Source organism: Ensifer sp. LC11, assembly GCF_001695835.1.
Classification (GTDB): domain Bacteria; phylum Pseudomonadota; class Alphaproteobacteria; order Rhizobiales; family Rhizobiaceae; genus Ensifer.
On record NZ_MBSO01000013.1, the window covers coordinates 1 to 56,952 of the forward strand.

Below are 56,952 nucleotides of genomic sequence, written 5' to 3' on the forward strand. Positions count from 1 at the left end.
TCCTACGCCGATTCAACCGGCGCGACCGTAGCGCTGACCTTCAGCGTCCTGACGCTCGACATCACCAACATGACGACCGGCGCTCTGTCGCAGGCCCTCTCGGGTGTTGACTCCGTCCTAACGCAGATGACCGACGCTGCCGCCGACCTCGGTGCGCTCAACAGCCGTATCGACCTGCAGAGCGGCTTCGTCGAAAACCTCTCCGACCAGATCGAGAAGGGCGTTGGCCGTCTCGTTGATGCCGACATGAACGAGGAATCGACCCGCCTGAAGGCTCTGCAGACGCAGCAGCAGCTTGGCATCCAGGCGCTGACGATCGCCAACTCCAACTCGCAGAACATCCTGTCGCTGTTCCGTTAATCGGACGACGGGAAGCGAAGGGTGCAAATCGCCCTTCGCTTCACTCCACCAGGGCCGCACCTCCGCAAGGACGTGCGGCCTTTTCTTTTTCTCCGCATGCTGTCGTTCTCGGGGCGGGGTAAATTGGCGGCAGTCCGCCTCATCCCGGCCGGCAGAAGTTTAACCTTTCATGCATCTTTCCTAACGTCGGTTCATTTTCGTTACCGACTTCCTAACGGCATTAACTATTTGTTAACCATGAGATCGTTACATCTTGGTTAAGAGCGAAGGGTCGCCCCCAGGGCAAAACAGGGGCGATTCGCATGATGCCAGTCCCGTCGCTGCCGGTGCCGTACTCCGGAATGTCCTTAGAAAATCATTCGGGGCAGGTGACCAATGACCAGCATTATGACCAATACCGCCGCTATGGCGGCACTCCAGACGTTGCGCTCGATCAATTCCGACATGGCCGAAGTCCAGGACCGGATTTCCTCTGGCTACCGCGTGCAAACGGCTGCGGACAATGCGGCTTACTGGTCGATCGCGACCACTATGCGCTCCGACAATGCCGCACTTTCGACCGTTCAGGACGCCCTTGGCCTCGGTGCCGCCAAGATCGATACGGCCTATGCCGCGATGAACTCGTCGATCGAAGTGGTCAGCGAGATCAAGCGCAAGCTCGTCGCGGCGCGCGAGCCGGGCGTCGACAAGCTGAAGATCGACAAGGAGATCTCCGAGCTCAAGAACCAGCTCATTTCTGCGGCCCAGTCCGCCTCCTTCTCCAGCGAGAACTGGCTCTACAATGCGGACGCGGCCCCGGTCGGTACCAAGTCGGTGGTGGCTTCCTTCAACCGTGATGCCAACGGCAACGTGTCCGTCACCACGCTCGACTTCGACACATCGCAGTCGATGCTGATTGACAAGCAGAACGCGAGCCGCGGCCTGTTGACCAAGAATTATGACGCCGCGCTGCTTACCTCGCCGCCCGGAACTACCGGCACGCGCATTTACCACCTGATCGGCGCGCCGGCGACAACTCCGATCGGAACGACCGCGGAAATCAAGCTGACTGCGGCGACCACCGATGCCGAGATGGACGACATGATCCGCGTCGTCGAACGCATCCTCAACCAGCTGACGGATTCCGCCGCCACGCTCGGCGCTATCACCAAGCGCATCGAATTGCAGGAGGGCTTCATCGCCAACCTGATGGATACGATCGACAAGGGTGTCGGCCGTCTCGTGGATGCCGACATGAACGAGGAATCGACGCGACTGAAAGCGCTCCAGACCCAGCAGCAACTGGGCATTCAGGCGCTTTCGATCGCCAACACCAATTCCGAAAACATCCTGCGCCTGTTCCAGCAGTAAGGCGTGGCGGCGCAGGGCGGCCGTCTAAGGCCCCCGGGCTCGCCGAAACACTGCCGTTGTCCGCCTACGGGTATCGGCGAAAGTTGAGTTCTGCCACGTCGTCGGTCACGGCACCCGGTGGAAACGGTTGGACCGCGCTATTTGCCCTGGCGCGGTCCAACACATTCATTTTCGCACAAGTTTGACCGAATAGCCTTCCCTCGCAGTCCTGTCGGACGACTGCCGGCCAAAATGACCTTTGCGCCGCCGCCTGCATCGGATCGCTCCGGGAAAGACCGACCCCGGATCTCGCCGATGTACGTCAAGAATGCTGGGCTCGCCGTGTTTTGCGGTTGTGCCCGAGGGAGACATGTCAGCAGTGCCAGCAGCAATGGAAGTCCGCGCCAGGGGGCGCCGCCTCGTAAGCAGGTTGAGATCGCCTCATTGCCGCTGGTTCGCCGCAGGGGGCCGGCCATGAGTGCAATGCTCTCCCGCTACCTCAAGGACTTCAGCGCGCCGAAAGTTGAGCTGTCGCTGATGCCGCCGAAATACTTTCCCGATCTGGATGCCGACTATGCCGATGGCGATCGCCTCGGCGCGAGACCAGCCATGCCGGAAATCGACATTGATGCGGAGCGCCGCAGAGCCTTTGCCGAGGGGCGGGCCGAAGCCACTGCCGAACTCGTCTTCGAACAGGAAAAGCAGATCGCGGAACTGCAGGCAGCCCATGCGGCTGAGCTCGAGGCGCTGAGGCTGCGCCTTGAGGAGGAGGCCGCAAACCGTCTCGCAGAGCGTTTCGCTGAGATGGCAGACAGCCTCGCGATCGCGCTCGGCGACCAGACGGCCCGCGTTCTCGCGCCGGTCATGGAGGACGCTCTGATGCAGCGGGCCGTTGCCGACATGGCGCAAATGCTGAAACAGGGCCTCGTGGCCGGCGAAGGATGCACCATCGTCATCAAGGGGCCGGGTCATCTCTTCGAGGCGCTGAAGCGCCAGCTCGGGGAAGACATGCCGTTGTTCCGTCACATCGAGACCGACGATGTCGATCTTTCCGTCGAAATGGACGGCACGATCCTGGTGACACGCATGGCCGCCTGGGCCGACACAGTCCGGAAAGTTCTCGCATGAGCGACGAAAACCATCACAACGGCAAGCACGAGATCATCATCGTCAAGCGCCATAGCGGTGGTCATGACGGCCATCACGGCGGCTCATGGAAGATCGCCTATGCCGACTTCATGACGGCAATGATGGCCTTCTTCCTCGTCATGTGGCTGATCAACGCCGCCAACGAGGAAACCAAGGCGGCGATCGCCTCCTACTTCAACCCGGTGCAACTGACCGACCAGAAACCGGCCGAGCGTGGCTTGAAGGACCCGGCGAAGGACGCACAGGGCGAGGAAACGCAGCAGCGCTCCAAGGTCGATGGCGAGCAGGAAAAATCCGGTGGCTCCGCCAAGACGGGTGATCAACTGACAGCGACGTCAGGCGAAGAAACGAAGTATTCCGACGCCGACTTTTTCGAAAACCCCTATTCGGTGCTTTCCGAGATCGCCCGTGAAGTTGGCCAGCAGGCCAACATCAGCGTCAAAGGCGAGGGCGGAGCGGCCCAGTCGGGGCCGGCAACGGGCGCCGATGGCGGCGAAGCCTATCGCGACCCGTTTGATCCGGACTTCTGGACGAAGCAGGTCGAGTTGAAAGACGCTGGCAATACGGCCGAAACAGACGTCGCGCTCGCCGCCAAGACGACCGAGCCGGCAGGGGCGACGCCGGCAGTCAAGACGCAGACAGAGGCAGAGGGTGCGCAAGAGGCTTCTGAGGCGGTCACTGCGGCTGATAAGGGTCCCGAAAAGGCGACTGACAAGGGCGCCGATACCGCTGCCGACGACAAGCCGAAGGCAGAGACGAAGGAGGCAGACGCCGAGAAGCAGGCCGCCGAACTTCAAGCCGAACTCAAGAAGGAACTTGCCGGTGAGGCGGGTCAACTGGCTGAAGGCCTGGTTGTGACGCCTGCCGAGGGCGGTCTGATGGTGACGATCAGCGAGCGCACCGACGCCCAGATGTTCGCCATCGGCTCGGCCGTGCCGCAGAAGGAGCTGGTGCTTGCGATGGAAAAGATCGGCCATTTGCTGGCCGGACGCCAAGGTGCAGTCGCGATCCGCGGCCACACCGACGGCCGTCCCTTCAAGGACGGCACCTATGACAATTGGCGCTTGTCGGCAGCGCGCGCCCAGAGCGCCTACTACATGCTGGTTCGTGGCGGGCTGAAGGAGAATCGCGTCAGCCAGATCAGCGGGTTTGCCGATCGCCGGCTGCAGCTGCCCGACGATCCCTACGCTCCGGGCAACCGGCGCATTGAGATCCTGTTGCAATCGGCCCCGGGTTAGACGCCATGTTGAGACGCCTGCGATCCGTCCTGATGACATGTTGCGCGCTGGCAGCCCCGCTTTCGATCGGGACTGCCAATGCCGATGACGTCGAGGAACTCGCGCCATTCAAGATGATCCGGTCGCTGCAATACGTGCAGGACTCCGTCGTGCTTGGTGACCACTCCGCGATCGAAATGCAGCGCTTCATGCTGGGGGCGATCGATAAACGCTTGCGTTCGGCGGATCCTTCCGTGTTTCGCGACCCGCGCAACGTGGATGCGGCCCTCGTCTACGCAATGAGCGGCGGCAACCCCGAGACGCTGAAATACCTCTCGGATCACGACGTGGCCGGAAACTTCGATGCCAGGGTCACTGACGCGCTTCGACAATATCTGAACGGCAAGGGCGGGTTGATCGTCGAAAACCTGTCCAAGGCTGCGCCCGAATACCGTAGCGCCCGGATCGGGCCCTACGTCTATCTCATCTTGGGCAACGCGACCTCGCAGCAGGATCCGGTTGCCGCGATGAAGTACTACGACTGGGCTCGCCTGACGGCTCCAGGTACGATCATCGAAGAGGCGGCCCTGCGTCGCTCGGTCTTTTTGGCCGTTCAGGCGGGCGAACCGGAGAAGGGCTTCCGCTACGCGCTCGCCTATGCCCGCCGCTACCTGACATCTCCCTATGCCAGCCAGTTTGCCGATGTGTTCGTCGAGCTGGCCGTCGCCCATTTCGACGGTGCGGCCCAGGAACGGATCTCCGAGGTTCTCGGCTTCATGGACGCGCCGCGCCAGCGCGAGGTCTATCTCCGCGTTGCCCGGCGCGCAGCGATTGCCGGCAAGCAGGTGCTTGCGAAACTCGCATCGGAACGGGCCGAGGCGCTTGGCGCCGACGGCGCGGCGCAACCGAAAGTGCTTGCCAACTTCTATGCGGGCCTGGCGTCGGTCCCATCAAATGACGTGTTTGCCGCGACAGCGAGCCTGGCGGCGATATCGGACGCGGCGCTTTCGCCGCGTGATCGCGCCTTGCGCGATGCTGCAAGGGCCATTGCGGAAGCGGTCGTCAGGCCACCTGGCGGTGAAAGCCTCACGCAAGCGTTCGCGTCTAAACCCGATAGACCGGTCGAAGCGGAAAGCTCTGCCGCGACCGAGGACACGGGCAGCGGCATGAGCCCCTTCGGCAATGCGCAGGCGCCGATGAATGCGGCCGAGAGCGTGGCTGCATCCGGCAGTGAAGAGATTGGGGATCCCGCGCACGACGGTTTCGTGGCGAAGGGGCGATCGAAGATCGAAGAGATCGACGCTCTCCTGAAGGGAGAAGGGAAATGAGGGCTCTTGACGACACCCTGCGCGGATTGCCTCCGGCTCCTGCCGGCAAGGGCAGTGGGCGAGCCGGCGGTGCTCTTGCAGGCGCATTCGAGGATGCAGTGGCCAATGCGGGGCGCGAGAAGAACCAGCCAGCGACGGGCAATGGCGTCGGCGATGCTGCGGCCGGCGACGAAGCGGGGGCAGGAGCCTTGATCGACAAGGACAATATTTCCAAGACCGTAGGCAGGCACGCACACGCGCGCAGTATCGCCATTAGCCGGGACGAGCAGGCACTTGGCGAACAGGCCGCCGGTGATCATTTCCCGGCGACGGAACGTGGCGTCGGCGCACGGCGCCCCGTTGGCAAGGTGGATCCGACGAAGGCAGGGGGCGAGCCGAACGGCCCGGCCGTCGGCGCCGTCCCGGACGAACTTGCCGACCGGCTCGCTGCGCTGTCCCAGGCCTTGGCCAGAACACCGGCAGCCGGTCAGCCGTCGACCGACGACGAGGTGGACGGCGGCGAAGGTGGGGACGCGACGCAGACGCCGAAAACCGAAATGGACGACTTGCTCTCTCTTCTTGGCGGACAGGCGCTTCGCTCAGGCGACGCAGCAGCTGCCAGCCGGCAGCAGACCGGCCGTCAGGACGCGGGAGCGGTTGCCCATGCGGTCGCTGCCGGCGGGCAGGGCGCGAACACTGAGGCCACGGCGGGTGAGGGTGAGGCCGATCGGCTCTTCCGCTTCGCACGGGCCGATGGCAAGGGGCAGGCTGTTTCCATGGCCTTGTCGAAGGACGGGGATGCGGCGTTCGATGCTTCGCGTTCGCAGGCGTCCGCCAAGGCCGAAAACGTCACGGTGCTCGAAGCGCGGCGCTACCTGGGCATCTCTATGAATCCGAACACAAGTGCCGTCGCCGACGCGATTGCGGGCGAGGCCGGGACTCAACAGCTGCAGCCGAGTGCAGCGCTCGCCCAGCCTGGCGCCTGGACGCAGGCCGGCAAGACACTCAACACGCTGAAGATCCAGCTTCATCCGATTGAGCTCGGCCTCGTCACCGCCACGCTGCGGCTGAAGGACGACGAATTGCAGGTCGAGCTGAAGGTCGAGACCGGTGAAGCCTTCCGGCAATTGCGCGACGACCAGAGCGAGATGGTCAAGGCGCTGCGTGCGCAGGGCTTCGCCGTCGACCAGGTGAACATCGTGTTCAACGCGGGCGGCGATACGGCCTCGGGCAGCGGCTCGCAACAGCAGACCCAGGCCCAGGCAGGACAGCAGGGGCGCGAGCGCGCCGATGGCAACGGCCAGGGACGACAGCAGCGGCAGGATGACGGCCAGGCTTCGGCGGCGGAAAGGTGGGTTGGCAATGGCGGGACGGACGAAGCGGCTGCCGGCACTGAGCGCTCTCGCACTGGTCACGTCTACATGTAGCGCTTTGGCCAGTGCCGGCGCTGGCGTCTGCGAGCGCGAGATCATCAGCGCGGCGGCGAAATACAACATCCCGGCCGGGATCCTCTATTCCGTCGGACTGACCGAAACTGGCCGCAAGGGTTCGCTCCAACCCTACGCGATGAACATCGAGGGGAAGGCCTATTTCGGCAGCAGCGAACAGGACGTTCTCACGCAGTTCGGCAACGCGCGCGCGCAGGGCGCCAAGCTCATCGATCTCGGCTGCATGCAGATCAACTATTACTTCCATGGCGAGCATTTCATGTCGCCGGCGGAGATGCTTGACCCGCAGAAGAATGTCGAATATGCCGCGCGCTTCCTGGCCAATTTGCATGCCAGGCACGAGACCTGGACGATGGCCGTTGCTCGCTATCATGCGGGTCCGAACAACGACCCGGCGCAGAAAAAATACGTCTGCCGGGTGATCGCGAACCTCGTCGCGACGGGCTACGGCAAGTGGACGCCGAACGCCACGCAATTCTGCCAATAAGCAACCATTGATTGTATTTTGCGATCGCTTGCCGCATTGTGGCGACAATGCGTGGACAATGTGACGGCAAGCTAATTGTCGTCATCCGTTAACTTTTCCACATTATTTTAGTGCCGATACCGACAGGGTGCCACTAGATATAGATCAAATCGGCGAAACATGGTTAATCAATTATTAATTCCACCCAGTAACTTCCTCTAGTTGTTCGTGAATCTCTCGATTCGTACCTCTCAATCAGTGCGGAGCCATACTGATTCGGAGGCGGGCGAATGATCGTAGTGGTTGATGAAAGAGAGCTGGTGAAGGACGGATATACGTCCCTCTTCGGGCGTGAAGGTATTCCCTCGACGGGCTTCGACCCCCGCGAGTTCGGGGAGTGGGTGAACGCGGCTGCTGATTCGGATATTGACGCCGTAGAGGCCTTCCTGATTGGCCAGGGCGACGCCACGTTGACGCTGCCACGCGCCATCCGCGACCGGTCGATGGCGCCGGTGATTGCCGTCAGCGACACGCCGTCCCTCGAAAACACGCTTGCACTCTTTGATTGCGGCGTCGACGACGTCGTGCGCAAGCCAGTTCACCCCCGCGAAATCCTCGCCCGGGTGGCCGCGATCCGCCGCCGCCTGAAGGCCATCACCAACTTTACCGACATCGGTCCGATCCGCGTCTTCGCTGACGGTCGTGATCCCGAGATCAACGGCGAAGTCTTCGCCCTGCCGCGTCGCGAACGGCGCATTCTCGAATATTTGGTCGCAAACCGTGGCCGCCGGGTTTCCAAGTCGCAGATCTTCAACGCGATCTACGGGATCTTCGACGAGGACGTCGAGGAGAACGTCGTCGAGAGCCACATCAGCAAGCTGCGCAAGAAACTGCGCAAGAAGCTCAGCTTCGACCCGATCGATTCCAAGCGTTTCCTTGGCTACTGCATCGACTGGAACTGAGCGCCATGCCGAAGGGCGGGCGCCGAACCAAGACAGGTTCACGCAAGGCCCGCTTCCTAGTGTCGCCGTAACAAGGAAATGAGGATCCGATATGAGTCTCTATGGCAGCATGAGAACGGGTGTGTCCGGTATGAACGCCCAGTCGAACCGTCTGGGCACCGTCGCCGAGAACATCGCGAACGCGAACACGACGGGTTACAAGCGCGCCTCCACTGAGTTTTCGTCGATGATCCTGCCTTCGGGCGGCGGCAACTACAATTCCGGCGGCGTCGAGACGCAGGTGCGCTACAGCATCTCCCAGCAGGGCGGCACCAGCTACACGACATCGGCGAGCGACCTTGCGATCAACGGCGGCGGCTTCTTCATCGTCTCGGGCAATGGCGGCGAGAACTTCCTGACACGCGCCGGCTCCTTCGTTCCGGACAAGGACGGCAACCTCGTCAACACCGCCGGCTTCACGCTGATGGGCTACGAGTACAAGGCTGGCGTCGATCCGACTGTTGTCGTCAACGGTTTTGATGGCCTGGTGCCGGTCAAGCTCAAGGACGAGGGCTTGGTCGCTTCCGGTTCGACCAAGGGTGCGATGGAGGCAAACCTCCCATCGGGTGCGGCCATCGGCGATCAATCGAAGACCTCGCTGGTCGTTTACGACACGCAGGGCAACACCCGAATTCTTGATTTCACCTACCAGAAAACGGGCGCGAACGCCTGGAGCCTCAACGTCGTCGATCGCGCGTCGGGCACCAACATCGGCACGCAGACCATGACTTTCGACGCGGCCGGCAAGCGCATCGGCGCCGTCCCCGCGACATTGACGACGACCGCCATGACCGGTCTTCCCGGCACCGGCGCCAACCTGGGCGCGCTGACGATCGATACGACGAAGACGACGCAGCTTGCTGGCGATTTCACCAGCAGCGGCGGCGGCATCGACGGCAGCAAGCCGAGCAAGATGTCGGGCTTCGAGATCGACAAGGAAGGCGTGGTCTACGTCAAGTACGGTGACGGCAACCTCATCCCGAAGTTCCGCATCGCGCTCGCGACCGTCCAGAGCCCGGACAAATTGCAGCCGCAGTCCGGCAACGTCTACTCGCAGGGTGCGGACTCGGGCGTCATCGTCACCGGGTTCGCCGGTTCCGGGGCGTTCGGCAACATCCAGTCCAAGGCGCTCGAAAACTCCAACGTCGACATCGCCAACGAACTGACCTCGATGATCGAGGCGCAGCGCAATTACACGGCAAACTCCAAGGTGTTCCAGACGGCCTCGGACCTGCTTGACGTGCTGGTCAACCTGAAACGGTAATTGAAAGAGATACGGTCCGCGTCATGTCGCTGTCCTCCGCAATATCCATCGCACAGCAGGCCTTCAGCAACACGGCGCAGCAGACCGCGATCGTGTCGAAGAACATCGCGAATGCGGGCAATGCGGACTATTCGCGTCGCCTCGCTCTTTTGGGCAGCACCGCGAACGGCGCGCAGGTCGTATCCATCTACCGGGCACAGAACGAGGCGCTGCTCAAGCAGAGCATCGCCAGCATCGGCGAAGCCTCGGGCCAGGCCCGGCTTCGCGATGGCCTGGAACTGCTGAAATCAGCGCTCGGCGGCAATAACTACGAAACCGCGCCGTCGAAGCTGCTTTCGGACTTTCGCAACAGCCTGCAGACGTTCGCCTCGACGCCAGGCAACAAGACGATCGCGGCGGCCGCGGTCACCAACGCGCAGGACCTCGCCGACTCGCTCAACAAGACCTCCGCGACGGTGCAGGACTTGCGCGAGGATGCCGACAAGGAAATCGCCCTTGAGGTCGGCAAGCTCAACAGCCTGCTGGCCGACTTCGAAAAAGCGAACAACGCCGTCAAGTCGGCGACAGCTTTGGGCGCCGATACCAGCGACGCACTCGACCAGCGCGACAAGATCCTCAAGCAGGTGTCGGAGATCATCGGCATCTCCACCGTCACGCGCGGCAACAATGACACGGTGATCTTCACCACCGACGGCACGGTGCTTTTCGAGAATATCCCGCGCCAGGTCACGTTCGCTCCGACCACGACCTATGACGCCACTGTCACCGGCAACAAGATCTTCGTCGACGGCGTGCCGATCGCGGCCGGAAGCGGCGCTGATACGACCGCCAAGGGCAAGCTCGCGAGCCTCGTGCAGCTGCGCGACGACATCGCGCCGAAGTTCCAGTCGCAACTCGACGAAATCGCGCGCGGCCTGATCGAGCTTTTCAAGGAAGGCAATCCCGCCGCCACGCCGACGCCGATACCCTATCAGCCGGGCCTGTTTACATGGGGCAGCGCAGGGATCCCGGCAGCGGGCACGGTCGTTCCTGGCCTGGCGTCGAAGATCACCGTCAATGCGCTGGCCAAGGCCAACCCACTTCTGTTGCGTGATGGCGGCTTCAACGGCGTGGTGTCGAACCCGGGCGGTGCTGCCAATCCGAGTTCCGGTTACACGGCGCTGCTCGACGGCTTCGTCAACAAGATGGGTGAGAACATGTCGTTCGACCCGTCGACGGGGCTCGACGGCACAAGCAGCCTCCTGAACTTCGCGACGGGATCGGTCGGCTGGCTCGAGCAGACACGCAAGACCGCGTCGACCGCCGACGACAACAAGCGGGCGATGCTGTCGCGCACGCAGGAAGCACTCAGCAAGCAGACGGGCGTCAGCATCGACGAGGAATTGTCGCTGCTGCTCGATCTGGAACAATCCTACAAAGCATCGGCCAAGCTGGTGAGTACCGTGGACGCCATGATGGCGGCCCTGATGGAAGCTGTGAGGTAATCATGAAGACGTCCTACGTTTCTAACCTGGCGATCCAGAGCGCCATGCGCCTGACGATCCAGCAGAACCAGTCGGACCTGTTGAAGGCGACCCAGGAGCAGACGACGGGCCGCCACTACGATGTCGGTCTGGCGCTTGGCGCGACTGCATCCCGCTCGCTCAACCTTCAGCGCGAGATGGATCGGCTGAACTCGATGAAGACCACCAACGCCGTCGTGACGCAGCGCCTATCCGGTTCGCAGGGCGCGCTGGAAACGATGGCGAAGGCCGCCGAAAAGGTGCGCGACACGCTGGTGACTTACAAGGGCAACGACGCGGCCACGCAATTGAAGATCCAGAAGACCGAGATCATGGGGGCGCTGCAGACCTTTACCGCGGCTGCCAACACCTCCTTCAACGGCGAGTTCCTGTTTTCGGGCATCAACACCGACGCCAAGCCGATCGCCGACTACAGCACGACGCCGCCGTCGGCAGCCAAAACCGCCTTCGACAGCGCGCTGTCGACCTTCATGGCCGCGCAGATTCCGGCGCTTACGGGCATGGACCAGTTCTCCGTGGCCCAGATGCAGGACTTCATCAAGAACACGGTCGAGCCGATGTTCACCGGCACGGGCTGGGACGCGAACTGGTCGGATGCATCCAGCCAGAACATGACGAGCCGGATCAGCGCCAGCGAAGTCATCGAAAGCTCGACCAACGCCAACGCCAAGGGCTTCCGGATGTTCGCGCTGGCAAGCGTCATCTCGGCCGAGTTGATGGACAGGAACGTGACCCCCGAGGTGCGCGCCGCCATCGGTGTCGAGGCGCTCCAGTATGCGGAGCAGGGTATTGCCGGCCTCAACGCCGAGCGCAGCTCGCTCGGTATCTCGGAGTCGCGAGTGAAGAAGGCAAACACCTCGATTGAGGCGCAGCTCAAGCTCGTGAATACGCATGTCGCCGACCTCGAGGGCATTGACCCGATCGAGACATCGACCCGGATCAACACGCTGAAGGTACAGCTGGAAACGTCCTATACACTAACGTCGCGACTACAGCAGATGAGCTTGCTCAATTTCCTCTAGTATGGGGAGCCGGACAAACATGAAGGATGTCTGAATGTACCAATTTTCCTATGCCGAGATCATGGAGGACGGCGTCGCCGACTCCAAGAATCGAGAACGGCAGGTACTCGATCGCTCGATCGCGCTCATGGAAGCAGCGAAACAGCAGAAAGGGTATTCGAGAGAGGCCATCGAGGCCATCTATTTTACCCGGCGCCTGTGGATCCGTTTCATCGAAGATCTGCGCGCTCCGGAAAACCAGCTCAACGAAGAGCTGCGCGCCAATCTGATTTCGATCGCCATCTGGATACTCAACGAGACGGAAAAGATCCGCAAACGCGAATCCTCCAATTTCCAGGGCATAATTGACATTACCACCATCATCAGGGATGGACTGAAATGAAGAGCACACTGCGTATTTCGCTGAAGTCGGGCGAACGGATTTTTGTAAACGGCGCGGTGCTGCGCGTTGACCGCAAGGTTGCGGTCGAATTCCTGAACGACGTGACGTTCCTGCTCGAGAACCACGTACTGCAGCCGGAAGACGCGACGACGCCCTTAAAGCAGCTCTACTTCATCGCACAGATGATCCTCATCAATCCGGAAGGTGCTGAACAGTCGACGGCCATGTTCCGCAAGTCGATCGTCATGCTGCTCAACTGCTTCAAGAACGAAGAGGTTCTGGCCGAACTCAAGCGCGTCGACGGTCTCGTCACCAACGGCCGCGCCTTTGAGGCGCTGAAAGCGATCCGCGGCCTCTACGCAATCGAAGACCGCATTCTCAACACGCAGGAAATCACGCCGGCGACAGTCGAGCAGATTCGCAAGGAGATCGCACCATGGCGGTAAGCGGCGTCAACAATAACAGCTACACACCGATCGTTTCCGGCCAGGATTCGGGCGGTGACGCTGCCAAGGCATCGCTCAACTACGAAAGCTTCCTGAAGCTGCTCGTCGCCCAGATGAAGAATCAGGACCCGACGCAGCCAATGGACGCGACGCAGCAGATCGCCCAGCTTGCGACCTTCTCGCAGGTGGAACAGACGATCAAGACGAACAAGAACCTCGAGAGCCTTCTGCAGCGCACCTCGCTCAGCGAGGCGGACGCCGTCATCGGGCGGACCGTCACCAGCGAGGACGGCAAGACCACTGGCGTGGTCAAGGAAGTGAAACTATACTCTGACGGAATCATTGCGGTGCTCGATAGCGGCAAGGAGCTTGTTATCGGCCCGGGCGTCAAGGTGAAGTGACACATCCATGAATGAGGCGGATGCCCTCGATATTGTGCAGGCCGCGATCTGGACCGTGATCGTGGCCTCGGGCCCCGCCGTTCTCGCCGCCATGATCGTCGGCGTCGTCATCGCCTTCATCCAGGCGCTGACCCAGGTTCAGGAAATGACCCTGACCTTCGTTCCGAAAATCCTCGCCGTCATGATTACGGTTGCCGTGTCTGCGCCCTTTATCGGCGCCCAGATCTCCATCTTCACCGACATCATCTTCTCGCGCATCCAGTCCGGTTTCTGAACCGTTTGCTGTTGCTGCGCCGATCCAGAAATTGCGCCTGTCGCGCCATGAAACCCTCGCGCAAGCTTGGGGCGCTATCTCCGTCTTTATAGTGGGGCAGCGCGTGTGAATGCTGCCTTGTTCTCATGATGAGACGGAAGAGACATGGCACAACAAGCAGCGCTGATCATCCCGAAAGTGGCACCGAAGGGCCGGGACGTCGGCTTCGCGCTCGGGATCGTGGCGATCCTGTCGATCCTCTTCCTGCCAATCCCGCCATTCCTGATCGACATGGGACTGGCCTTCTCGATCGCCTTTTCGGTCCTGATCCTGATGGTTTCGCTGTGGATCCAGCGCCCGCTCGAATTCTCGTCCTTCCCGACGATCCTGCTGATCTCGACCATGGTGCGCCTGGCGCTGAACATCGCCACGACGCGCGTCATCCTATCCCACGGCCATGAAGGGCACGGTGCTGCCGGCGGCGTCATCTCCGGTTTTGCCAGCCTCGTCATGTCCGGCGATTTCGTCATCGGTCTGATCGTCTTCCTGATCCTCATCACCGTGAACTTCATCGTCATTACCAAGGGTGCGACGCGTATCGCCGAAGTCGGCGCGCGCTTCACCCTCGATGCGATCCCCGGCAAGCAGATGTCGATCGACGCCGACCTGTCGGCGGGCCTGATCGACGAGAAGGAAGCGCAGCGCCGCCGCCGCGAGCTCGAGGAGGAAAGCTCCTTCTACGGCGCCATGGACGGTGCCTCGAAGTTCGTGCGCGGCGACGCCATCGCCGGCCTGATCATCACCGCGATCAACATTTTCGGCGGCATTATCATCGGCTATCTTCGCCACGGCATGCCGATCGGCGAAGCCGCCGACGTCTTCGTCAAGCTGTCGGTCGGCGACGGTCTCGTCTCGCAGATCCCGGCCCTGATCGTTTCGCTGGCTGCGGGCCTTCTGGTTTCGCGCGGCGGCACGGCCGGTTCGACCGACCAGGCCGTCGTCGGCCAGCTCGGCGGCTATCCGAAGGCGCTGATGGTCGCTTCCGGCCTCATCATTCTGCTGGCGGTCGTCCCCGGCCTGCCGTTCCTGCCCTTCGCCGTTCTCGGCGGCGGCATGGCGTTCCTGAGCTGGCTCGTGCCGCGCCAGATCGAGGCCGCGAACGCCGCCCGCCGAGCCGAAGAGGCGGCCAAGGCGCAGCAGACCAAGGAAGGCGAGTCGGATTCGGTGAAGTCGGTGTTGAAGACCGCCGAGATCGAGCTGCTTCTCGGCAAGCAGGTCTCGACCCGCCTGCTTGGCGCACACCAGGAACTGGCGTTCCGCGTCGGCAAGATGCGCCGCAAGTTTGCCGGTCAGTACGGTCTCGTCATCCCGGAGATCAAGGTGTCCGACGACATCAGTATCCCGGATAAGGCCTACCATATCCGCATCCACGGCACGACGATCGCCTCGAACACGGTGCGCGTCGGCGAAGTTCTCGTGGTTACCGGCGGCGGCCGCCGGCCAAGCGTGCCGGGCGATGAAATCCGCGAACCCGCCTTCGGCATGCCGGCGGTTTCTATCCTCGAGACCTTCACCGAAGATCTGAAGCGCGAAGGCTTCCACCCGATCGACAACGTCTCGGTGGTGCTGACGCACCTGAGCGAGGTCATTCGCAACAACCTGCCGCACCTGCTCTCCTATAAGGACGTGAAGGTGCTGATCGAGCGCCTCGATCCGGAATATCGCAAGCTCGCCGACGAAATCTGCACCTCGCACATGTCCTATTCCGGCCTGCAGGCGGTGCTGAAGCTGCTGCTCGCCGAACGCGTCTCGATCCGCAACCTGCATCTGATCCTCGAAGCGGTCGCCGAGCTCGCGCCGCACGTGCGCAAGACCGAGCAGATCGTCGAACATGTGCGCGTGCGCATGTCGCAGCAGCTCTGCGGCGACCTCGCCGACAACGGCATCCTGCGCGTCCTGCGCCTCGGCAACAAATGGGACATGGTGTTCCACCAGGCGCTGAAGCGCGATGCGAAGGGGGAGGTCGTCGAATTCGACATCGATCCGCGCCATCTCGAAGAGTTCAGCGAGCAGGCGACGAAAGTTATCCGTGAACATCTCGATCGCGGCATGCCCTTCGTGCTGGTAAGTTCGCCCGAATCCCGCTCTTATGTGCGCATGATCATCGAGCGCCTTTTTGCCACCTTGCCCGTGCTCTCGCATGTCGAGCTTGCCAAGGGCCTTGAGATCAAGATCATCGGCTCCATTTCATGATCACCGACCCGGAGGGCTCGGTGCTGGCGCTGTTTGCGGCTTTCTGCCGGATCGGTGGCTGCATCATGATCATGCCCGGGTTCTCGACCGCGCGTATCCCCATGCAGGTCCGATTGTTTATCGCCGTGGCAATTTCCATGGCGATCCTGCCGATCATGTGGACTGACATTTACCCGCAGGTGACCGGCAAGGGGCATACCTATATCTATCTGATCGCTGCCGAGACCGCCGTTGGCGCGGTCATGGGTCTCGTCGCCCGCTACTACGTGCTCGGGTTGCAGTTTGCCGGCACGGCGATCACCATGCTGATGGGCTTCAGTTCACCACCTGCATCGGACGTGATCGAAGATACGCCCGAGAACCAGTTGACCAGCATGATCAGCTTCGCGGGGCTGATGGTGCTTTTCATGCTGGACTTCCATCATGTGATGTTTGAGGCGATCGTCCAGTCCTATCGGGCGATGCCGATCGGCACTGCCTTCGACCCGCAGGGCGTGTTGATCACGCTTACGGATTCGCTTGCGCAAACCTTCATGATCATGCTGCGGCTGGCGAGCCCCTTCCTCATCTACGGCCTGCTTTTCAACGTGGCGATCGGCATGGTGAACAAGCTTGCGCCGCAGATCCCGATCTACTTCATCTCGCAGCCCTATCTGATCATGGGCGGCCTGTTTCTGCTCTATCTCGGTATTGCCGCGATGCTGCGCCTGTTCGGCGACGGTTTCGCGCTGGTCATGCAGGGAGGATAGGTGGATGAAAACGCGCTCGCAAAAGCTGAAGCGCCTGGTGGCCGTTCAGCGCCATCTCGAGCAGATGGCGGAGGCCGACTTTGTCGAGATGGTGCGGCAGCGCGAGGTCCTGGCCGAGACGATCGATGTGGTTGTCGATGCCATGGGCTCGGCGCATCCGATGCACCGCATGTTTTCCGGCCACTATTCCTCCCAGATCGGCCGCCTTGTCCAGAAGGACCAGATGCTGCTCGGCGTCCAGCAGACCCACGAGGCGCGCATGCTGAGGGAGCGTGCAAAAGCCGACCGGCTGGAAGAAAACATGAAAGAGGCGCGCCAGTCCGAGGACCGCGAGGAGGCCGACAACTCGATCTACGACCTGATCGATCAACACGTTACGGGAAGCGCGCCAGCTTCCGGTAAGGTTGACGGGCGATAGTACGCCATCCCGGTTTGCTCCGATCATGGAGCGGGTCCGGTCCGACTATTGCCCGGGCACGGGCGTCGCCGCGCAAGCGCGCGACCCAGGCTCGATTTTGAGAGGATTTCTCATGGCCATCTCTCCGCCCAGCGATCTGGTGATGGATGTCGTGCGCGCCGCGGACCCCACTGAGGTGCAGGAGGCGCAGGCGCGGCTGAAGGCCAATCGCGCTGCCTTCAAGGCGACGAGCCTTGCCGAGAACGGCAATGGCTTTGCGGCGGCCGTCAACGTCCTCAATTCCTCCGATGGATCAAGCGGGCTCGGCGACATCAACAACCGCGTCGAAGAGAAGCAGATTCCGGAAACCTATCGCAAGTTCGAGGCAATGGTTCTGCAGAACTTCGTGAAGTCGATGTTGCCAACCGACAGCGAGAACGTGTTCGGCAAAGGGAACGCGGGTGATATCTGGAAGAGCATGATGGCCGAGCAGATCGGCGACGTGATGTCGAAGGGCGGTGGCATCGGCATTGCCGATCAGCTGGCGCGTGGGGATGCGACCGATCGGGTTCAGGCATCGCTCGACGGCAACAGCCTGAACCTCGCCGCAAGCCTGGTGCAGGAATACGAGCGCAAGACGCTGACCGGCTTTACGACCGACGACGAAAAGAACAAGCAAGCCTAGAGCGGGATGAGGAAAAGTGCTTGCGGTTCTCCGCCTGCATCCCGCTCTAATTCATAGGAATCGATCACGTTTGTGATTTTGGGTCGATCGGACCCAAAATCATCGTGATCTAATTGGGAGTTGATTCATGGAAGCTGTGGCATCCAATGACGTCCGGATCCAGAACGTGCTCGGCCGGCTGGAAATGATCCTCGACAACGAGAACACCCGCATCGGCGTCGATCCGGAGTTCGACATCAAGACGTCGAATGCGCACAAGAGCCGTTGCCTCTACGAACTGACGATGTTGCATCGCGATATGCTGCCGGGCGAAACGTCTCCCGCTTTTTCCTCGCATGCGCGTCACCTGCGCGACAAGCTCGCGACCAACTCGCAGAAGGTCGAGGCTCATCTTGAGGCGGTTCGCGCCGTCGTCGATCTCCTGAAGACGGCAGCCCAGGATGCCGATGCGGACGGCATCTATTCCGAAGCGCAGTTCCGCTATAGCGATTTCTGATGCTGAAGCTCGTTCTCACCGGGGTCTGGGTCTGTGCGGTCACGCTCGGATCGGTCTATTTTTCGATGCAAAGCGCCTCGGCGCCCGCCGTCCCGGACGGCGAGGCGGCCAGGCGTGCGTCGGAGCAATATGTTCCGGGTGAGATGATCACCATTCCGGTGATCAGGGAAGGTGCCGTTCAAGGCTATTTCCTCACCAAGCTCTCCTTCTCCGCGACGAAGGAGGGCATCAACAATCTTCGCGCACCGCTTCGCCAGATGGTCACCGATGAGCTCTACGATCTGCTCGTCGGTTCGAAATTCATCGACGTCGCCGACACTGGCACCTTCGATTTGCCGACCTTCAAGGCCACGGTGAAAGAGGGCCTCAACAAGAAGCTCGGCGAAGAGGTGATTACCGAAGTACTCGTCGAGCAGCTCGAATATCTGACCAAGGACGACGTCAAGCGCGTCGCCAACAGCCAGAACGTGCCGCGGCAAAAGCCGGTTCCGATCGTTGACAAGAACGGCAATATCGCTGGCGACAAGCTGCCGGAAGGCGCGGTCAAGGCGAGCAGTTCCCACTGAAAGAAGCCGGTTCGGGGAGGCGTCGCGGTTGCCGATCCGATCTCCGCACCGGCCACGCGGGACAACCGCCGGCCCTCAGTTTTTTTCGGGGTTGCGGTATTGTTCGTTGACGAAGCCGAACTCCGCCATTAGCCGGCCGATTGCCACATAGAAGTGGTAGAGCCCCGCCGCCGCAAGCCCGCTCTTGCTCCACAGCTCGATCCCGCGCGGGACGGACGCACAAAGCAGCGCCAGAGATTTGCCAAAGGTTCTCAGCCGTCCACCGAAGGTCGGGTCGCGCCGGTGTTCAAGCATCGCCGAAATCGCGCCATTCCTGAGGCTCCGCGCTCTGATCCAGGAAGCGCTGGTGCGTCGGGCAGGCACGGTTTCCGCAACCCATGCGTCTACCGCCCAGCCAAAGGAAAAGCCCTGCGCCTTGCAGCGGCTGTAGAAATCCGCATCACCGCCACCGATGAAATTGAATGCCGGGTCCAGGAATGGTCGCGGCATCGCGTCCAAAACCCTTCGCGTGACGAGGACATTGCCGGAAGAATAGAGGATCGGCACCGGTCCGGTCGTATCATAGTGAGGCGTGAAGACTGGATGGCGCTTCCATTTCTGCCCGCCATCGCCCTCGAAGACCGGCAGCTGAGGTCCGCCGATCATGTCGGCTCCTGTGGTTTCCTGTGCCGCGATGAGGCAATCGAGCCATTCAGGCGCAGCCACTTCGTCGTCATCGATGATCGCAATGGCCTTGAGGTTCGGATAGGTCTCGAGCGCCATCGACCAGCCGGCATTATAGGCGTGGCAGTTTCCGCGTTGATGGGCGACGATGACGATCGAATCCGAGGGATGGCCGAGGAAAAAGTCCTTGGCTGCCGCGGCACCCGCCAGGCCCTCGGCATCGTTTTCGACGACGACCGTTGCATAGGAAAGGTCAGGCCTTTGGGAAACAATGGTTTTCAGCGTCTTGACGACATGTTCCGGCCGACGAAACGTCGGCAGCACCACGACGAGCTCGATGTCGCCGGCGTCTTCCAGTTCAGTTCGGAAGTAGACGGAAATGTCCTGACCGGTCGACGTCATGGCGAAACCTGTAAAAGCAAAATTGCCAGGCAATACAGCAAATCTTCCTAAACAGATGCTGAACCCTGAGGGAGAATTTTGAAAGGGGGCTTTAAGCGCTCTTTCACCTCATCCTGCTAATGAAAGGCCCAACTCCATTCATGACGCGTGGTAAAATGCATCTGGTCCTGGTCTCATCGCTCGTTCCCGTCGCCAATCCGGCGTCCGGCTTCGACATCGCCAACCGGGCTGTGCTCGACGGCTTGCGCGCGCTCGGCCACCGGGTCAGCGTCGTCGGCTTTCTTCAGCCGGGGCGTATGCCGGCCCCCGATTGCGAAATGCATCTGCTTGGAGAGCTGGAGGTCACCAATGCCAAGGTCGGTGCGCTCCAGAAACTGAACTGGCTTGGAACAGCCTTTCTGAACCGGACATCGGTTTCTTCGGGAAAGATGCTTGCGGTGTCGACGAAGCGGATCCAGTCGATCCTCGACGAGCTTGCCCCGTTTGATGGTCTCGTGCTCAATTCGGTGCAGTTGCCGGCAGCCTTTGCGCAGGTCTTCCGGCCGCATCCGTCAATTTATGTGGCGCACAATGTCGAAGCCGATTCCGCGTTCGAGAATGCCGAGCGGGCGAGCGGCACCGTCGAGCGCTTCCTCTTTCGGCGCGAGGCTCAATACCTTGAGCGGTACGAACAGCAGTTGGCGCAGAACGCGGTCGCCGTCTGGACCTTTGCCGAAGCCGATCGCTTCGGCTTCGGTCGTGCCGTCAGCGACCGCGCCTTCGTCCTTCCCCTGGTGACCGGCTGGGACACGCCGCCACCTGCGGTCGACGAACGAGGCCCGGAACTGCAGCATGATCTCGGATTGATCGGGACGTGGAGCTGGCGACCGAACAGGCTCGGGCTCGATTGGTTTCTTGCCGAGGTCATGCCGCATCTTCCGGCCGACATGTCGATCGCGATTGCCGGCCAGATGGACGGCGTTCCCGCGGTCTCCCACCCTGGGGTTCGTTGCGTCGGGCGGGTGCCCGACGCCCGCGCCTTCGTCGCCGAAAGCGCCGTCATCCCCCTCATCAGCCGCGGCGGTACGGGGGTGCAGCTGAAGAGCATCGAAACCTTCGAGCTTGGCATGCCATCCGTGGCGACGCAGGCATCGCTGCGCGGCATAGAGGCGGTGCCGGAAAATTGTGCAGTAGCCGAAGATCCGGCCGAATTCGCCCGTCTCGTCGTCGACAAGGTCGCCAGGGCTCGTACCGGCGATCGCCAGCGTCTCGACGGATCGATCTTTCACCGCGCGCAGAAAGTACGGCTGATGCGGGTCATGCGCAATGTTCTGGCGAGCCTCGGATCCACCACCGTTGCCGAGGATCCCGCCATACCGCCGGAGCTGAAGGTGCACGATGGGGGACGGTCGTGACCAAGACCGCCGCCGTTTCGAATGCCGCCATCCCCCGGCGGCTGATCCTCGGCTTGCCGGTGGCCGACTTCGACTGGGCGAATGCCTTTGCCTTTACGGCCGAGGCGCTGTCGCGTCCCGGCGGACAAACACTGTTCTCGTTTCTCAACGCCAACAACGCCAATCTGATGATGCGGGATGGCGACTATCGAGACGTCTTGAACCGGCAAATCGTCCTTCCTGACGGTCACGGCATAGACATCGCTTCCTATCTCTTCCATGGCAGCATGTTTCCCGCCAATCTGAACGGCACGGACTTTGTGCCGGCGTTGTTGACCTTCATCGAAAGGCCGTTGCGCGTCGCGATGATAGGCGCCCGCCCGAACGTCTTGGCGCGCGCCGCCGAGAACTTCCGAAAGCATACGCCATGGCACGAATTCCTGCCGGTTTCGGATGGCTTCTTCGATCGCGAACGCTCAAGTGAGATTCTCGCCGACGTTCGCGCCCGAGAGGCCGATATCCTGCTCGTGGCGATGGGAAGCCCCGGTCAGGAAAAATGGGTCGATGCCCATGTCGGCCCGCAGGATGCGCGGCTGGTCATTACCGTCGGCGCGCTCTTTGATTTCGTCGCCGAGGAGTTTCCAAGGGCGCCGAGGTTCCTGCGGCGGCTGCGCCTGGAGTGGTTCTTCCGTCTGGCGATCGAGCCGCGGCGCATGTGGCGCCGCTATGTTCTCGGAAATCCGCTTTTCCTGTGTCACGTCCTCTGGCACAAGCTGTCGGGACGCGCACGGGAAACCGTCGCCGACACCAGCCTTCGAACGGGAACATCGTGAACGGTCAGACCATGCGCACAGCGGTTGTTACCGCGTCCTATGCGAATGATTTCGAACGCTGCCGGCTCATGTGCGAGAGCATGGACCGCAAACTTGAGGGCGACTGGCGGCATTATCTGCTGGTCGCTGAATTTGACGTGGCGCTGTTCCGGCAACTGGAGGGAACGCGGCGCCAGGTGATCAGCGAGCGCGATCTGCTGCCCTGGTGGCTGCACCCCGTCACCGACCCGCTGTCGGCCGGTCGTCGGAAGGTCTGGCTCAGCCCGTTCGGCCTGCCACTGCGTGGCTGGCATGCGCAGCAGCTTCGGCGTTTGGCGCTGGCGCGCCACATCGACGAGGCAGCGATGTTTGCCGTTGATTCCGACGTCGTCTTCCTGCGTCCCTTCGACCCCGCCAGCCTCTGGCAGTCGGATCGGCTGACACTTTACTGCAAGGATGGAGCAATCAACGCTGAGATGCGCTCCAACCATCTCGAATGGCTCGCCCATTCCGACCGCCTTCTCGGCATCGGCCCCTATCGCCTGCCTGCCAACGACTACATCAACACGCTGATCGCCTGGCGCACGGATACGTGCCGGAAGCTGCTCGACCATATCGAGGCGCAACATGGGCGCAACTGGGTACGGGCCGTCACGCGGAGCCGCGCCTTCTCCGAGTGCACCATCTATGGCCGCTTTGTCGACGAGGTGCTGCGCGGCGAAGGGCATGTTTCTTCCGATGCTGCGCTGTGCCACGTGCTGTGGTTCGAAGACAGCTACCGGCAGGATCTTTCGGGCCTCAGGGACTTTCTCAACGACATGGCCCCGCACCAGATCGGCATTGGCGTGCAGTCCTTCGTCGGGCACGACCTCGACGATATCCGCCGCGCGGTATTCGAGCTCGCGGCCTGACATATCCCGGCCAGGATCAGATGACGCGCTCCGCCGGCTTCCTGAGAGCCGTGTAGGTCAGAGCGAACGACAGAACGTAGAGAGCGAGAAAGATCGCGTTGAGCGATGGCGCCCATTGGGCGACATCTGTTGTTGTCCGCAGCAACAGGACCAGCAGCGCCACCTTGACCACGCCTGCGATGAAAAGGTTGAGCATGCGCCGTACGGTCCGGCCGGTCGCATAGAGCAGCTCGGAATGATACTCGATCAGGTTGCGGAACGAGGGAACGAGCAGGATCATTGCGACGATGGGGGCGGCCGCGGCGACATTGCGCCCGAGGCCGTTCGGGAAGAGCCAGAGATAGGCGGCCATGGCTGCGATGGCGGCGAGCGACGCAAGCGCCACCAACAGCTCGATCGATAGCCGGACACGCCAGCGGGCAATTGCCTCGGGCGTGCGCATGATGCGTTGCACAAGCAGGGTGTTGAACGACCGCACCGGAAGCGCCGTCAGGTCCGCGAGCCGCATCAAGATGGCATAGAGGCCGGAGACCGCCGGGCCGCCGATCGCAAGCACCGCGATCTTGTCGAACTCAGACTGGATGTAGAAGAGGACCTCGGCACCAGCGACGGAGACAGAATCCGCCCAGCGCCGGAAATAGAGCCGGGGCTGCCAGCGCAACCGGACGCGCGGGTAAAACCAGAAGAGCGCCACGACGAGGCCGAGCGCGTTGGCAAGCAGGTAGAGGTAAGACCAGGCCTCGAGCGATTTCCACGACAGCAGGGCAAAGAGCAATGCCGCTGCCGTGCGGATCGCCGTACCGATCACCACGAGCAGTGCGCCGCGTCCAAAGCGGCCAAGGCCATTCAGCACGATGACAGCGGTTTCCAGCCCGCGCCAGCAGACGATTTCAGCCAGCATGAAGGCGGAAAAGGAGTTCGCCGTCATGTCGCGGGAAAAGAGGGCGATAAAGGTGATGGCGCAGAGGAGGGCGATCAGCGGCAGGGAGAGCACAGCGCCGGCGAGGAAGCCGGTCGTATAGGTGCCGACCAGCAAGGGTTTTACGGTGGCCACCCGGTAGAGCGGCGACATGAAGCCGAAGGCAAGCACACGCGAGATCATGATGCCGGCGGCGGACGCGGTCGCAAACAGTCCGAAATCGGCAATCGTCAGTGTGTTGGCGACCGCGATAAAATAGACGAGAGACAGGACAAGACGCCCGGCCGAACCTCCGGTCATGGAGAGATAGGCGTGGATCAGCGCCCTGTGGCGGAGATAAAGCGCATTGACGCGATGAGGCACGGCCGACGTTCCAATAGCGCGCCTCCCGTCGATGCCGATGGAAGCGCTCTATCTCCTTGTTTTTGCGCAGCGCCGAGCGCGTGCGCGCGGCGCAGGCGGTCGGAATTGCTCTCCTGTTTTCCGTCATAGGCGCGAAAGCTTAATAAGGCGTGAGATCGGTGCGCCCGCGCCCTTGTTCCTTCAAAAGTTAACCATTTGTTTTCCATGTTTCCTTAGGTTGGCTTCACTATTCGGAATTCGCCGTCTCGGCAGCCGCGGGATAAGTCATGTTCAACATCGACGACGAGAAACGCCCGGTTCCGCGTGCATCGTTGCTCGATTTCGCAGCCGAGGACACGCGCGGTTCGGCGCGTGCGCAAAAGCCGCCCGCTACCGGATCTTCGGGCAAAAGCGCGTCGCTGCTCAATCGTTTGTCGCAAACCGAAGGCGCCACCGCGCGCCATCGCGTGCAGTCGACGCCGGAAAAGAAGACATCGACAACCGGTGCCATGGCCGCCAAGCCATCGCGCTATGGTTCGGGTGGCATGAGCGACAGGCTTGCACGCTGGCTGACCGACAGCCCGCCGGGCGGCGCGGTTGCGGCAGTCGAAACGGACGGCGCGTCCACGGGCGATCGTCCGCTCATCGACATCAAGACCGTTCTGCGTTCGGTCTGGCAGCTTCGCAAGATCATCCTTGCAACCACCGCGCTCGGCGCTGTGGGTGGCATTCTCCTGGCGCTTTCGACGCCCAGCATCTTCGTTTCCGAGAGCAAGCTCTATGTCGATCCGCGCGAAGTGCGGCTGACGGATTCTGATCTTTCGAAGCAATCGCTGGCAACCGAAGGCATTCTCGCCCTTGTCGACAGTCAGCTCGAAGTGCTGCGCTCCCGCACCGTCCTGGAGAAGGTGGCGGCCGATCTCGACCTCGAAAACGATACGGAGTTTGCAGGAAAGGCGGCCAGCGGCGATGCCACCGCCCGCGTGCTGAAAAAATTGATCGAGGCCACTCATGTGTGGCGTGACCCGAAGACCTTCATTGTCACCGTTGAGGCGCAAACGCGGTCTCCGGAAAAGTCTGCCCTGGTCGCCAACCGGCTGGTCGAGACCTTCCTCGGCGAGGAAACCGCGGCCCAATCCGGCTTCTTCCAGAAGACCACCGTGGCGCTTGATGCCCGGATCAAGGAGCTGAAGGCGGAACTCGACGCGGCCGAGAAGGCAGTCGAAGACTATAAGGCGAGCAACGACATCGTCGATGCCGGCGGCGAGCTGATTGCCGACAAGCAGCTCTTGAGTCTCAGCGACCAGGTGGCCGCCGTGCGCAACCGCATCGCCGAGGCGAAGGCCAAGGCCGAGGCGTCCGGCAAGGTGGGATTGAGCGATGTCCTGACGGGTGCTTATCCCGAGGAGATCAACTCGCTTGCGCTGTCGGAACTGCGCAAGCAATATGCCGCGACCAAGGCGCAGTTGAGCGCGCTCGACGCGAGCCTCGGGCCGCGCCACCCGCAACGCATCGCCGCCCAGCAATCGCTCGAAGCCTCGCGTGCCGAGATTGCCAACGAATTGCGCCGCATCGCCGCTGCCTCCGGCACGGAGCTTGACCGCGCGCAGCGCACCGAACAGGACCTGGTGCGGCAGCTCGCCGTGCAGAAAGCCAGGCAGATCGCCTCGTCGGCGGAATTCGTCGAGCTGCGCGAACTGCAGCGACAGGCAGCGGCGACGCGTGCAATCTACGAATCCTTCCTGAAACGCGCAGGCGAGACCCGCGAAGAGGAAAAGCTGTCGGCCAAGAACATCCGGGTGATTTCGCGCGCCGAGCCTGCGCTTCAGGCCAAGGGACCATCCCGCAAGATCATCGTGATTGCCGCCACCATGGCCGGCTTCTTCGCGGGCTTCGGTCTCGGTGTCCTGCTCGGCATCTATCGCAGCTTGAATGGCCTGTTCTCGCTCGCGAAAAAGACTGAGGTCGATCAGGATCCAGGACCACCCGAACCGAACGGTGACCCCGAGCCGGCGCAGCGCCGGCAGCCGCAGCCAGCACCCGATCCGGCCAGGTCCGAGCTGCCACCACAATTCAGCCCGGCGGCGCATCATGACCAATCGCTGACCGCTGCCTATGCTGCCACCCGCCGCCGCGAATTGGCGGACCGTTCGCCCCGGCAGCCAGCAACGCCTGTAGAAGCGGAAGGCGACACCGGCATCGCCAAGGTGCAGGAAGACCTCCGCGCGCTCAGGTTCCGCGTCGAGGACTATTCACGTCACAAGCTCGCGCGCGGCTAGCCGATCCAACATGCCGTGAGCCTTTTCCGTACGCGATTGCTCGGGAAGCGATCGTGGTCTCTCACGATCGTAAGCGTTACCAATTTCACCTCTCACCGGTGAGAGGAAATGCCGTGCCGCCACTCGAAACAACCGCCAAGCGCGTCGTCGCCTCTTGCATTTATGCGTTTGGAACAGCATAGGGCGCTTTGAGGCCATCGCCTTTTCCCGGGCGAACTAGAGTGTGCCGCGTGAACTGCAAGCCAGGAGGAACATGCCGTGACGACTGTGATTGATGGCAAGAAAGTCGCCGCTTCGGTGATCGAGACCGTGAAGGCCGCGACCCAGGCGCTCGCGACGGATGCCGGTGTTCGCGCGGGCCTCGCAGTCGTCATCGTTGGCGACGATCCGGCAAGCCATGCCTATGTTTCCTCGAAGAGCAAGATGGCCAAGGAGTGCGGCTTCCTGTCGATCCAGCACACCTTGCCGGAGGCAACGACCCAGGAAGAGCTCGCGGCACTCGTTGCAGACCTCAACGCCGATCCTTCCATTCACGGCATCCTGGTGCAATTGCCCCTGCCCAAGCACCTGAACTCCGAGCCGATCATCCAGTCGATCCTGCCGGAAAAGGACGTTGATGGCCTGCATGTGGTCAACGCCGGCAAGCTGGCGACCGGGGATCTCGAAGGCGGGCTCGTTTCCTGCACGCCGGCCGGCGCGATGGTCTTCGTGCGCCAGACCCATGGCGAGGATCTTTCCGGGTTGAATGCCGTCGTCATTGGCCGTTCGAACCTGTTCGGCAAGCCGATGTCGGCGCTGCTTCTCGCCGCCAACGCAACGGTGACGACGGCGCATTCGCGCACCAAGGACTTGGCCGCCGTCTGCCGCAACGCCGATATCCTCGTGGCCGCCGTCGGCCGCCCGGAGATGGTCAAGGCCGGCTGGGTCAAGCCCGGCGCGACGGTCATCGACGTCGGCATCAACCGGGTGCCGGCGCCCGAAAAAGGCGAGGGCAAGACCAAGCTCGTCGGCGACGTCGCCTTCGCGGAAGCCGCCGAGGTCGCAAGCGTGATCACTCCCGTGCCTGGCGGCGTCGGCCCGATGACCATCGCCATGCTGATGGCAAACACCGTGATTGCCGCCCACCGCAAGGCCGGCCGCAAGCCGCCGCGCTTCTGATAGAATTTCACATCGAAAGACGAGGCGCGCCGCGATTGCGGCGCGTTTTCATTTTTGCGGAGCCGGCCCGGTTGACGCACGCACGATGAGCTCGGCGCGCCAGAGTTCCTGATCCGGATAATCGCCGCGCTTCAGGAGGCCGCCGATCAGCCTTGTGGCGATCCGTGCGCCGGCGGCCCTGAGCGACGAGCGTGTGGTCGTCAGCGGAACGCTGAAGTTTTCAGGCTTCAGCATAGGCAGCACGTCGTCATGGGCGATGAGCGAGATATCGTCGCCGATCTTCAATCCTGCCTGGTTGATAGCCCTGACTGCGCCGAGCGCCAGCACCGTACTGGAGCAGAGCACCGCCGTTGGCGGCTGCGCATGCTGCAGGAAGCGCTGCATGCTGCGATAGCCGTGTTCATCGGTCATCAGCGAATGCTCGACCAGTGCCTCGTCGAGGGCGAGGCCGTGCTCGGCCAGTGCCCGCAGCATCCCCTTCTTGCGACGGATGGAAAAGGCCAGATATTCCGGCCCGTTGATCAGCGCGATCCGCTGATGGCCGAGCTGAATGAGAAGCCGCGCCGCGTCATAGAAGGCGCTCGTGTTGTCGATGTCGAGGAACGGGTAGTCCCGGCTTTCGCCGATCGAACGCCCATGCACGACAAAGGGGATCGACAGCGATTTCAGCATGGCGATGCGCGGATCGTTGGCACGCATATAGGCAAGGAACAGCGCGTCGACATTGCCACTGGCCGCCAACCGCCGGAACGTTACCTCTTCATCTTCCGGCGCGCTTGGATTGAGCACGAAGTGGAAGTCATGCTTGACCGCTTCTTCCGCAAGGCCGGCCAGGAATTCGCCGAAGTGCACGTCAGAATCGATGCCGGGCGCAATCGGCATGACCATGCCGATGGAAAAAGCCCGGCCCGTGGCCAGCCGCTGGGCCGCGCGGTTGGGCCTGTAGCCGGTCTCGCGCACGGCCTGCAGCACGCGTTGGCGGGTCTCGGCATTGACCTCCGGATAGCCGTTCAGCGCCCGGCTGACCGTTGTCTGCGACAGGCCGAGCAGTTCCGCGAGTTGCTTGAGATTGACCGCCATGGTCAGGATTCCTCCCAAAGCGCTTTGGATATCCGTATGATTTTTGGTGTTTGGTCCCAGCGCCTCAGGTTTGTGTAGCATCCGTTTTTCGAGCAACAAAGCAGAATTCAACTATTGCGCGGTGCAAAACGTTACCGCAGAGCACAAAAGCGTCGCATCGAGGACAGGGGCGGGAAAGCTCTTGACTCCGCGCGTGTCGCAATGGTTTGTTAGCGAACTCAAAGCGCTTTGAATTTTTGCGCATTGTCGACTGCCCGGCGGGATCCGGGTTCATCTTGGGAGGAGAAGGACGTGAAGAGATCATTGCTGTTGGGCGTGGCGGCGTTTGCCCTGTTTGCAGGTGCTGCCGGTGCCGCGGACCTCAAGTTCAAGCCGGGCGAAGATTCCAAGTTCAACTGGGCGAGCTTCGAGGAGTTCAAGAAGGGTCACGACCTCAAGGGTCAGACGCTGACGATCTTCGGCCCCTGGCGCGGCGAAGACGAGGCGCTGTTCAAGAGCGTCTACGCCTACTTTACCGAAGCGACGGGCGCCGAGGTCAAATATTCGTCGTCTGAAAACTACGAGCAGCAGATCGTCATCGATACCCAGGCCGGCGGCCCCTCCGAAATCTCGATCCTTCCGCAGCCGGGCCTGATCGCCGATCTCGCCTCCAAGGGCTACCTGACGCCGCTCGGCGACGACACCCAGAAGTGGCTGCTCGACAACTACGCCGCCGGTCAGTCCTGGGTCGATCTGTCGACCTACAAGGGCAAAGATGGCAATGCCGCGCTTTACGCCTTTCCCTACAAGATCGACGTGAAGTCGCTGGTCTGGTACTCGCCGGAAAACTTCGAGGACGCCGGCTACGAAGTGCCGAAGACCATGGAAGAGCTGAAGGCGCTGACCGAGAAGATCGCCGCTGACGGCGGCAAGCCCTGGTGCATCGGTCTCGGTTCGGGCGGCGCGACCGGCTGGCCGGCGACCGACTGGGTGGAAGACATGATGCTGCGCACCCAGCCGGCCGACGTCTACGACAAGTGGGTCAAGAACGAGATCCCGTTCACCGATCCGGCCGTCGTTGGCGCGCTCGACGAGTTCGGCTGGTTCGCCAAGAACGACAAGTTCGTCGATGGCGGTGCGGCGGCCGTAGCCTCGACCGACTTCCGCGACAGCCCGAAGGGGCTCTTTGCTTCGCCGCCGAAGTGCTATCTGCACCACCAGGCGTCGTTCATCCCGTCCTTCTTCCCGGAGGGTACGGTGATCGGCGAGGACGCCGACTTCTTCTACATGCCGCCTTACGACAGCAAGAAGGAACTCGGCAATCCGGTGCTCGGCGCCGGTACGCTGGCGATGATCACCAAGGATTCGCCAGCGGCCCGCGCCTTCGTCGAATTCCTGAAGACGCCGATCGCCCATGAAGTCTGGATGGCGCAGACGAGCTTCCTGACGCCCTACAAGAGCGTCAACGTCGACACCTACGGCAACCCGCCGCTGAAGAAACAGGGCGAGATTCTGCTGAACGCCACCACCTTCCGCTTCGACGGTTCCGACCTGATGCCGGGCAAGATCGGTGCGGGCGCGTTCTGGACCGGCATGGTCGATTTCGTCGGCGGCAAGTCGTCGGCCGAAGTCGCCGACGGCGTCCAGAAGGCCTGGGACGCCATCAAGTAACAACGGATGACGGGCGGCAGAAAAGCCGCCCGTCGCCGATCCGGGTTCGCTGCCTGAGCAGGGTGAGGAAAGGTGAAACGGTTTTCCGTTCGCTTCCCGCTCTTAAACTATGAGAAGCGGCGCGCCCCAACGAGAACGGCGACAATCGCCAGCCCTGCACGGGGACGTGCATCCGAGGGGAGGGACATGTCATGTTTTATCAGCTTGCCGCTGCTGCAGGGTTCATGCTGGCCGGGGTGCTCGGCTGCGCCGCCTATTTCTGGGGAACCAGTCTCATTCTGGACCTGATCTTCCCGTCGAAGGGAAAATCCGGTGCAGTCGCGTCGAAAAACCTGCGCATCACCAACGCCATCCGCCCATGGCTGTTCCTGGCGCCGGCGCTTTTCGCCCTGACGACTTATCTTATCTATCCGGTCATCATGTCGCTCTGGTACAGCTTCCATGACCGCGCCGGACAGAGTTTCGTCGGCGTCAGCAACTATGCCTGGATGGTCAAGGACGGCGAGTTCCGCCAGTCGATCTACAACAATTTCCTTTGGCTGCTGGTCGTTCCGGCACTCGCGACCTTTTTCGGCCTGGTCATCGCCGCGCTCACCGACCGCATCTGGTGGGGCAATATTGCCAAGACGCTGATCTTCATGCCGATGGCGATCTCGTTTGTTGGTGCCGCGGTCATCTGGAAGTTCATCTATGATTTCCGGCCCGAAGGGGCAGAGCAGATCGGTCTTTTGAACGCCATCGTCGTTGCTTTCGGCGGCGCCCCGCAGGCCTGGATCACGCTGCCCTTCTGGAACAACTTCTTCCTGATGGCGATCCTGGTGTGGATCCAGACCGGTTTCGCCATGGTGATCCTGTCGGCGGCCCTTCGTGGCATTCCCGAGGAAACGATCGAGGCGGCCGTCATCGACGGCGCCAATGGCTGGCAGATCTTTTTCAAGATCATGGTGCCGCAGATCTGGGGCACGATCGCCGTCGTCTGGACGACCATCACCATCCTCGTTCTGAAGGTCTTCGACATCGTGCTGGCGATGACCAACGGCCAATGGCAGAGCCAGGTGCTTGCAAACCTCATGTTCGACTGGATGTTCCGCGGCGGCGGTGACTTCGGCCGCGGTGCGGCGATCGCCGTCGTCATCATGATCCTCGTCGTCCCGATCATGATCTGGAACATCCGCAATGCGGCCAAGGAAATGAAGGGGCACTGAGATGAATCCAGCGACACGCTCACCCCTCATGTGGGTCGTCCACCTTTCCGTCCTGTTGATCGTTGCGCTCTGGACGCTGCCGACCGCCGGCCTGTTGATCTCGTCGCTGCGCGACAAGGACCAGCTTGCCGTCTCCGGCTGGTGGACGGCACTTTCGACCTCGTCGCAGAACATCGTCGTCCGGGCGCCCGGCCCCGAGCGCCAGGTCGAACGCGACGGCAAGTTCGTGATCTCAGGCAACCTGCTCGAAGGGCAGCAGGGGCAGATCTCCGCCTTCGGCTTTTCCAGCCGCGAGCCGACCGCCTTCAAGGCCGGCGAAACCGCCGACCTTAACGACGGCGAAAAGCTGACCGTCCAGGCTGACGGCAATTTCGAGATCGTCTCCGACAAGAAGATGGAAGGGTCGCGCGGCCAGCGCGTCTTCGTCACGGCGTCGTCACCACCGCGCTTCACCTTCGACAACTATGTCGAGGTGTTGAGTGCCGAAGGCATCGGCCGATCCTTCATCAACTCGCTCACGGTCGCCGTCCCGGCGACGATCATCCCGATCATGATCGCCGCCTTCGCGGCCTATGCACTCGCCTGGATGCCATTCCCGGGCCGGGCGATCCTCATCGCTGTCGTCGTCGGCCTGCTGGTCGTGCCGCTGCAGATGTCGCTGATCCCGCTTCTGAAGCTCTATAACGGTGTCGGCACGATCCTCGGCGTGCCGCCCAAGACCTATGTCGGCATCTGGCTGGCGCATACGGGCTTCGGCCTGCCGCTGGCGATCTATCTTCTGCGCAACTACATGGCCGGACTGCCGCGTGAAATCATGGAATCCGCCCGCGTCGATGGCGCCAGCGATTTCGATATCTTCGTCAAGATCATCCTGCCGCTCTCCTTCCCGGCGCTCGCTTCCTTCGCAATCTTCCAGTTCCTGTGGACCTGGAACGACCTGCTGGTGGCGATCGTTTTCTTAGGCGCTGGCCCGGACGAACTGGTTCTGACCGGCCGGCTCGTCAACTTGCTCGGTTCGCGCGGCGGCAACTGGGAAATCCTGACGGCTTCCGCCTTCATTACCATCATCGTTCCGCTGATCGTCTTCTTCAGCCTGCAGCGCTATCTCGTGCGCGGTCTGCTGGCGGGGTCGGTCAAGGGCGGCTGACAACCAAGGACTTTTTACGAAAATGAGCATGACCGAAATCAGCAAATCCACGATGCAGCCCGATAAGGATTGGTGGCGTGGCGCGGTGATCTACCAGGTCTATCCGCGCTCCTACCAGGATTCCAATGGTGACGGTATCGGCGACCTCAAGGGCATCGTCGCCCGGCTGCCGCATATCGCTGCCCTCGGTGCCGATGCGATCTGGATTTCGCCGTTCTTCACCTCTCCGATGAAGGACTTCGGTTACGACGTCTCCAACTACACCGATGTCGACCAGATCTTCGGCAGCCTTGCCGATTTCGACGCCGTGATATCAGAGGCCCACCGCCTTGGTATCCGGGTGATGATCGACCTCGTGCTGTCGCATACCTCTGACCAGCATCCCTGGTTCGTCGAAAGCCGCGCGAGCCGGACAAACGCCAAGGCCGACTGGTACGTCTGGGCTGATTCCAAGCCGGACGGCACCCCACCCAACAACTGGCTGTCGATCTTTGGCGGCTCGGCCTGGGCCTGGGATCCGACCCGCCTGCAATATTACCTGCACAACTTCCTGACCTCGCAGCCGGACCTCAACCTGCACAATCCGGACGTTCAGGACGCGCTGCTTAGCGTCGAGCGCTTCTGGCTGGAGCGCGGCGTCGACGGCTTCCGTCTCGACACCATCAATTTCTACTTCCACGACAAGCAGCTGCGCGACAACCCGGCGCTGGCGCCGGAGCGCCGCAATGCCCAGACCGCGCCCGCGGTGAACCCCTACAACTATCAGGAGCACCTCTACGACAAGAACCAGCCGGAAAACCTGGCGTTCTTGAAGCGCTTCCGCGCCGTCATGGACGAGTTCCCGGCAATCGCCGCCGTCGGCGAGGTCGGTGACAGCCAGCGCGGCCTGGAGATCGCCGGGCAATACACCTCCGGCGGCGACAAGATGCAGATGTGCTACGCCTTCGAGTTCCTGGCGCCCGATCCGTTGACGCCGGCCACCGTCGCCGAAGTTCTCAGGAACTTCCAGAAGGCAGCGCCCGAGGGCTGGGCCTGCTGGGCGTTTTCCAACCACGATGTCGTGCGCCATGTCAGCCGCTGGGGTGAAGGCGTTGCCGATCGCGACGCGCATGCCAAGCTGCTTGCGAGCTTGCTGATGTCGCTCCGCGGCTCGGTCTGCATCTACCAGGGCGAGGAACTGGCGCTGAGCGAAGCCGAGCTTGCCTACGAGGATCTGAAGGATCCCTATGGCATCCAGTTCTGGCCCGACTTCAAGGGCCGCGACGGCTGCCGTACGCCGATGGTCTGGGACGGTGCTGCGGTCAATGGTGGTTTCGGCAGTGCGAAACCCTGGTTGCCGGTGCCGGCGGACCATCTGAAACGCGCCGTATCGGCGCAGCAAGGCGATGAGGCGTCCGTACTCGAACACTACCGCCGCTTCCTGCATTTCAGGAAGGCGCATCCGGCCTTCGCCAAGGGCGAGATCGAGTTCCTGAGTACGGATGGGCAGGTGCTCGCCTTCGTGCGCAGCCACGGCAACGAGAAGCTTTTCTGCCTGTTCAACATGAGCGGCGAACCGGCGACGGCCACGCTGCCAAACGAACCGGTCGCCGCGCTTGAAGGCCACGGTTTTGCAACCGAAGTGAAAGATAGAACGGTCAACCTGCCGGCCTGGGGCGCTTATTTCGCGCGGCTGGTGTGAAGGTCGACTGGGTAAGATGAAAGCAAGAACTGACGGGAAGAACCGAAGGGGAGGGTGCAATGACGGGTCTGCTGCTTAAAGATATCCGCAAGTCCTATGGCGCGGTCGATGTCATTCACGGCATCAATCTCGACATCAAGCAGGGCGAATTCATCGTCTTCGTCGGCCCCTCCGGCTGCGGAAAGTCGACACTTTTGCGCATGATCGCGGGTCTCGAAGAGATAACCGGCGGCGACATGTTCATCGACGGCGAGCGGGTCAACACGGTGCCGCCGTCGAAGCGCGGCATTGCCATGGTGTTCCAGTCCTACGCGCTCTATCCGCACATGACGGTCTACGACAACATGGCCTTCGGCATGCGGATCGCCAAGGAGACGAAGGAGGAGATCGATCGCCGCGTGCGCAACGCCGCCGATATCCTCCAGCTCACCAAGTATCTCGACCGCCTGCCGAAGGCACTGTCAGGCGGTCAGCGCCAGCGCGTCGCCATCGGCCGCGCGATCTGCCGTGACCCCAAGGTCTTCCTGTTCGACGAACCGCTGTCGAACCTGGATGCGGCGCTGCGCGTTGCCACCCGCATCGAGATCGCCAAGCTCAACGAGCAGATGGCGGACACGACGATGATCTATGTCACCCACGATCAGGTGGAGGCGATGACGCTCGCCGACCGCATCGTGGTGCTGTCGCAGGGGCATATCGAGCAGGTGGGCGCGCCACTTGAACTATACGAACGTCCGGCCAATCTCTTCGTCGCGCGCTTCATCGGCTCGCCGGCGATGAACATCATCCCCTCGACGGTCACCGCCACCGGCGCACAGACGACGGTGAAACTGACCGGCGGCAAGAGCGTGACGCTCGATATCCCGACGGATGCATCGCAGAGCGGCAAGACGGCGAGCTTCGGCGTTCGGCCGGAGGACCTACAGACCACCACCAGTGACGACTTCCTGTTCGAAGGTACGGTCGCCATCGTCGAGGCGCTCGGCGAAGTAACCTTGCTCTATATCGAGGGGCTCGTCGACAAGGAGCCGATCATCGCCAAGATTCCTGGCATCCTGCCCGTTCATCGCGGCGACAGGGTACGCTTCACCGCCGACAAGGCCAAGCTGCACCTCTTTAACGCCGAGGGTCGCAGCTACCGCGTCTAAAGCAATTCCAGGAAAAGTGCGCAGCGGTTTTCCGTCCGGAATTGCGTAGGCAGCATTCCAGGAAAAGTGCGCAGCGGTTTTCCGTCCGGAATTGCGCAGGCAGCAGTCCAGGAAAAGTGCGCAGCGGTTTTCCGTCCGGAATTGCGTAGGCAGCATTCCAGGAAAAGTGCGCAGCGGTTTCCGTCCGAAATAGCGTAGCGAAGCAGCTGTTCTCGACCCGCCCGTAAAATCGGGCGGGTTTTTTCAATGCAACCTGCAGATCAAACCCTCTGTTAAATCTCTGCCGCTAGTCTGTCTTAAAGGGGATAGGAAAGGCATATCGATGAGAGGCGCGGCGCCGGCGATGCAGCAGCACTTCCTGAACAAGGAAGAGTCCTTCATGTACGATCGGGAAACGAATTTTCCGATGGAGGACACACGAAACGAAGCCCGCATCGAATATACCGAGAAGGGTGTGACGCAGCTAAGCTCGCGGCGCTGCGAGATCATCAAACTGTCGAAGAGCGGTGCGGTCATCAGTATCCTGACGCAATATCAGCTGCCGCAGAATTTCTATCTGGACATCCCGAGCGCACGCATCCAGATGGTTGGCTGCCTGATGAGGCGCGTGCACGCCAACAACATCATCGAAGCGCGGTTCCTGCGGCTTCTGACCGACCGCGACCTCAACCGCATCTTCGTCTACAGCACCCATCCGAACCACCGCAACCGCACGCTCGATATCTATCGCTGAGGCCCGGCAACCAAGGGCGAGGCTTGACCGCCCCGCAGCTGCAATGTTTGGTTGAGGTCCTCTTCAACAGATCCGGACCGGTACCATGCAGCGACCCTATCGGCTTTCCTGCCATTGCGGCGACATTTGCTTCGAAGTCGATGAGGAGCTTACCGGCCTTGTCGATTGCAATTGCTCGACCTGTCGGCGTTCTGGCTTCCTGCATTGGAAAGTGGACGCAGCCAAGGTGAGGCTGCTCACCGAGAAGCGTCGCCTGTCGAGCTACATCTGGCGCGGCCTCAACGAGGGGCACCACTTCTGCCCGACCTGCTCGACGCCGATCATGCGCAGCGGTTATCCGGACAACAAGATCTCCATCAATGCCCGCTGCATTGAGAACATCGACGTCTTCACGCTCGATATCCAACGCTACGATGGTCGCAACGATATGTTCCCAGGTCCGCTGCCGTGAACGGGCCGTGATCTGGAAGTCCAGCGACAAACGTTGAAGAAAAAACGCCGCCCCCATCTGAGCGGCGCTTCGTCGCCTTAGTGGAAGAGAACGCTCGCGCCGTGATCGGCAGCACCGGCGATCGCACGGAACGGGGCGAAGAGCTCGCGACCCATGCCGAAGTCGTTGTCGGAGAGGTCGGCATGCGCCGGCACCCGCGTCTTCAGCGCGATATCCTCGACCAGCACTTCGATCGTTCCGGCCACCGCATCGATGCGGACGATATCGCCTTCCTGGATGCGCGCGATCGGCCCGCCATCCTTGGCCTCGGGCGTCACGTGGATTGCCGCCGGCACCTTGCCGGACGCGCCGGACATGCGGCCATCGGTGAGGATGGCGACACGCTGGCCTCGATCCTGGAGAATACCAAGCACGGTCGTCAGCTTGTGCAGTTCCGGCATGCCGTTGGCCTTCGGCCCCTGGAAGCGCACGACCGCGACGAAGTCGCCCTCGAGCTTGCCGGCCTTGAAGGCGGAGTTCAGTTCTGCCTGGTCATGGAAGATCTTGGCCGGCGCCTCGATGACGTGGCGGTCCGGCTTGACGGCGGAGATCTTGATCACCGCCTTGCCGAGATTGCCGGTCAGCATCTTCAGGCCACCGGTGTGCTGGAACGGCTGGTCGATGGTCGCAAGCACCTTCGGATCAGCACTTTCCTTCGGCGTCGGCACGCGCTCGACGCTGCCATCGGCGCCGAGCCGGACGTCGATCTTGTAAGCGTCGAGACCCTGACCGACGACGGTACGGACGTCGTCGTGCAACAGGCCGCCCCGAAGCAGCTGGCTGATCAGGAAGCCCATGCCGCCGGCGGCGTGGAAGTGGTTCACGTCGGCAAGCCCGTTCGGGTAGACGCGTGCCAGCAGCGGCACGATATCCGAAAGCTCGGAAATGTCCTGCCAGGTGAGCACGATGCCGGCTGCGCGCGCCATGGCGACGAGGTGCATGGTGTGGTTGGTCGAACCGCCGGTCGCATGCAGGCCGACGACGCCGTTGACGATCGACCGCTCGTCGATCATTTCGCCCGCCGGTGTGAACTCGTTGCCCATGGCGGTGATCGCGAGCGCGCGCTTGGCGGCTTCCTTGGTCAGCGCATCGCGCAGCGGCGTGCCTGGATTGATGAAGGAGGCGCCCGGCAGATGGAAGCCCATGATCTCCATCAGCATCTGGTTGGAATTGGCGGTGCCGTAAAAGGTGCAGGTGCCCGGTCCGTGGTAGGACTTGGACTCCGCTTCGAGAAGTTCGTCGCGGCCGACCTTGCCTTCGGCAAACAGCTGGCGAACCCGCGCCTTCTCGTCGTTCGGAAGCCCCGAGGTCATGGGACCGGCAGGCACGAAGATCGCGGGCAGGTGACCGAAGGTGAGAGCCGCGATGACGAGGCCGGGGACGATCTTGTCACAGACTCCGAGATAGACGGTGGAATCGAACATGTTATGCGACAGGCCGACGCCGGCGGCCATGGCGATCAGGTCGCGGGAAAAGAGCGAGAGCTCCATGCCCGGCTGCCCCTGCGTGACGCCGTCACACATGGCCGGCACGCCGCCGGCAACCTGCGCGACGCCGCCCGCTTCGCGCGCGGCATCACGGATGAGCGCCGGGTAGGTCTCGAACGGCTGATGCGCCGAGAGCATGTCATTATAGGAGGTGATGATGCCGAGATTGGGCACGCGGTCGCCCGCCAGCGCCACCTTCTCGGCGGGGGAACAGACGGCAAAACCATGCGCGAGGTTGCCGCAGCCAAGCACGCTGCGGTGGGGCCCGTTCGACGCGGCACGGCGGACGCGGTCGAGATAGGGTTCGCGGTGAGGTTTCGAGCGCTCAACGATGCGAGCGGTGATCGCGGCAATGCGGGAATCGGCGGACATGACAAATCCTGTTCCGGAGTCCTCAAGACTCCTCATCTTCATCCAGTCATCGGTCCGGAGCGCGGCGAGCGTGGGAGAGCGCACGTCGCGTCCCGGCATGTTTTCGAAACACCTCATCGTTCCGGTGGCAGCGCGCTACCGGCTGAACGTGTCTCCAAAGTTCATATTGGGCCGGTTGGACCCAACATCTTTCCGATCTAGAGCGCCGGCGTTCATAGAAACGCACAAGGGACGCTCTAGCACTCTGATCCCAAAGCATCGTTCTGCCTCAAGTGATCCCACCTGAGGCAGGATGCCCTAGGGCGCCCAGTAAACCTGGACGGGCGATGCGGCACGACGCAGCATCGCGCGGATCGGCATATCCTGCTCGCCGCCGGCCTCCTCGGCCTTGGCGAGAACGGTCTTCTTGCCTTCACCTTCGATATGCAGCACCAGGAGCCGCGCATCCTGAAGGCTGGCGAAGGTCAGGGTCAGGCGGGTTTCGCCGGCGCCCTGCGCTTCCATCGTGATCACGCCGCGCGGCGTTGCCGGATCGATGGCACGCGCGAGCTGCGATCCGCCCGGGAAGAACGACGCCGTGTGACCGTCCGTTCCCATGCCGAGGATCGCGACGTCGAACGGTGCGCCGATGGCGGCGGTTTCCCGGCCCGCGATCTCAGCCGCGGCCTCGGCCGAGGGAGCGGCATGGTAAAGCGGCAGAAACGTTGCCGCTGCCGCCTTGCCCTGCAGCAGGTTGGCGGCCACGAGGCCGTGATTGGAGCGATCGCTTTCCGGCGGCACGAAGCGTTCGTCCACCAGCGTCACCGTCACCTTGTCCCAGGCGATGTCCTTCTTCGAAAGCGCCTGGAAGAAGGCCTTGGGCGTCGAGCCGCCAGAAACTGCAATGCTTGCCGCGCCGCGCGCCGCGATGCCGGCGGAAAGGGCGCTGCTCACCGCCTCGGCCAGGCCTTCCGCCAGTGCTGCACCGTTTTCGAAGGTATGAAGCGTTGTTGTCATGGTCATACCTTAGATCGCGTCGTGCCAGGTGCGGCCGTCACGCTCGATCAGCGCGATCGACTGGCTTGGCCCCCAGGTGCCGGCGGTGTAACCCTGGACCTGCTGGCCGGTTTCCTCCCAGGCTTTGAGGATCGGATCGACCCATTTCCATGCGGCTTCGACCTCGTCGCGGCGCACGAACAGCGTCTGATTGTTGCGCACGACATCGAACAGCAGCCGTTCATAGGCGTCGGCGTTGCGCACGGCAAAGGCTTCGGCGAAGCTCATATCGAGCGAGACATTGCGCAGGCGCATGCCACCTGGCCCCGGGTCCTTGATCATCAGCGACTGCTTGACGCCTTCGTTCGGCTGCAGGCGGATGACCAGCTGGTTGGCCGAGATGCGACCGGCGTTGTTGTCGAAGATCGAGTGCGGGATCTGCTTGAACGTGATGACGATCTCCGACATGCGGCCGGCAAGGCGCTTGCCGGTACGGATGTAGAAGGGCACGCCGGCCCAACGCCAGTTGCTGACTTCCGCCTTGATCGCGACGAAGGTCTCGGTGTTGGAAACGCCGCCTTCGAGCTCTTCGAGGTAGCCCTTGACCGGACCGCCGGCCGAGGCGCCGGCACGGTACTGGCCGCGCACCGTCACCTGCTCGACGTTGGATGAGGTGATCGGCTTCAGTGCGCGCAGAACCTTCAGCTTTTCGTCGCGAACCGCTTCCGCGTCCATCGAGGTCGGCGCTTCCATTGCGACGAAGCAGACGAGCTGAAGGATATGGTTCTGCACCATGTCACGCAGCGCACCGGCCTTGTCGTAGTAGCCGGCACGATTTTCCAGGCCCACGGCTTCAGACACGGTGATCTGCACGTGGTCGATATGGGCGGAGTTCCACAGCGGCTCGTAAAGCGCATTGGCAAAGCGCAGCGCCATCAGGTTCTGCACCGTCTCCTTGCCGAGATAGTGGTCGATGCGGAAGATCTGCTCTTCGCGGAAGACCTTGCCGATCGTGTCGTTGAGCTCGGTCGCCGATGCGAGGTCGCGGCCGATCGGCTTTTCGACGACGATGCGGGTGTTCTTGGTGATCAGCTTGTGATCGCGGATGCGCTCGGAAATGTCGCCGAAGATCGCCGGGCCGACGGCGAGATAGAAGGCGCGGATGCGCTCCTTGCCCTCTTCGAGAATCTTCTTCAGGGCGTCCCAGCCCTGGTCCGACTTGGCGTCGACCGAAACATAGAACAGTCGTGCGGCGAACTTGGCGACTTCTTCTTCATTGTATTCGTCGGCCTTCAGGTGCTCCTTCAGCGCATCGACGGCGAACTTGCGATAGTCCTCATGGCTGAGCGCCGCGCGCGACGCACCGATGATGCGGGTCGGCTCGGTAATCTGGCCTTCCAATTGCCGGTGATAGAGCGCCGGCAACAGCTTGCGCTCCGCAAGATCGCCGGTGCCCCCGAACACCACATAGTCAAATGGTTCGACGGGAATGATCTGGCTGCTCATGGGATATCTCGATCTGTTCAGGTCAGGGGCACATATAATCTAATCGATTTAAAAGCGCTAGAGCGGGATGAGGAAAAGTGCGCGCGGTTTTCCGCCCGCATCCCGCTCTACCTTCTAACTATCGATCACGTTTGTGATTTTGGTCGAGCCGACACAAAAACATCGTGATCTCGAATGCGGCGCAATAAAATGCTGCCGCAAGTGCTTCTCAGAACCTGTCGCGCAATGCGTACCAGCTTAACGCGAAGAAGAGAAGGGCGGAGCGGAACCGTGTACCACCAGGAAAAGCCGGGATCTTCAGGGCTTTCAAGAGATCAAGCTCGGTGTCTTTGCCCAGGACCAGATCCGCATAGAGCTTGCCGCAATAGTTGGAAAGCATCACGCCATGGCCGGAATAGCCGCCGATCGAGGTGACGCCAGGCATGACTTCACGGCAGAAGGGCGTGCGCGGCAGCGTGATGCCGACGGAACCACCCCAGGCATGGGTGATCTCGACATTGGCGAGTTCCGGATAGATCTCGCTGATCTGGCGGCGGATATGGGTCGAGATATCGCGCGGATTGTCGGCGGTATAGGCCTCGCGGCCGCCAAAGAGCAGCCGCCCGTCCCGCGACTTGCGGAAATAGCGCACGACGAAACGTGAATCGTCGACCGATTCGCCGCCGGGAATGACACCCGGATGATCGGAAAGCACGGTTGTTGCGCCGATGAAGGAGCGGATCGGCATCACGTGGCTGGCGCTCACCGGCTCCAGATTGCCGATATAAGCATTGCAGGCCACCAGCACGCGGTCGGCGGTGATCGTGCCATGGTCGGTGGTGACGACGATCGCGCCCGCGTTCCGCTCGATCTTCAGAGCCTTTGTCTGTTCGAAGAGATTGGCTCCGGCAAGGGCGGCCTGTTTCGCCAGCCCGACCAGAAGCTTCATCGGGTGGATATGGCCGGTGCCGGCATCGCGGATGCCGAAGTGATAGTGGCTCGATCCGAGCCGGCTCGCGGTTTCCTCGCGCTCCATGAAGGAGAGATGCGGGTAGCCGAAGCGCGTCGCCATCGCTTCGGCATGGTCGCGATAGTCCTTCTCCAGGCTTTTCTTGTGCCCGACCGAGAGTTGGCCGGGCACGAATTCGATGTCGATGTCGTGGGCGCTCGCGAAGTCGAGCACGTAGCGCTTGGCGTTCTCGGCCATGTCGAAGAGCGCTTGCGCCCGCTCATGGCCGAGGCTTGTCTCCGTCTCGTCCGCCCAGGCGCGCTGCCCGGTGCCTAACTGGCCGCCATTGCGACCCGACGCCCCGTCGCCGAAGCGACAGGCGTCGATCAGGGTTACATCCACGCCTTGGCGCGCCAGATTGTAGGCGGCCTGCAAGCCCGTGTAGCCCCCGCCGATGATCGCGACGCCGGCCTTCCGTGATCCGGGCATGGCGGGATAGTCCGGGCGATCCGGAACGGTTGCCTCATACCAGGAGTAACCGGGCGAGATCGGGCTTTGCCAGGACATGGAGGGCCTTTCAGGTCAGACGTTGAGAAGCAGGAATTCGCGCTCCCAGGGACTGATGACCTGCATGAAAGTCTCGAACTCGCCACGCTTGACGCCGGCATAGATGGCGATGAATTCCGGGCTCAGAACATCGGCAAGCGACGGTGCCGATTCGAGCAGCGCCACCGCGTCCAGCAGACCGCGCGGCAGGTCGATCTCGCCCTCGTTGGCCGTATCCTCGGTCGGTGCCGTCGGTTCGCGTTTTTCCATGATGCCGAGATAGCCACAGGCAAGCGATGCCGCGAGCGCCAGATAAGGGTTGGCGTCGGAGCTCGGCAACCGGTTCTCGATGCGCCGGGCGACCGGCTCCGACACCGGGATGCGGAAGGCGGTCGTGCGGTTGTCGTAGCCCCAGGCGGTATTGACGGGCGCCGACATGTCGGGCGTCAACCGGCGGAAGGAGTTCACATAGGGCGCCATCATGACCAGCGTGCGCGGCACGTAGTGCTGCATGCCGCCGATGAAATGGAAGAATTCCTTCGATGCCGAACCGTCGGGGTTCGAGAACAGGTTCCGGCCGGTGTTGATCTCGACCACCGACTGGTGGATGTGCATTGCCGAGCCTGGCTGGCCCTGCATCGGCTTGGCCATGAAGGTGGCGTAGATGCCGTGTTTGAGCGCCGCCTCGCGGATCGTGCGCTTGAACAGGAAGACCTGGTCGGCAAGCTCGATCGGGTCGCCGTGGCGCAGGTTGATCTCGAGCTGCGCCGGGCCTTCTTCGTGGATCAGCGTGTCGATCTCGAGACCCTGTTTCTCGGAGAAGTGGTAGATGTCGTCGATCAGTTCGTCGAACTCGTTGATGCCGGCAATCGAATAGCCCTGGCCGCCGAGGATCGAGCGACCGGAACGACCCTTCGGTGGATGCAGGGGATAGTCGGGATCGTCATTGGTGGCGACGAGATAGAATTCGATCTCGGGGGCGACGACCGGCTTCCAGCCCTTCTGCTTGTAGAGATCGACCACGCGCTTCAGGACGTTGCGCGGCGTGTAGCTGATCTGCTCACCCTGCGAACCGACGATGTCGCAGATCACCTGCGCCGTCGGATCGGTCTCCCAGGGCACGACCGAAAGGGTCGAGAGGTCGGGCACGAGCTTGATGTCGCTGTCGCGCGAATCGTAGCGGAACTGGCCGGTTTCGTCAGGGTATTCGCCTGAGATCGTGTGCCGGTAGACGGCCGAGGGCAGCGCCAGCGAGGTGTTGGACGTGAATTTCGAGGTCGGCATCATCTTGCCGCGCGGCACACCGGCAAGGTCTGGCGTGATGCATTCGACGTCTTCGATGCCGCGGATTTTGAGCCAGTCCGTGGCTTCCTTCCAGGTCTTCACACCGCGCAGGGAGTGCAGGGCGGGGGGTATCTTCGAAGTTTTGCTGATTTTCGTTGTTTGTTGGGCAGCACTTCTCTTTGAGGGCATAAATCACCGGTTTTGGCTTCGGATGACGCATCATAACCACAGATTGGCAATTGGCTAGATAGCCTTCGTCATTGACTTTCTCCTTCTCCGCCGAAATGGAATGGCAAACGACGCTGGGGTGTTTCGTGGCTGAAAAGAAAGATGTGGTCATCATTGGCGCCGGTGCCGCCGGCATGATGTGCGCCATCGAAGCAGGCAAGCGCGGCCGCCGCGTGGCTGTGCTCGACCATGCCAAGGCGCCGGGCGAGAAGATCCGGATCTCCGGCGGCGGTCGCTGCAACTTCACCAATATCCATGCGGGACCGAAGAACTTCCTCTCGGCCAATCCGCATTTCTGCAAGTCGGCGCTGGCACGCTACACGCCGCGCGATTTCCTTGGCCTTGTCGAAAAGCACGGCATCACCTGGCATGAAAAGACGCTCGGCCAGCTCTTCTGCGATCATTCCGCCAAGGACATCATCAAGATGCTGCTTGCCGAAATGCGCGACGCGCATGCGGAACTGCGCATGGAAACGACGATCGAGAGCGTCGAACGTCATGGCGCAGGTTTCCGGGTGATGACGGGGGAGGGTCCGATCGAAGCGCAGTCGCTGGTGATTGCCAGCGGTGGCAAGTCGATCCCGAAGATGGGGGCGACCGGTCTTGCCTATCGGATCGCCGAGCAGTTCGGGCTTGGCCTCGTCGAAACTCGCCCGGGTCTCGTGCCGCTGACACTCGACCCGGCGCAACTCGAAACGATCGGGGAGCTGGCGGGCGTTGCGGCCGATGCGGAGGCTCGGTCCGGCAAGGCCGCATTCCGCGAGGCGGTGCTGATCACCCATCGCGGCCTGAGCGGTCCGGCGATCCTGCAGATCTCCTCCTATTGGCGCGAGGGAGAGGAAATCGTGCTCAGGCTGATGCCCGACATCGACATCGCCTCGATCCTCAAGGACACCAGGCGCAGCCACGGAAAGCAGGCAGTGCAGACGGCGCTCGGCGATATCCTGCCGCGCCGGCTTGCCCAGTACTTCGCCGACGGCGCGAAGCTGGCGGGCCGTCAGCTTGCTGACCTCTCGGACAAGACGATCAACCAGCTTTCGGCCGCGATCCAGGCCTGGGCAATCAAACCTGCCGGATCGGAGGGCTATCGTACCGCCGAGGTCACGCTCGGCGGCGTCGATACCAACGGGCTCGATTCCAGGACGATGCAGGCGAAGGCGGTGCCGGGCCTCTACTTCATTGGTGAATGCGTCGACGTGACCGGGTGGCTCGGCGGCTATAATTTCCAGTGGGCCTGGGCATCGGGGTTTGCCGCCGGTCAGGACGCCTGATCACCCCTCTTTTGGTGGAGCGCGCTTCAGCGATTGTTAACGGGTCTCGTCGAACCTGTTGATATGTCGGCAAAGCCGGCAGTTGGTAAGATCGGATTGTCGCGGAAACGGAAATCACACTGTTTCCATTTTTTTGACTTTCCTCCGCCACCGCATGGCTGCAATATGAACGTGACTGGCAAGCCGGTACATCCGGGCCGATCGTTGCCGGCCAATGTGACAAGGACAGGATGCCATGAACCAGACACGCCGCCGTCCCCGCGCTATAGCGATCGCCCGTACCGATGAAAGCCGCCAGCGCAAGGCGGTTATGACGCGTCTCGCTTTGATCGCTTTCTTTGCCGTTGCCGCGCTTGCGGCCCTCTGGTTCTGATCTCACGCGATCGGCCCGCAGATGGCCGGTCCTTGGGCGTGATTGAAGCGCCCACGCGCCCTTTCGGATTTTCGATCGCGGGCTGCCAGCGCTTATACAATTTTTAATCGTTCAAAATGAATATTGCGATCAAGTGAGTTCCGTCAGGACTTCGCTGCCGGGGAGGTAGCGCAGTCCCGCAATGATTGCTGACGGACTGGCGGTGTGCGCCGCATGATTTTTCGAAAAACATCAGCCTGTTTGCGCATCGGGTGGCTCTCGATCGTTCGCACCTTCACGCCCTGTCGTTGAAAGCGAAGACCTAGCGAGCCGCCGGGGGAGGCGAATGCGAGCTGCGAGCCAAGGTGTTTTGCATGTTCATCGATAGAATTCTTGCCCGCTTTAAGATCCAGACGAAGGTGCTGTTTTTCATCCTGCCCTTCGTCGTCAGCATCTGTGCCGTCGGCATCACCGGCCTTTATGCGTCCGGCCTGCTTCAGGGGCGCATGGAGATCTCAAACAGCGTATTGCGGACGTTGAGCGGCTTTAAGGATGTCTATGCGGGCATGAACGCCTTCCTGCACTCGACGACGCAAGAAACCCGCGATGCCGTGCAGTCGACGATCTCGACGCAGAAGGACGTGCTTGCCGAGACGGCCGCGCAGGTTGCCGGCCAGAACGGGCAGGAAGAGTTGAAGGCGGCGATCGCGGCGACAGCCGACATCGAGGCGCGCATCGGTGGCCTCTGGACGCTGCATGTCGGCGAGCAGGACCTGCGCACGGCGATGAATAAGAACCTCGACGCGCTGCTCATCGAGCGCGCCAAGATCAACGAGGAATCGAACCGGCTGCAATATGCGGTTCGCAAGAGCGAGAATGCCGCCAAGACGATGCTGCGCGAAGCCGAGAAGTTGCTGCGCGCCAGCCGCTTCTTCAATGAATTCGGCACCGAAGTCAGCAAGGCGATCACCGTCGAGGACAAGCTGAAGGCGGTCAAGGACCGCTTCCCGATGATCGGGCGCACCGAGCGCGACATCTTCCGCCTGTTGCCAAAGGATGAGAAGTCGCTGGCCGAAACCATTACTTCGGCTTCGAGCGAGATCGGCGCGATCCTGAAGGCGCCAGCCGGCCCGGAGACGCTTGCCGGCATCAGCAAACATGTGGACCGCTTCCGCACCGCAAGCTTCCGCCTGGAGGCGGCTTCGGTTGGCAAGATGCGTGACGCCACGCGGATTTTCGCCGAGCTCGACGAGCAGATCGTCACGACGGAATCGGTGCTGACCGCCACCCGCCGGCTCTCCTCATCGATCACCGATATCCAGATTTCCGCCGCCACCTTCATGGGCGTGACGAACGAAGGCAATCGCCAGAAGCTGCTCGACAAGTCGCTCGCCGTTCAGCAGAACATGGCGACGCTGCGCGGCGTTGCCAGCGATGGCGCCTCCTTCGACAAGATCGCCGACACGCTGATGCCGATCCTGACCGCGATGAAGAAGGATGCGGCAGCGCTCGTAGAAATCACCGTCAAGCGGACGGCCGACTTCGACGCCGCCGGCCAATCCATCAACCAGATCTGGACCGATCTGACCGAATTTGCCGAACAGCAGAAGGTCGCCGCCGGGACCGAGCGTCAGGAAGCAAACCAGATTTCGGTGGCTGCGACCGTTGCCGGCGTGATCATTGCGCTGCTTGCCGGCATCGCGCTGACGTTGACGCTGAAGAAACCGATCGGCCAGATCACCGCAGCGATGCGCCGTCTCGCCGATGGCCGTCTCGACACCGCGATCGACGGCGACGCACGTCGCGACGAAATTGGCGACATGGCCCGTGCGCTCGGCGTGTTCAAGGAAAATGCCCTTTCCAAGGTCCGCATTGAAGCCGAGAGCGAGGAGCAGCGCAGCCGCGCCGAACTCGAGCGCAGCCGCAACGACCAGGAGAAGCGCGACCTCGACCGCCAGATCGATCTGGCCGTCAGCGAGCTTGCCGCCGGTCTCGGTCGCCTGGCTCAGGGCGATCTTTCTCGCCAGATCGATGTGCCGTTCCATGGCCGCCTCGAACAGTTGCGCCAGGACTTCAACGGTTCGCTGATCCGCCTGCAGGACACGCTCGCCCAGATCCGCGCAAACGCGCAGGCGATTCAGCGGAGCGGTTCGGACATGCACCACGCAGCAGATTCCCTTTCGAAGCGGACCGAGGCCCAGGCCGCGTCACTCGAAGAGACGGCAGCCGCCGTCGACCAGATCACGGTTACCGTTCGCTCCTCGGCCGAACGCGCCGGCGAAGCCAATCATGCGGTGATCCAGACCAAGCGGAGCGCCGATAGTTCGGCAGCCGTCGTCACCAACGCGATCGCGGCCATGGGCCGTATCGAGGAGGCCTCGCAGCAGATCGAGCAGATCATCGAGGTGATTGACGATATCGCCTTCCAGACGAACCTCCTGGCGCTCAATGCGGGTATTGAAGCGGCACGCGCGGGCGAGGCGGGCAAGGGCTTTGCCGTCGTTGCGCAGGAGGTGCGTGAGTTGGCACAGCGCTCGGCCGAAGCTGCGCGCGAGATCAAGGGCCTCATCAACAAGTCGACCAACGAGGTCAATGCCGGCTCGCACCTGGTCAAGGAAACCGGCGAGGTGTTGGCGTCGATCAGTTCCCAGATCGTAACCGTCAGCCAGCATGTCGAGATGATCGCGACCGCGAGCCGCGATCAGGCCGTGGCGCTCAACGAGGTCAACGGCTCGGTCAACCAGATGGATCAGATGACGCAGCAGAACGCCTCGATGGTGGAGGAGGCGACGGCGACGAGCCGCGCGCTCGCCCAGCAGGCCGACACACTGATGATGTTGGTCGAGCAGTTCCGGTTGGAGCCGGAAATCGACGACTACGACGGCTATCGGGCGGCCTAAGGGCCACCTGCAGTCAGACGGAAACACTGAATGCAGAAATTCGGCGGAAATCGCTGACGCGGCCCGCATTCAGTCCAGCGCACGGCAGACCGCTTCCGCCGTGCGCCATAACAAGGGCAGGGGCTAAAATTGCACCGCGTGGCCGCAGGGCTCCGCGGTGCACTTTTTTTCCGAACCGATCTGCGCCCTGCGGCGATCGGCAAGCCGGTTGGCCAAAGCGTTCAGAATGCGCCGAATACGTCCCGGCGGCTTCGGGTCGAAGTCCTCGTCCCAGCGGCGGTTTTTCAGGGCCAGGTCGACGATGAAGACCATTGCCATTGTGTCCATTGTGATGCTCCTTGGTTGGTGGGCATCACCTCTTTTATGCACCAAATGCAGTTTTACATACGCCAGATATCGGCCTATGTTTTTCACCAATGAAAGATATGGATTGGGATATTTATCGCTGTTTCATGAGCGTCGCGCGCGCCGGCGGCCTGACCGGTGCTGCACAGGCGCTTGGCTCAAGCCCTGCCACCATCGGACGCCGCATGCTGGAGCTTGAGGAGCGCACGGGCCGCGTCTTGTTCCTGCGCAGCCAGACCGGCTACCAGCTCACCGGCGACGGTGAACTTCTCTTCGAGCAGTTGCAGGAAATGGAGGCGGCGGCGCGACGGGTCGAGAGCTGGCGACGCGAAGGTGAGGGGGCGACCATCCGCATTACAGTCGGGACCTGGATCGCCTGGTTGCTGGCGGAGAATTTTCCGGCACTTTGCACCGAAAGGGACGGTTTCAGCCTGGCGATCACCATCGGGGAAACGCGCGCGAGCCTCGCCTACCGAGAGACGGATATCGGCATCCGCGCCTTCGAGCCGGAGGAAGGTTATCTGGCAGCAAGTCCGGTCGGGGACGTCGCCTACGCTGCTTACCGCCAGAAGAACGCGCCGCCGGCCGCCAACGCGCGATGGGTTGCCGTCGCCGAGGAGGACGCAATCTCGGCCTATCTTCGCTGGCCGCGCGAGCAAGCAGGAGGACCGGCGGACCGGCGGATCGTCGCCACGGTCACGCGGCCGCGCTCGCTCCTGGATCTCGCCCGGGCCGGCGCTGGATGCGCGGTGCTTCCCTGTTTCGTCGGCGACCTCGATCCGTTGCTGGAGCGAGCCGGTGAGGAGATCGCGGCGCTCCGGCACCGGCAATGGATCGTGATGAACAACGAGGACAGGCACCGAAGAGAGATACGCACCGTCGTCGACCGCATGACGAGGCTTCTGCGCAGTCACGCGGACGTTTTTGCCGGCAAGCGCCCGCGCCGCGGCTGAGGCAGGTGGCGTTGATTGACGGCCTTCGATTGGCGCAAAGCGCGGCCCCCTGCAGGTCCTGGGCGCTTTTGTGACCTACGGTTCAGCGCATCAGAAGTTTGACGAGGGCGGCCTGTGAGTTGACGCCCGTCTTGGCATAGATGCTTTTGAGCTGCGTCCGGATTGTTTCATAACTGACGCCGTTGGCCTGCGACATTTCCTTCAAAGTCAGGCCGGCGGCGACGCCAGAGGCGATGCGGATTTCGGCCGGCGTGAGACCGCAGCTGACCTTCAGGTCGTCGAAATGCTGACCGTTAGCGAGCGAAGTCGCCGGCTCGATCAGCACGGCCACCGTCGGCCCGTCGAGAAGTTCCGTGAAGATCGTGGCGCTTCGCCGCACCAGCGTGATGCGAAAGGCGCTGCCGCCAGCGGTCCTGACGATCCGGATCTGCGGTTGCGCCGGCTTGCCGACCGGCGAGCCAGCAACTCCAGCGCCGCATTGGTCTCCCATTCGTCCATGAACAGGCGTCCATTGATGGCGACGCGAAACGGCGTGCCTTTCGCCGCCATGTGTTCAGCGTTGTTGTTCATCGAGCGGATACGGAGGTTGTCGCCGACATAGATGACGCCGACGCCGATCGTGTCGAGCAAGGTGCGGCCCTCGTGCTGTTCGGCCAGCATCAGGTCGCGCCGGCGCAGAAAGTCGAAGGCGCGCTTCAAGTGGGGCGCAAGGGCAGTGTATTGATCGGCAGCCTGTTGGTTGAGCTCTTCGTCAGTAGACGATGTGCAGGTCGATACCAGCAACGTGCGCGTCGGACTGCGCACGATGGTCACGCCGACCGTGGTCTCACAGCCGGTCTGGTTCTTCAGCCAGTCATTGTAGAATTCCGACTTGAGCAGATCCTTGCGTGCGACGATGTCCTCGCCGGAGAGACCGCGCCCGACCGGCACCAGCACCGACTTCGGTATCCAGGGATTGATCGCCGCGAAGTGGCTGTTGAATTGCTCGATGGCCTCCGAGCTAAAGCCAGAGACATAGGGCACGAATGACGCCGGCGATGCGAGATCGTGGTAATGGAGAGCGGAGCGCCCGTTGGGCATCGTCGTCGCCAGCCGATCGAGAAAATCCTGCCAACCGCAGTCGCCAAAGGCGGCGCCGTAGATCAGCTCGGTCAGTTCGGCGGTATCGGCAGCTTTCGACGATCGATTCATGCGTGCCTCTGCCTAAGACAGGTTTGTCTAATATAGACGGGTGTCGCCGGTTCGATCAACTTGAAATGGCAGGCCGCGGCGGCGAAAGCACCCCCGTTCCCAACCTGCAACGCAAGATGGCCGGCATGATAGCCGGCCATCCGAAATTTAAGGGCTGTGTTTCGACACCGCCGATTTAGCCGAGCTCAACGGTAATTGCGCACGCCGCGATTGCTTCGGCCTTCGGCTGAAATGAAACGGACGAAAGCAGGGCAATCATAAGCGCTAGCGCAGTCATGGCCTGCCCTGGGTGACGATGACCGGGATCAGGAGATCGCCCCAATTGCCCTCGCCGCCGTGGTGGCGGGCCGAGCGAACGAGCTCGACCGATACGCCGGCGTCGACGGCCTTCATGACGGACTGGTTGAGGCGGTGCAGGTCGTTGGCGACCATGCGGATAGCGGCCTGCTGGTCCGGGGTCATCGCCGAAGACTGTTCCTCGGCCCGTTCCTTGACGCGTGTCTGGACTGTCATTGGACTTCTCCTTGAGGTTCGAGGCTATGGTTTGCGGAAGGAGCGCGGCGGGCAGGGATTGCCACGCCCCCTCCGGTCTTTCACTCTGCGGCCGGGCGGAACTGGTCGTGCTCGGTCGATTCCTTCATGGCGGTCGTCGAGGACTGGCCGCCGGTGATTGCCAGCGATACGGCGTCGAAATAGCCGGTGCCGACTTCGCGCTGATGCTTGGTCGCGGTGTAGCCGTTGACCTCGGCGGCAAATTCCGCCTCCTGCAGCTCCGAATAGGCGGCCATTTGTCTCGCCTTGTAGCCGCGGGCGAGCTCGAACATGCCGAAGTTCAGCTGATGGAAGCCGGCGAGCGTGATGAACTGGAACTTGTAGCCCATCGCGCCGAGTTCGCGCTGGAACTTGGCGATCGTCGCGTCGTCGAGGTTCTTCTTCCAGTTGAACGACGGCGAGCAATTGTAGGCGAGCAGCTTGCCCGGATGCGCCTTGTGCACGCCCTCGGCGAACTTGCGGGCCTGTTCGAGATCCGGCTTTGAGGTCTCGCACCAGATCAGGTCGCAATGCGGCGCATAGGCGACGGCGCGGGCGATGCAGGGCTCGATGCCGTTCTTCACCTGGTAGAAGCCTTCGACCGTACGGCCGGCATCGTAGTCGACGAAGGGGCGGTCGCGCTCGTCGATGTCAGAGGTGAGCAGCTTGGCCGCTTCCGCATCGGTGCGGGCGATGACCAGCGTCGGCGTGCCCATGACGTCGGCGGCAAGCCGTGCTGCGTTCAGGTTGCGGATATGGGCCGCCGTCGGGATCAGCACCTTGCCGCCGAGATGGCCGCATTTCTTTTCCGACGCAAGCTGATCCTCGTAGTGGACGCCGGCAGCGCCCGCTTCGATGAAGGCCTTCATGATTTCGAAGGCATTGAGCGGCCCGCCGAAGCCGGCCTCCGCGTCGGCGACGATCGGCGCGAACCAGGTATCGACCGAAAGGCCCTTGCCTTCAGACGTTTCGATCTGATCGGCGCGCTGCAGCGTGCGGTTGATGCGCTTGGCCAGTTCCGGTGCGGCGTTGGCCGGGTAGAGCGACTGGTCCGGATACATCGCCGAAGCGGTGTTTGCATCGGCAGCGACCTGCCAGCCGGAGAGATAGATGGCTTTGAGACCGGCGCGGACCATCTGCATGGCCTGGTTGCCCGAGAGCGCGCCGAGCGCGTTGACGAAGTCTTCCTCGTGAATGAGTTTCCACAAGCGGTTCGCGCCCATTTCGGCCAGCGAATAGCGGATCTCGACCGACCCGCGCAGCCGCTTCACGGTCTCTGCCGTATAGGGGCGGTCGATGCCGTCATAGCGGCCCTGCGGTGCGCTGGGAACGAGCTTGTAAAAATCAGTCATTACATCCTCCTGTCAAAATCAAACATCCACTCGACTTGGTCGAACGGTGCATTTCGTTGCCGAGTTCATGTGACAGTTTTTACATTGCGCTGCAGAAGCGAGCCATTGAAATCAGCGAAGTAGCCGAACCAAAAGGGTTATCTTGTCTTGCCTTTGACAGATGAGCGCAGTAAATTTGTAAATGATGTAAATGCGGAACCGCTGTGGGAATTGTAAAGGTAGTTACAAATGGCCGAGAACAAGATTTTCGCCGGTCCGCGCGTCAGGCGCATCCGAAATGGCCTTTCGCTGACCCAGACGGCCATGGCCGAGGCACTCGGCATCTCGCCCTCCTATCTCAATCTGATCGAGCGCAACCAGCGGCCGCTGACCGTTCAGCTGCTCCTGAAGCTCGCCTCGGTCTACAAGGTCGATCTCGACGAGCTGCAGGGGGAAACCGGCGGCAGCCTCACGCAATTGCGCGAGGTCTTCGCCGACCCGCTCCTGTCCGCCGAATTGCCGGGGGATCAGGAACTGGTCGAGGTGGTGGAGGCTGCACCCAATGCGGCAGGAGGTGTCGTCAAGCTCTATCGCGCCTACCGCGAGCAGGCGGCGCGCCTCAAGGATCTTGCCGATCTGCTGGCGGGGCAGGGCCATATGGCGGCGCTGTCCGGCACGCGGCTGCCCATGGACGAAGTGCGTGAAACCTTCGAGGCCCGGCCCAACCACTTTCCCGGCATTGAGACGGCCGCGGAAGCGTTTCACGAGGCGCTGTCGCCAGGCGACGAGCTTCTTGGCGCGCTGAAAGCTTGGCTGAAGAAGGAGCATGGGCTGGTCGTGCGCAGTCTGCCGGTCCATGCGATGCCGAACCTGCGGCGTCGTTTCGACCGGCACTCCATGCGGCTCTTCATTTCGGAACGTTTGTCGCCCTATGACCAGTTGCGTGAGATCGCCATGGAAGCCGTGTCGATCGCCTGCCACGAAGCGATCATAGCCGAACTCGGCGCTTTGCGGTTTTCGACCGCCGAGGCCCGCCGGATCGCCCGCTTCGAACTGGCGCGATACGGTGCGCACGCACTGATGATGCCCTATGCCGCTTTCCTTGCGGCCGCGCAGCGCGCGAGGTACGACATCGATGTGCTACGGGCCCGGTTCCAGGTCTCCTTCGAACAGGTGGCGAACCGGCTGACCATGTTGCAACGGCCCGGTGCGCAAGGGGTACCGTTCTTTCTGATGGAGATCGACAATGCCGGCCATCGCTTGCGACGCGCTGGCGCATCGGGGTTCCCGCAGACGAAGTTCGGTGGCGGCTGTCCGAAGCTCAATATCCACGCCGCTTTCTCGGTGCCGGGACAGGTTCTGGTCGATCGCGTCGAAATGCCTGGCGGTGCCGAGTATCTGACGGTGGCGCGCACACTGGATGGTCCGCAGGCCGGGTTTCACGAGCGGGTTCGGCGCACGGCGCTTCTCATCGGCTGCGAGGCCTCTTTCGCCGGCGACATCGTCTATGGCTCAGTGCTGCAGCCCGCGATCGCGATCGGCGCCGCCTGTCGCCTCTGCGAGCGCCAGGGCTGTCTCGCGCGCGCCGAGCCGCCCGTCACCCGGCCGCTCGGGCTCGACGAGATGGCGACCGGGTTGAGCGTCTTCGATTTTCAGTAGCTGACGGGGTGCTGGTTCGGCAAAAGCGGCGCATTCGGCGCAAAGCACTCGGCCGGAAGCCCTGTCGTATAGCCGCGGGTAATGTGGGCTTTGTCCGCATAGGCCTTGTTGCGCATCAGGATCGCGTGCAGTTCCGGCAGATTGTAGAAGGGCACGCCCGGATAGAGATGGTGCTCGAGGTGGTAGTTGATGTTGTGGGGCGCGAAGAACAGCTTCTCCCAGGCATGCGGATAGACGGTGCGTGAGCTCGTCAGCTCGTCCTCGTAGTCCATGCTGCCGAAATGTTCCGCGACGCTGCGCACGTAGAGGAAAAGGCAGAAGAAGGTGAGGAACGGCACGACCCAGTAGAGCGCCACTTCCTGCCAGATGCCAAGCAGGGTGAAGATCGCCCCCGCGGCCACATAGAAACCAAGCCGCAGCAGCTTGTATCCAAGGGTCGAACGATCGTTCTTTCCCATGCGCCTCGCCATATGCAGCATGTCGCGCAGCGAGTTGATCGCGACAAGGTATCCCAGCAATTGCGCGATGCCGCGTGCAAGCTTCTGCGGAAAGGTGAATTGCGGCATGCCAAGCTTCGCCGTCCAGTCCGGATCCTCGTCCGTATTGGCATGCTGGTGATGGGCGAGGTGGTTCTGACGGTAACCGTCAACCGTCGCAAGCACCGGCCATGCAAGCAGCAGATCACTCATCCAGTCGCTGAGTTTTCGATTGCGGATGATACGGTAGTGTGCCGCCTCGTGGATCATGCAGCCCAGCGCATGCATGCGTCCCGCGATCAGCACGACAGCGATCAGGTAGACGGCAGGATTTTCCGCATATTCGCTGACCGTAATCGCCGCTGCGATCATCGCCCAATCGGAAACGATCGCCACGAGCGCCTTTCGTGGCTCGAGCGCCGAAAGACGCTTCAATTCCTTGGGGTCGATCCTGCGGTTCCGGCCGCCCATGACCTTTTCGCCCATGACAATATCCTGATCCTGACGCACAACCGGCGGCAAAATCGCACGCCGATCATGGTTAATCAATCGTAAATGCCTGACGATACACGCCGCGCGCAGCTATGGTTAATGGCGCCAGCCGACGCCGCTCAGGTTCGTCTGCGAATTGGCTGGTTGCCATAAGTGCCCGTTTTTCTTCGACTTGTGAAAACCACAGGGCGGCGCGACGGCGCCTTTTATCGGCACGAAAGCGCTTGAGGTTATCGAGAAACATGCCTAACCTCCCGCCCTGAGCAAAGCGGATTGGCGGTGTCCCGGCATGCCGGGCCCGATACGAAAAAACCAAGAGGGGAGTTGTATGTCCAAGCTCATCGTCACAACCCTGGCGGCAGCCGTTCTGGCCGGCTCGACCATGCTGGCCGCGGCCCAGGAGCGCGTGGTCAACGTCTACAACTGGTCGGATTACATCGACAGCAGCATTCTTGAAGACTTCACCAAGGAGACCGGCATCAAGGTCGTCTACGACGTCTTCGATTCCAACGAGATCCTTGAGACCAAGCTGCTTGCGGGCGGCTCGGGCTACGATGTCGTCGTGCCGACGGCAACCTTCCTGCAGCGGCAGATCGCCGCCGGCGTGTTCCAGAAGCTCGACAAGTCGAAGCTGCCGAACCTTTCCAACATGTGGGATGTGATCATGGAACGTACGGCAAAGTACGATCCGGGCAACGAATACGCCGTCGACTATATGTGGGGAACGACCGGCATCGGCTACAACGTCGAGAAGATGAAGGCGATCCTCGGTACCGACGAAAAGCCCAACTGGGACGTGATCTTCAAGCCGGAACTGGCGGCGAAGTTCAAGGATTGCGGCATCCACATCCTCGATTCGCCGACCGATGTCATGCCTTCGGCGCTTGCCTATCTCGGCCTCAATCCGGATAGCCATGAGGCCGCTGACCTTGAAAAGGCGGCCGAGCTTCTGGCGAGCGTCCGCCCCTACGTGCGCAAGTTCCATTCGTCGGAATACATCAACGCCCTTGCCAACGGCGACATCTGCCTCGCGCTCGGCTTCTCCGGTGACATCTTCCAGGCGCGCGACCGTGCTGCCGAAGCCAAAGCCGGTGTAACCGTCGATTACGCGATCCCGTCGCAGGGCGCCCAGATGTGGTTCGACATGCTCGCGATCCCCGCCGATGCCCAGCACGTCGAGGAGGCGCACGCGTTCATGAACTACATGATGAAGCCCGAAGTCGTGGCCAAGGCGTCGAACTATGTCTTCTACGCCAACGGCAACAAGGCCTCGCAGCAGTTCCTCGACAAGGCGGTACTGGAAGACAGCGCCATCTACCCCTCGGATGAGGTGATGCAGAAACTGTTCACGGTGACGCCCTTCGAGGCGAAGCAACAGAGGGTATTGACCCGACTCTGGACAAAGGTCGTAACCGGCC

54 protein-coding genes (1 of these 54 only partly in view) are annotated in these 56,952 nt (G+C 62.0%); 39 read left to right on the forward strand and 15 right to left on the reverse strand.

What is annotated here, in order from left to right:
- The 21 genes from BBX50_RS11460 to BBX50_RS11560 all read left to right on the forward strand — a co-directional run.
- A partial coding sequence (locus BBX50_RS11460; RefSeq protein ID WP_274533986.1) for a flagellin occupies window positions 1-360 on the forward strand: 360 nt, incomplete at its 5' end.
- Window positions 361-735: 375 nt separating this feature from the next.
- On the forward strand, window positions 736-1,710 hold the full coding sequence (locus BBX50_RS11465) for a flagellin (RefSeq protein ID WP_065775462.1): 975 nt from the start codon (window positions 736-738) through the stop codon (window positions 1,708-1,710).
- Window positions 1,711-2,163: 453 nt separating this feature from the next.
- Window positions 2,164-2,817 (forward strand): hypothetical protein, encoded by a 654-nt coding sequence (locus BBX50_RS11470; protein WP_065775463.1) that lies wholly within the window; start codon window positions 2,164-2,166, stop codon window positions 2,815-2,817.
- Window positions 2,814-4,076: a MotB family protein gene (locus BBX50_RS11475; protein ID WP_065775464.1), complete on the forward strand. Its 1,263-nt coding sequence runs from the start codon at window positions 2,814-2,816 to the stop codon at window positions 4,074-4,076. The genes BBX50_RS11470 and BBX50_RS11475 overlap by 4 nt, the downstream gene beginning before the upstream one ends.
- Window positions 4,077-4,081: 5 nt before the next feature.
- Window positions 4,082-5,383, forward strand: a complete 1,302-nt coding sequence (motC, locus tag BBX50_RS11480) for a chemotaxis protein MotC (protein ID WP_065775465.1) — start codon at window positions 4,082-4,084, stop codon at window positions 5,381-5,383.
- Window positions 5,380-6,789, forward strand: coding sequence for a flagellar hook-length control protein FliK (locus tag BBX50_RS11485; RefSeq protein WP_065775466.1), 1,410 nt, complete (start codon window positions 5,380-5,382; stop codon window positions 6,787-6,789). The genes motC and BBX50_RS11485 overlap by 4 nt, the downstream gene beginning before the upstream one ends.
- Entirely contained in the window at window positions 6,725-7,297 is a 573-nt protein-coding gene (locus BBX50_RS11490; protein WP_065775467.1) for a lytic transglycosylase domain-containing protein, read from the forward strand. Before BBX50_RS11485 ends, BBX50_RS11490 begins: the two co-directional genes overlap by 65 nt.
- 269 nt (window positions 7,298-7,566) lie before the next feature.
- Window positions 7,567-8,238 carry a response regulator transcription factor gene (locus BBX50_RS11495; RefSeq protein WP_065775468.1) on the forward strand — a complete coding sequence of 224 codons (672 nt, stop codon included), beginning with the start codon at window positions 7,567-7,569 and terminating at the stop codon, window positions 8,236-8,238.
- Window positions 8,239-8,329: 91 nt separating this feature from the next.
- The gene (locus BBX50_RS11500) at window positions 8,330-9,541 is read left to right on the forward strand and encodes a flagellar hook protein FlgE (RefSeq protein WP_065775469.1); all 1,212 of its coding nucleotides are present in this window, start codon (window positions 8,330-8,332) and stop codon (window positions 9,539-9,541) included.
- Window positions 9,542-9,564: 23 nt separating this feature from the next.
- Complete coding sequence (gene flgK / locus BBX50_RS11505) at window positions 9,565-11,025, forward strand: flagellar hook-associated protein FlgK (protein WP_065775470.1); 1,461 nt, start codon at window positions 9,565-9,567, stop codon at window positions 11,023-11,025.
- A 2-nt stretch (window positions 11,026-11,027) separates the two neighbouring features.
- On the forward strand, window positions 11,028-12,086 hold the full coding sequence (locus BBX50_RS11510; protein ID WP_065775471.1) for a flagellar hook-associated family protein: 1,059 nt from the start codon (window positions 11,028-11,030) through the stop codon (window positions 12,084-12,086).
- A gap of 34 nt (window positions 12,087-12,120) precedes the next feature.
- Window positions 12,121-12,468: a flagellar biosynthesis regulator FlaF gene (flaF, locus tag BBX50_RS11515; RefSeq protein WP_034800744.1), complete on the forward strand. Its 348-nt coding sequence runs from the start codon at window positions 12,121-12,123 to the stop codon at window positions 12,466-12,468.
- A complete protein-coding gene (gene flbT, locus BBX50_RS11520) occupies window positions 12,465-12,914 on the forward strand; it encodes a flagellar biosynthesis repressor FlbT (RefSeq protein WP_065775472.1) in 450 nt (149 codons plus the stop codon). The genes flaF and flbT overlap by 4 nt, the downstream gene beginning before the upstream one ends.
- Entirely contained in the window at window positions 12,905-13,315 is a 411-nt protein-coding gene (flgD, locus tag BBX50_RS11525) for a flagellar hook assembly protein FlgD (RefSeq protein WP_057251055.1), read from the forward strand. Before flbT ends, flgD begins: the two co-directional genes overlap by 10 nt.
- 7 nt (window positions 13,316-13,322) lie before the next feature.
- Window positions 13,323-13,589, forward strand: coding sequence for a flagellar biosynthesis protein FliQ (gene fliQ / locus BBX50_RS11530; protein WP_043624946.1), 267 nt, complete (start codon window positions 13,323-13,325; stop codon window positions 13,587-13,589).
- Window positions 13,590-13,733: 144 nt separating this feature from the next.
- Entirely contained in the window at window positions 13,734-15,821 is a 2,088-nt protein-coding gene (gene flhA, locus BBX50_RS11535) for a flagellar biosynthesis protein FlhA (RefSeq protein WP_065775473.1), read from the forward strand.
- Window positions 15,818-16,570: a flagellar biosynthetic protein FliR gene (fliR, locus tag BBX50_RS11540; protein WP_065775474.1), complete on the forward strand. Its 753-nt coding sequence runs from the start codon at window positions 15,818-15,820 to the stop codon at window positions 16,568-16,570. The genes flhA and fliR overlap by 4 nt, the downstream gene beginning before the upstream one ends.
- 4 nt (window positions 16,571-16,574) lie before the next feature.
- The gene (locus BBX50_RS11545; protein ID WP_065775475.1) at window positions 16,575-16,988 is read left to right on the forward strand and encodes a hypothetical protein; all 414 of its coding nucleotides are present in this window, start codon (window positions 16,575-16,577) and stop codon (window positions 16,986-16,988) included.
- A gap of 112 nt (window positions 16,989-17,100) precedes the next feature.
- A complete protein-coding gene (locus BBX50_RS11550) occupies window positions 17,101-17,652 on the forward strand; it encodes a rod-binding protein (RefSeq protein WP_065775476.1) in 552 nt (183 codons plus the stop codon).
- Between the two features lie 127 nt (window positions 17,653-17,779).
- The gene (locus tag BBX50_RS11555) at window positions 17,780-18,148 is read left to right on the forward strand and encodes a hypothetical protein (protein ID WP_065775477.1); all 369 of its coding nucleotides are present in this window, start codon (window positions 17,780-17,782) and stop codon (window positions 18,146-18,148) included.
- Entirely contained in the window at window positions 18,148-18,714 is a 567-nt protein-coding gene (locus BBX50_RS11560; protein ID WP_065775478.1) for a hypothetical protein, read from the forward strand. Before BBX50_RS11555 ends, BBX50_RS11560 begins: the two co-directional genes overlap by 1 nt.
- Window positions 18,715-18,789: 75 nt before the next feature.
- Here the strand turns inward: BBX50_RS11560 and BBX50_RS11565 are convergent, their stop codons facing one another.
- The gene (locus BBX50_RS11565) at window positions 18,790-19,779 is read right to left on the reverse strand and encodes a glycosyltransferase (RefSeq protein ID WP_065775572.1); all 990 of its coding nucleotides are present in this window, start codon (window positions 19,777-19,779) and stop codon (window positions 18,790-18,792) included.
- Window positions 19,780-19,919: 140 nt separating this feature from the next.
- Here BBX50_RS11565 and BBX50_RS11570 point away from each other — a divergent pair, with 140 nt between their 5' ends.
- From BBX50_RS11570 to BBX50_RS11580, 3 genes are read left to right on the forward strand one after another with little or no spacing between them, the layout of a single operon-like run.
- Window positions 19,920-21,173, forward strand: coding sequence for a glycosyltransferase (locus BBX50_RS11570; RefSeq protein WP_244513120.1), 1,254 nt, complete (start codon window positions 19,920-19,922; stop codon window positions 21,171-21,173).
- The gene (locus tag BBX50_RS11575) at window positions 21,170-21,985 is read left to right on the forward strand and encodes a WecB/TagA/CpsF family glycosyltransferase (protein ID WP_065775480.1); all 816 of its coding nucleotides are present in this window, start codon (window positions 21,170-21,172) and stop codon (window positions 21,983-21,985) included. The genes BBX50_RS11570 and BBX50_RS11575 overlap by 4 nt, the downstream gene beginning before the upstream one ends.
- A gap of 11 nt (window positions 21,986-21,996) precedes the next feature.
- Entirely contained in the window at window positions 21,997-22,875 is an 879-nt protein-coding gene (locus tag BBX50_RS11580; protein ID WP_065775573.1) for a DUF6492 family protein, read from the forward strand.
- Window positions 22,876-22,891: 16 nt separating this feature from the next.
- Here BBX50_RS11580 and BBX50_RS11585 read toward each other — a convergent pair whose 3' ends face one another.
- Window positions 22,892-24,157 (reverse strand): transporter, encoded by a 1,266-nt coding sequence (locus BBX50_RS11585; RefSeq protein WP_065775481.1) that lies wholly within the window; start codon window positions 24,155-24,157, stop codon window positions 22,892-22,894.
- Window positions 24,158-24,423: 266 nt separating this feature from the next.
- Between BBX50_RS11585 and BBX50_RS11590 the strand changes: the two genes are divergently transcribed.
- Both BBX50_RS11590 and folD read left to right on the forward strand, forming a co-directional pair.
- Window positions 24,424-26,415: a GumC family protein gene (locus BBX50_RS11590; protein WP_065775482.1), complete on the forward strand. Its 1,992-nt coding sequence runs from the start codon at window positions 24,424-24,426 to the stop codon at window positions 26,413-26,415.
- A gap of 258 nt (window positions 26,416-26,673) precedes the next feature.
- Window positions 26,674-27,573, forward strand: a complete 900-nt coding sequence (gene folD / locus BBX50_RS11595; RefSeq protein ID WP_065775483.1) for a bifunctional methylenetetrahydrofolate dehydrogenase/methenyltetrahydrofolate cyclohydrolase FolD — start codon at window positions 26,674-26,676, stop codon at window positions 27,571-27,573.
- A 48-nt stretch (window positions 27,574-27,621) separates the two neighbouring features.
- On the opposite strand, the gene BBX50_RS11600 is transcribed toward folD, so the two are convergent.
- A complete protein-coding gene (locus BBX50_RS11600; RefSeq protein WP_065775484.1) occupies window positions 27,622-28,653 on the reverse strand; it encodes a substrate-binding domain-containing protein in 1,032 nt (343 codons plus the stop codon).
- Window positions 28,654-28,944: 291 nt separating this feature from the next.
- Here BBX50_RS11600 and BBX50_RS11605 point away from each other — a divergent pair, with 291 nt between their 5' ends.
- From BBX50_RS11605 to BBX50_RS11635, 7 genes are all read left to right on the forward strand, one after another.
- Window positions 28,945-30,303: an ABC transporter substrate-binding protein gene (locus tag BBX50_RS11605; protein WP_065775485.1), complete on the forward strand. Its 1,359-nt coding sequence runs from the start codon at window positions 28,945-28,947 to the stop codon at window positions 30,301-30,303.
- Window positions 30,304-30,494: 191 nt separating this feature from the next.
- The gene (locus BBX50_RS11610; RefSeq protein WP_065775486.1) at window positions 30,495-31,508 is read left to right on the forward strand and encodes a sugar ABC transporter permease; all 1,014 of its coding nucleotides are present in this window, start codon (window positions 30,495-30,497) and stop codon (window positions 31,506-31,508) included.
- A 1-nt stretch (window position 31,509) separates the two neighbouring features.
- Window positions 31,510-32,655, forward strand: a complete 1,146-nt coding sequence (locus tag BBX50_RS11615; RefSeq protein WP_065775487.1) for a carbohydrate ABC transporter permease — start codon at window positions 31,510-31,512, stop codon at window positions 32,653-32,655.
- Window positions 32,656-32,677: 22 nt separating this feature from the next.
- A complete protein-coding gene (locus BBX50_RS11620) occupies window positions 32,678-34,336 on the forward strand; it encodes an alpha-glucosidase family protein (RefSeq protein ID WP_139108370.1) in 1,659 nt (552 codons plus the stop codon).
- 59 nt (window positions 34,337-34,395) lie between these two features.
- A complete protein-coding gene (gene ugpC / locus BBX50_RS11625) occupies window positions 34,396-35,484 on the forward strand; it encodes a sn-glycerol-3-phosphate ABC transporter ATP-binding protein UgpC (RefSeq protein WP_065775488.1) in 1,089 nt (362 codons plus the stop codon).
- A gap of 322 nt (window positions 35,485-35,806) precedes the next feature.
- Window positions 35,807-36,217 carry a hypothetical protein gene (locus BBX50_RS11630; protein ID WP_065775489.1) on the forward strand — a complete coding sequence of 137 codons (411 nt, stop codon included), beginning with the start codon at window positions 35,807-35,809 and terminating at the stop codon, window positions 36,215-36,217.
- A gap of 85 nt (window positions 36,218-36,302) precedes the next feature.
- Complete coding sequence (locus tag BBX50_RS11635) at window positions 36,303-36,668, forward strand: GFA family protein (RefSeq protein ID WP_065775490.1); 366 nt, start codon at window positions 36,303-36,305, stop codon at window positions 36,666-36,668.
- Between the two features lie 77 nt (window positions 36,669-36,745).
- On the opposite strand, the gene edd is transcribed toward BBX50_RS11635, so the two are convergent.
- The 5 genes from edd to BBX50_RS11660 all read right to left on the reverse strand — a co-directional run bounded on the left by edd (window position 36,746) and on the right by BBX50_RS11660 (window position 43,994).
- A complete protein-coding gene (gene edd, locus BBX50_RS11640; protein WP_065775491.1) occupies window positions 36,746-38,566 on the reverse strand; it encodes a phosphogluconate dehydratase in 1,821 nt (606 codons plus the stop codon).
- A gap of 297 nt (window positions 38,567-38,863) precedes the next feature.
- Window positions 38,864-39,562 carry a 6-phosphogluconolactonase gene (pgl, locus tag BBX50_RS11645; protein ID WP_065775575.1) on the reverse strand — a complete coding sequence of 233 codons (699 nt, stop codon included), beginning with the start codon at window positions 39,560-39,562 and terminating at the stop codon, window positions 38,864-38,866.
- Window positions 39,563-39,571: 9 nt separating this feature from the next.
- On the reverse strand, window positions 39,572-41,047 hold the full coding sequence (gene zwf, locus BBX50_RS11650; RefSeq protein WP_065775492.1) for a glucose-6-phosphate dehydrogenase: 1,476 nt from the start codon (window positions 41,045-41,047) through the stop codon (window positions 39,572-39,574).
- Window positions 41,048-41,255: 208 nt separating this feature from the next.
- Window positions 41,256-42,542, reverse strand: coding sequence for an FAD-binding oxidoreductase (locus tag BBX50_RS11655; protein WP_065775493.1), 1,287 nt, complete (start codon window positions 42,540-42,542; stop codon window positions 41,256-41,258).
- Window positions 42,543-42,557: 15 nt separating this feature from the next.
- On the reverse strand, window positions 42,558-43,994 hold the full coding sequence (locus tag BBX50_RS11660; protein ID WP_065775494.1) for a glutamine synthetase family protein: 1,437 nt from the start codon (window positions 43,992-43,994) through the stop codon (window positions 42,558-42,560).
- Window positions 43,995-44,119: 125 nt separating this feature from the next.
- Here BBX50_RS11660 and BBX50_RS11665 point away from each other — a divergent pair, with 125 nt between their 5' ends.
- The 3 genes from BBX50_RS11665 (at window position 44,120) to BBX50_RS11670 (ending at window position 48,556) form a co-directional block, all read left to right on the forward strand.
- Window positions 44,120-45,304, forward strand: a complete 1,185-nt coding sequence (locus BBX50_RS11665; RefSeq protein ID WP_065775495.1) for an NAD(P)/FAD-dependent oxidoreductase — start codon at window positions 44,120-44,122, stop codon at window positions 45,302-45,304.
- A 235-nt stretch (window positions 45,305-45,539) separates the two neighbouring features.
- Complete coding sequence (locus BBX50_RS30460) at window positions 45,540-45,677, forward strand: hypothetical protein (RefSeq protein WP_201723458.1); 138 nt, start codon at window positions 45,540-45,542, stop codon at window positions 45,675-45,677.
- A 353-nt stretch (window positions 45,678-46,030) separates the two neighbouring features.
- Entirely contained in the window at window positions 46,031-48,556 is a 2,526-nt protein-coding gene (locus BBX50_RS11670; protein WP_065775496.1) for a HAMP domain-containing methyl-accepting chemotaxis protein, read from the forward strand.
- A 123-nt stretch (window positions 48,557-48,679) separates the two neighbouring features.
- Here BBX50_RS11670 and BBX50_RS11675 read toward each other — a convergent pair whose 3' ends face one another.
- Window positions 48,680-48,868 carry a hypothetical protein gene (locus BBX50_RS11675; protein ID WP_065792006.1) on the reverse strand — a complete coding sequence of 63 codons (189 nt, stop codon included), beginning with the start codon at window positions 48,866-48,868 and terminating at the stop codon, window positions 48,680-48,682.
- A 104-nt stretch (window positions 48,869-48,972) separates the two neighbouring features.
- Here BBX50_RS11675 and BBX50_RS11680 point away from each other — a divergent pair, with 104 nt between their 5' ends.
- On the forward strand, window positions 48,973-49,854 hold the full coding sequence (locus BBX50_RS11680) for a LysR family transcriptional regulator (RefSeq protein ID WP_065775498.1): 882 nt from the start codon (window positions 48,973-48,975) through the stop codon (window positions 49,852-49,854).
- An 82-nt stretch (window positions 49,855-49,936) separates the two neighbouring features.
- On the opposite strand, the gene BBX50_RS30720 is transcribed toward BBX50_RS11680, so the two are convergent.
- The 4 genes from BBX50_RS30720 to aceA all read right to left on the reverse strand — a co-directional run bounded on the left by BBX50_RS30720 (window position 49,937) and on the right by aceA (window position 52,928).
- Window positions 49,937-50,185, reverse strand: coding sequence for a helix-turn-helix transcriptional regulator (locus tag BBX50_RS30720; protein ID WP_244513119.1), 249 nt, complete (start codon window positions 50,183-50,185; stop codon window positions 49,937-49,939).
- Window positions 50,173-51,045 carry a hypothetical protein gene (locus BBX50_RS30465; RefSeq protein ID WP_244513118.1) on the reverse strand — a complete coding sequence of 291 codons (873 nt, stop codon included), beginning with the start codon at window positions 51,043-51,045 and terminating at the stop codon, window positions 50,173-50,175. The genes BBX50_RS30720 and BBX50_RS30465 overlap by 13 nt, the downstream gene beginning before the upstream one ends.
- Before the next feature lie 273 nt (window positions 51,046-51,318).
- On the reverse strand, window positions 51,319-51,558 hold the full coding sequence (locus BBX50_RS11690; RefSeq protein ID WP_034800815.1) for a hypothetical protein: 240 nt from the start codon (window positions 51,556-51,558) through the stop codon (window positions 51,319-51,321).
- Between the two features lie 80 nt (window positions 51,559-51,638).
- Window positions 51,639-52,928 (reverse strand): isocitrate lyase, encoded by a 1,290-nt coding sequence (aceA, locus tag BBX50_RS11695; protein ID WP_065775499.1) that lies wholly within the window; start codon window positions 52,926-52,928, stop codon window positions 51,639-51,641.
- Between the two features lie 228 nt (window positions 52,929-53,156).
- On the opposite strand from aceA, the gene BBX50_RS11700 reads away from it, so the two are divergent.
- Window positions 53,157-54,566 (forward strand): XRE family transcriptional regulator, encoded by a 1,410-nt coding sequence (locus BBX50_RS11700; RefSeq protein WP_065775500.1) that lies wholly within the window; start codon window positions 53,157-53,159, stop codon window positions 54,564-54,566.
- On the opposite strand, the gene BBX50_RS11705 is transcribed toward BBX50_RS11700, so the two are convergent.
- Both BBX50_RS11705 and BBX50_RS29845 read right to left on the reverse strand, forming a co-directional pair.
- Window positions 54,560-55,528 carry a fatty acid desaturase family protein gene (locus BBX50_RS11705; protein ID WP_065775501.1) on the reverse strand — a complete coding sequence of 323 codons (969 nt, stop codon included), beginning with the start codon at window positions 55,526-55,528 and terminating at the stop codon, window positions 54,560-54,562. The two genes, BBX50_RS11700 and BBX50_RS11705, sit on opposite strands and share 7 nt — an antisense overlap.
- Before the next feature lie 55 nt (window positions 55,529-55,583).
- Window positions 55,584-55,778 carry a hypothetical protein gene (locus BBX50_RS29845; protein WP_139108368.1) on the reverse strand — a complete coding sequence of 65 codons (195 nt, stop codon included), beginning with the start codon at window positions 55,776-55,778 and terminating at the stop codon, window positions 55,584-55,586.
- A gap of 84 nt (window positions 55,779-55,862) precedes the next feature.
- Between BBX50_RS29845 and BBX50_RS11710 the strand changes: the two genes are divergently transcribed.
- Window positions 55,863-56,952: the 5' portion of a polyamine ABC transporter substrate-binding protein gene (locus BBX50_RS11710; protein ID WP_065775502.1), read on the forward strand. The gene runs 5 nt beyond the window's last position; only the first 1,090 of its 1,095 coding nucleotides appear in the window; its start codon is at window positions 55,863-55,865; the stop codon falls past the right edge of the window.

Bases quoted from the DNA above. Each gene is read 5' to 3' on its own strand.
- BBX50_RS11465 (WP_065775462.1), top strand. From the start codon at position 736: ATGACCAGCATTATGACCAATACCGCCGCTATGGCGGCACTCCAGACG.
- BBX50_RS11470 (WP_065775463.1), top strand. From the start codon at position 2,164: ATGAGTGCAATGCTCTCCCGCTACCTCAAGGACTTCAGCGCGCCGAAA.
- BBX50_RS11475 (WP_065775464.1), top strand. From the start codon at position 2,814: ATGAGCGACGAAAACCATCACAACGGCAAGCACGAGATCATCATCGTC.
- motC (WP_065775465.1), top strand. From the start codon at position 4,082: ATGTTGAGACGCCTGCGATCCGTCCTGATGACATGTTGCGCGCTGGCA.
- BBX50_RS11485 (WP_065775466.1), top strand. From the start codon at position 5,380: ATGAGGGCTCTTGACGACACCCTGCGCGGATTGCCTCCGGCTCCTGCC.
- BBX50_RS11490 (WP_065775467.1), top strand. From the start codon at position 6,725: ATGGCGGGACGGACGAAGCGGCTGCCGGCACTGAGCGCTCTCGCACTG.
- BBX50_RS11495 (WP_065775468.1), top strand. From the start codon at position 7,567: ATGATCGTAGTGGTTGATGAAAGAGAGCTGGTGAAGGACGGATATACG.
- BBX50_RS11500 (WP_065775469.1), top strand. From the start codon at position 8,330: ATGAGTCTCTATGGCAGCATGAGAACGGGTGTGTCCGGTATGAACGCC.
- flgK (WP_065775470.1), top strand. From the start codon at position 9,565: ATGTCGCTGTCCTCCGCAATATCCATCGCACAGCAGGCCTTCAGCAAC.
- BBX50_RS11510 (WP_065775471.1), top strand. From the start codon at position 11,028: ATGAAGACGTCCTACGTTTCTAACCTGGCGATCCAGAGCGCCATGCGC.
- flaF (WP_034800744.1), top strand. From the start codon at position 12,121: ATGTACCAATTTTCCTATGCCGAGATCATGGAGGACGGCGTCGCCGAC.
- flbT (WP_065775472.1), top strand. From the start codon at position 12,465: ATGAAGAGCACACTGCGTATTTCGCTGAAGTCGGGCGAACGGATTTTT.
- flgD (WP_057251055.1), top strand. From the start codon at position 12,905: ATGGCGGTAAGCGGCGTCAACAATAACAGCTACACACCGATCGTTTCC.
- fliQ (WP_043624946.1), top strand. From the start codon at position 13,323: ATGAATGAGGCGGATGCCCTCGATATTGTGCAGGCCGCGATCTGGACC.
- flhA (WP_065775473.1), top strand. From the start codon at position 13,734: ATGGCACAACAAGCAGCGCTGATCATCCCGAAAGTGGCACCGAAGGGC.
- fliR (WP_065775474.1), top strand. From the start codon at position 15,818: ATGATCACCGACCCGGAGGGCTCGGTGCTGGCGCTGTTTGCGGCTTTC.
- BBX50_RS11545 (WP_065775475.1), top strand. From the start codon at position 16,575: ATGAAAACGCGCTCGCAAAAGCTGAAGCGCCTGGTGGCCGTTCAGCGC.
- BBX50_RS11550 (WP_065775476.1), top strand. From the start codon at position 17,101: ATGGCCATCTCTCCGCCCAGCGATCTGGTGATGGATGTCGTGCGCGCC.
- BBX50_RS11555 (WP_065775477.1), top strand. From the start codon at position 17,780: ATGGAAGCTGTGGCATCCAATGACGTCCGGATCCAGAACGTGCTCGGC.
- BBX50_RS11560 (WP_065775478.1), top strand. From the start codon at position 18,148: ATGCTGAAGCTCGTTCTCACCGGGGTCTGGGTCTGTGCGGTCACGCTC.
- BBX50_RS11565 (WP_065775572.1), bottom strand. From the start codon at position 19,779: ATGACGTCGACCGGTCAGGACATTTCCGTCTACTTCCGAACTGAACTG.
- BBX50_RS11570 (WP_244513120.1), top strand. From the start codon at position 19,920: ATGACGCGTGGTAAAATGCATCTGGTCCTGGTCTCATCGCTCGTTCCC.
- BBX50_RS11580 (WP_065775573.1), top strand. From the start codon at position 21,997: ATGCGCACAGCGGTTGTTACCGCGTCCTATGCGAATGATTTCGAACGC.
- BBX50_RS11590 (WP_065775482.1), top strand. From the start codon at position 24,424: ATGTTCAACATCGACGACGAGAAACGCCCGGTTCCGCGTGCATCGTTG.
- BBX50_RS11600 (WP_065775484.1), bottom strand. From the start codon at position 28,653: ATGGCGGTCAATCTCAAGCAACTCGCGGAACTGCTCGGCCTGTCGCAG.
- BBX50_RS11610 (WP_065775486.1), top strand. From the start codon at position 30,495: ATGTTTTATCAGCTTGCCGCTGCTGCAGGGTTCATGCTGGCCGGGGTG.
- BBX50_RS11615 (WP_065775487.1), top strand. From the start codon at position 31,510: ATGAATCCAGCGACACGCTCACCCCTCATGTGGGTCGTCCACCTTTCC.
- BBX50_RS11620 (WP_139108370.1), top strand. From the start codon at position 32,678: ATGAGCATGACCGAAATCAGCAAATCCACGATGCAGCCCGATAAGGAT.
- ugpC (WP_065775488.1), top strand. From the start codon at position 34,396: ATGACGGGTCTGCTGCTTAAAGATATCCGCAAGTCCTATGGCGCGGTC.
- BBX50_RS11630 (WP_065775489.1), top strand. From the start codon at position 35,807: ATGAGAGGCGCGGCGCCGGCGATGCAGCAGCACTTCCTGAACAAGGAA.
- BBX50_RS11635 (WP_065775490.1), top strand. From the start codon at position 36,303: ATGCAGCGACCCTATCGGCTTTCCTGCCATTGCGGCGACATTTGCTTC.
- edd (WP_065775491.1), bottom strand. From the start codon at position 38,566: ATGTCCGCCGATTCCCGCATTGCCGCGATCACCGCTCGCATCGTTGAG.
- pgl (WP_065775575.1), bottom strand. From the start codon at position 39,562: ATGACAACAACGCTTCATACCTTCGAAAACGGTGCAGCACTGGCGGAA.
- zwf (WP_065775492.1), bottom strand. From the start codon at position 41,047: ATGAGCAGCCAGATCATTCCCGTCGAACCATTTGACTATGTGGTGTTC.
- BBX50_RS11655 (WP_065775493.1), bottom strand. From the start codon at position 42,542: ATGTCCTGGCAAAGCCCGATCTCGCCCGGTTACTCCTGGTATGAGGCA.
- BBX50_RS11660 (WP_065775494.1), bottom strand. From the start codon at position 43,994: ATGCCCTCAAAGAGAAGTGCTGCCCAACAAACAACGAAAATCAGCAAA.
- BBX50_RS30460 (WP_201723458.1), top strand. From the start codon at position 45,540: ATGAACCAGACACGCCGCCGTCCCCGCGCTATAGCGATCGCCCGTACC.
- BBX50_RS11670 (WP_065775496.1), top strand. From the start codon at position 46,031: ATGTTCATCGATAGAATTCTTGCCCGCTTTAAGATCCAGACGAAGGTG.
- BBX50_RS11675 (WP_065792006.1), bottom strand. From the start codon at position 48,868: ATGGTCTTCATCGTCGACCTGGCCCTGAAAAACCGCCGCTGGGACGAG.
- BBX50_RS11680 (WP_065775498.1), top strand. From the start codon at position 48,973: ATGAAAGATATGGATTGGGATATTTATCGCTGTTTCATGAGCGTCGCG.
- BBX50_RS30465 (WP_244513118.1), bottom strand. From the start codon at position 51,045: ATGAATCGATCGTCGAAAGCTGCCGATACCGCCGAACTGACCGAGCTG.
- BBX50_RS11690 (WP_034800815.1), bottom strand. From the start codon at position 51,558: ATGACAGTCCAGACACGCGTCAAGGAACGGGCCGAGGAACAGTCTTCG.
- aceA (WP_065775499.1), bottom strand. From the start codon at position 52,928: ATGACTGATTTTTACAAGCTCGTTCCCAGCGCACCGCAGGGCCGCTAT.
- BBX50_RS11700 (WP_065775500.1), top strand. From the start codon at position 53,157: ATGGCCGAGAACAAGATTTTCGCCGGTCCGCGCGTCAGGCGCATCCGA.
- BBX50_RS11705 (WP_065775501.1), bottom strand. From the start codon at position 55,528: ATGGGCGAAAAGGTCATGGGCGGCCGGAACCGCAGGATCGACCCCAAG.
- BBX50_RS29845 (WP_139108368.1), bottom strand. From the start codon at position 55,778: ATGTTTCTCGATAACCTCAAGCGCTTTCGTGCCGATAAAAGGCGCCGT.